Raw genomic sequence first — 40,613 nt, 5'->3', positions numbered from 1 at the left:
CTCAACGCTGGGCTATGTCAGCCCAATGACGTTTGAACAACGCTGGATCGCGGCACAGCAGCAAGACAGAAAGTCCGCATAGGTAGCAGCCTATGGAGTATGGAATTCAGGGGCATGGTCACATGGGGCCAGCAGCGCACCCTCATGCCCAAGCTACCCGATCACCTAGCACGCATGTCATTGTTCATTTTGAACAGCGGCGTGCGCGATGATGTGGCCTGTAGCCTGCGCTGGGATTGGGAGATAAAGGTTCCCGAGCTGGGCATATCGGTCTTTGAAGTACCCCGCAGCAATGTAAAGGGACGCAAGCTGGTGCGCGTGGTTATCTGCAACAGCGTGTCGCAATCGGTAGTTGAGTCGGTGCGCGGTCAGCACCCGGAGTATGTGTTCGTGTACAGGCGCGAACGTGTCAAAAACACCGACATGCCGCCAATGATGCCCTACCGGCGCATCCAGACCATGAACAATACCGCGTGGCAAAGGGCGCGGACTGCAGCAGGACTGGGTGATTTGCATGTGCACGATCTGCGTCACACGGTGGGTATGCGGCTGCGGGAGGCTGGCGTATCAGAGGGCACCCGGTCAGACATCCTGTGGCACACAACGACCTCGATGACCCAGCACTATAGCGTGGCCCAGATCGTGGAGCTACACGCCGCGCTGGAAAAAATCAAGGATGACACTGGCCGCTGGAACAAGAGTCTGGCAACTCTGAGGATGGAGCAGGAAGATGCCATAAGGGAGCTGACTTACCCAAAAGCTACCCAGGCAAAAAAAATAGCCTAGAGGCGTTGCCTCTAAGCTATTGATCCTCTTACTAAAAAGATGGTGCGGCTGGCAGGAATTGAACCCACGACCCCTTGGTTCGTAGCCAAGTACTCTATCCAACTGAGCTACAGCCGCGAAGCCTTTAATTATAGCTTATCTAAGTGGTGGGGCGTGAAGGACTTGAACCTTCGACCAAAGGATTATGAGGGCAACTCAAAGACTGCGTGGGTGTCTTTACCAAGCAATGCCTAGCAAAATCAAGCACTTACGCGCGCTCAAGAGCATTCACGCGCACCTACTTGCACCCGTTTGCAAACCATTTGTCATAAATTTGGCATAGCCATCGGTTTGCAAACGCACGCGAATCCTACCGTGCACAAGCAGCCGATGCAAGCGGCTCACATGGCCCTGCCCTGTTCTCATGGAAATTCGCAGACGCTCCGGCGTATAGCAATGACGACAGAAAACCGAAAGCGTTGTCGAGAGAATCATCTTCTTCGTCCGGTTTGTGGCCCAAAGCGGTCCTCTGAATCTCCGTAATCGCGGCCTGATAGCGGACATTAGCCCAACACGGCACCTTGATAACGCGGAGCTGGGTTTGGCACCCACGGGGCGCCGCTATTCACCGCCGACGCTTCGAACCGAGGTGCGGGCAGCAGTCTGCGATGGTCGTCTAGGCCCCATTTGGTTACGATAATGTGGGTGGGCTCGCCTACACAACACTGAAGAGAAGGAGCAACCTTGAATAGTCCGACCGAAGCTGAGTTCATTGACCACTGGCGTGAGATGCGACCCAACGTCATTGACGGTTTCATCAAGTTAAAGCTTGTCCATGCCGAAAAGACGTCATTGCTCGTTCCGGAACTGCTTGCGGCCGACCTTGGCGGAATGCGCTGGTTTCAACCTAAATTCTTCTATGCCCCACAGCTGTCGTTTTGGGATGGCTTTTCAGCAGCCGACATTGGCATCGAGGTCAGCGGCGGCCCTTTGGTGAAGGTCGGCTTCACCTCGGGCGGATTCGTGGCTTCTCTGAGTGATTCATCTCAGGTGTACCGTTGCGTGATTTCCGCCCCGGCCGACCTCGCGCGGAGTGCTGACGGAACGTGCTCACTTGAACCAAGCGGCGATTTCCGGCTAGACCTCTTTCATCACACTACCGACCAGGCCGCGCAGGCGATACAGTCCTCCGGCCACTTTCGCGGCTCTGACTGGAATATGCAAGGCACTCGCGCGCTGAAGAACGTTGCTTACGCATACTTCACCAGCCTTCAGCGTATTACCTCAGAGCAAGACCTAGCCAAGATTGCGATGGCGTCAACTGGCTTTATTGGTCTATTGAAGACGAACACGGCGTCGGCAAAAGAGGACATCCGTCTCAAGGTGTATCGCCAATCGACTTTGGACCGAACGGCCACCGTGCCTGTCTCGGTGCCGGCGAGCTTGGTGGCATCGCAGCACGTATATCTGCACTCGGCAATAGGGCAGGCGGTCTACTACGAGGCCTGCAATCCCGACATCTATCGGGTAGGGCTGCAACCTGGGAAGGTCGCACCGTTCATGGATGGCGTGTTGAATGTGCCAGATGCGGACAGGAAGCGCTTCGAGTACCTGGTGCTCGGCGACGCCGACACCGAAGCTGGGCTGATTGCTCCGTATGATGAGGAAGAGACGAAGTCGCTCCTTCACATCGAGGCTTGCACTCAGCAGACCCTCTTCGATTTCTGGCGCTCTCATGCGAACAGCGACCAGATGGCCGGTCGTGCACCAGAGTTGCTTGTGTTCAATGACGGCGGCCAGGCGTAAGCCTGACCCAGTTATGGTTTGTTGCGCCGCAAGTTACTGGCGGCCCACAGCACTCACAGGTCACCCAGCCGAGCCTGCTTGACCCACAGTGAATGAGCTTCTGAACGTCGTTGCGGGCATCCTGAAGACAGGGTCAGAAGTTGGGAAATCGCCAGCCAACCTTTGTCCAAACGACTGCAACGCTGCATTGCGCCCTTTCACTGATTGCAGAGAGCATTATTGGATGCCGTACACCGGTCATTGGTTAATGACTGGAACTGGTCGAAAACTGCCGCTCCTCTCGATGCGTTATAAGAATTTATAGCGAATTCTTATAATTATATTTTTCTGAATAACTTTTTATAACGATGACTGATTTTGGTCGTTAGCCGAAAATAGTCTGCACTTAGCAAACAACATTCCACCGACCATGCGCAAATTTGTCCATGGTCGGTGGAAAATGGGTGCGCCAACAGCTCAAGGTCTCGAATCTATTTGACTGTCCGCAGTTGGTCGGTCACTGACGCAGACCGCTGGAAATAGCTCAAGGTCATGGAAACTTTTCGATGCCGGAGTACCCCAGCACTGCCTAGAGTTTGGCGCAATCAAAATTGGACTGATACCTCAAAGATGGTGGCTTTAACCAGTTATCCGTTTCGGCCAGAACAACTTCTAATTGAAGTTGTGTGACTCCAACTAAGAGTTGTCTAACTTGGTAAGGGTAGGCCTTAGCCGCGCTAGACCTGATGCTGTCTGCAGAACACTGCACCGCGCTGGATGTCGTGAGTGCTCCGGAGCCGCGCATGCTGTAAAGCCTGTTTACTCCGGCCGTTCGTCAGCATGCGGTGTTTGGGGAAGTAGCGTGATGGCTTGGCGGCCCCGACCGTTATCACTTGAAGTCAGCAACTGTTCAGGTTGATGTTTTGTTGACTTAAGCCGGCGGCATTGTTTGCGCTGAGCGAAGCCCGTTAAACTTTGGCCCCGAACGGGTATGCCAACGGCTCGAGGTACGTAAACATCTGTTTGAATGTCCGCTGCTGGTCGGCAGCCAACGTAGGCTTCATCGCTCAAGCCAAAAAAATCAGCCAGTTTGGCATACTATGCCATGCACAAAACCTGGGGGATTACGATGCCGACGCGTAACGTGGTACTAACCGAGCACGAAGCGGCTCTGGTGGAAGATTTGGTCGCTGGCGGGCGTTACCAAAACGCAAGCGAGGTCTTGCGCGAAGGATTGCGTCTCCTTGAAAAGCGCGAATCTGATAATTCCTTGCGCCTTAAAGCACTACAAAATGCGGTCCAAGTGGGCCTTGCAGATAGCGCCGCAGGCAGGTACACAAGCTTCAACTCTTCAGAATCTCTCACGACCCACTTAAAATCGCTTGCGACAAAGGCAATTGCGAGCGCATGAAAGCGCATGCAGTGTTCGACTCCATTTAGGCTGAGGTCGCGCGGAAACCAAAGGATGGCATTAACGCCACGTCGTGCCGTCGGGCTCGCGGCCTCGATTTTGTGGCGTGCAAGCACTCTCGAATTCATCAGCGACGCACGCGAAGCTGTTTGCCCCTTACCAACCGGGCGGTTCGACTGGATAGTTCATAACCCCCGTGTCAATGACTGCTCCTGGTCGGCAAGTGCCGGTCCGACGGGTAGCCTCGACACAGGTGCGCTTGGCCATAGGCAGAAAGGACTTGGAGACGCCGTTGGACTTGCGACGGAGTGAGGTGCTTGTCTTTGGCCGGTGTGCAGGGAAGAATGCTTTTTTGGACATCTAGGTCGTCAGAGACATTTAAGTAGCCGCCCCGGATGCGTCGTAAACCAGCGAACCTACCCATGTGGCCAAAATTGGGAGAGGAACAGACATGAAAATTAATCGTGAAGACTTATACAAGAGGGTATGGGAAACGCCACTCACAAAACTGGCGAAAGAATTCAACATTTCTGATGTGGGCCTTGCGAAGGCATGCCGCCGGTCCAAAATTCCAACACCTCCAGTCGGCTACTGGGCAAAGGTTGCCCACGGAAAATCTGTTCCAAAGCCGCCGCTGCCCTCCGCATCTGATACGTCTCTGGTGCTCGAGCCCGAACGCCATCGGCAGGAAAACAGTTCTTTGGCGCTCACAGCAGAGGAGTTCCCGGGCCTCCAGGTAGAAGTTCTCCAAGACCTTGATGGATTGGCGCCATTTACAGCTGCGACCTACGCCCATCTCTCAAAGGGGAATGCTGATTCCGCCGGCTTCTTGGTCTGTGGGTCTTCAAGCCTTTTCAGCTGCGCAAACAGCGCTGGCTCAATTGAGCGCACAGCGTACATTCTCAATGCTATAGAACGCGCACTGCCCCTCGTAGGAGCAAGACTGGTACGCGACGCGGAAAACAAGCGGCTGAGCGTGGATGTCGACGGGGAAAAAATCACATTTTCCATAGCCGAAAAATACAGCCGGACCGAACATGTCATCAAACATGCCCAGTACGCATGGATGAATCAGCGCACTTATGAGTATCACTTCAAGGGAGAGCTCAAGCTTACTATCGATGGAAGTTACGCGGGCCAAAAGGGATGGTCGGACGGGGCACGAGCGCGCCTCGAAGAGAAGCTCGGAAACTTTGTAGTTGGTCTAGTGGGTGCCGCTAGAGCCACCCGAAAGCTCCGTGAGGAACGCGAAGCGCAAAGGCTTCGCTGGGAGGAAGCAGCAAAAATCCGACAACATAAGGATGCCCAGTTGCGAAAGCTGCGCGCCTTCAAGAATCATTTCGCGGCTGAAGCTGTTGCCTGGCATCAATACAACCAAGCCTACGAATACCTTGAGCACTTGAAGCAGTCGCTCGCTGGCAATGGGGAGCACCTCGCCGAATCCAGTTCAAGCTGGCTTGCCATTGCCGAACAGTCAGTTGCCGACCTCGACCCTTCTCAGAAAAGACTTCACCTTCTGCGTACAGGGTTCTCGCCTAGCGAATGGGAGGCACCCTTCGGCGGAACCCTGGTTCACGAGCCAAGCGCTGCATAACCGGAACGCGAAAATGACCTTTTCACGCCAACTTCCCGCCATGACCACCAAGCAGTCAAATTGGCTTTGTGCAGGAAGTTGGGCTCCCAGTGCAGTCTTAGCAGTCATGCCGCGCCTTCGTCTTCGGAGCCATGAGCAGGTCGTGGCAAAAAAACAGCGAGGCCTAACCTCCGTTGAATCGGAACTTTGACGCCATGCTATCTGTTCAGCCAGGTGTCGGCGGAGTGCCAGAAGCAGGTGAATAGCCGGTGGGTTGTCACCCCAGGAGCCTTTGCTGCAATGTCCGCTGTTGTCCGGAAGTTGTCTATCGTGACTAGCGCCTTACATTACAAAAAAAGCGCCTTTCCAAGGAAAGGCGCGAATAAATAAATCAACGGAAAAATTCAGAAAATGGAGCGGCTGTCATGTGACTGCTTGCGCAGGACTTCCAGTTCCAACTGTCCTTCAACATTGCCAGTGGCGGCCTGATGCAACGCATGCAGCCATCGGGAGCTTGATTTGCGGGAGGCACCGTCCTCATGAAGTTCATGAAACATGAACGCGGCAAAAAGCTTTACCGACGGTGAAGCGGCAGCCAGTTCCTTGGGGACAAACGGGCCGATGCAAGGGTCCTGCCGCATTCTCTCAAGCTCTCGCCCAATGCGGTCTTTAAGCGGGTCCTTGCAGGGCCAAACAAAATCGTTGAGCCCGGCAAATCCAGCCATTAAAAAAATCAGCATCGTTGGAAGTCCCAGGTACGTCGCAGCACTTTCGTGCACTGACCTGTGCGCCGTCGCGATGAGCGCGTCATTGCGCCTCCACTGCGCCAGTCGCTCATAAGTCACTCCGAGTTCCTTGGCCAAAGCAGCCAAGGTGTCTCCGCGTCGTGTGGCTTCGAACACCAACGCGCGCAAAAGCGGCTGCTCATCCCGCGTTATCGGAGGCGGATTTCGACGCTTCGCGGGGCTCGTTTCCTTTGTCGTCATTTAGGGGTCCTATCAGGGTCAACAGCAAATCGCCGTCAACACCTATAGGTAGCTGCCTGCTGCGCACTGCCCGGCATGAAGTCACTCCGGCTTCGTACCCGTTTCCACTTCATGCCTTTCACACGCATAGTCACCCCTGTAGGAACCAGTAAGCTGGACATGCACTGCACTTTGACTATCAATTGCCCAACAGCAATGAACAAGCAGACTCTTTTTTCATGACCACACCCAAGCACTTCAAACCTAAGGCGGGCCCGACTGAAATTGCCGACACGCAACCCAGGTTCGCGCTCATCGCGATGTGGGGAGGCGTTTGGACTTGCGCGCCCGTTTCCGAGCGCCCGGAAGTGGTTCTTATTGACTGGCATGTTTTCGAGGTTAATCTTCCTTGTTCAGCGGAGCGCACCAGGCACTTTGCTGGCCAGAACACTACCGACTGTGAGGGTCGAGTAAGCTCCGCAATCGTCACGTTCGACGGGGCAACTGCCCGCGGCATTACCCAAAGCGGTCGCGTATATCAGCTGCAAGGAAGCACTTGTTTAACGGGCGACGGTGAGTACACCTGGAATCGCTGGAAAAGCATCAATTCAGTGACCGACGTCGTAGACGTGACAGCTGAAATCAAAGCATTGATGGAGCAGAGATGAAGGGCAGAGACGAGCTCATACTCTATTTGGACTACGACGGTGTGCTCCATCACGAAAATTGCTTGTGGCATCCGAAAATCGGCGCGTATTTGTCGGCACCTGAGGGATACGTGCTTTTTCAGCACGCGGCACTTCTCGAGCAGGTGCTTGCCCCTTATCCGAACGTGAAAATTGTGCTATCGACTTCGTGGGTTCGCCATTATGGTTGTTCAAAAACAGCCAAGAATCTTCGGCCGGGGCTACGCCTGCGCGTAATAGGCGCGACGTATCACAGCAACATGCGCGAGTATGAATTCACTGAGCTGTCGCGGGGGCAGCAGGTGTGCTCGGACGTTATGAGGCGCAGGCCACGCGACTGGCTCGCAATCGACGACGTCGATGACGGATGGCCGGAGCATGCGCTGCCACACTTTGTCTGCACGCATGAGCGCGAGGGCATTAGCGAGCCCGCGGTGCTGGCCGAACTCAAAGAAAAACTAGGGAGGATGTGCACGTGAAGTACCGGGAATACAAATGCCCGACGTGCCGCTGGGTGCATGCCGCGATACCGGTTTCTGATGCACAGGCACAGGTTGCATCTGCGAATGAATACTGCCAGTCCCAAGGCAAGCCGCAGACTGCGTCGATAGACCAATACCTCCGTTGTTTCAAATGTGGTGCACCGACTCATGGCTTTGTACGAGCCGGTCCAGGCGACGCTCCCGCGGGTTGCACCCTTCAGGGCGCCGTGGTGCCCGGAGTCAACCCATGACCCGACTGCACCGCATTCGACGCTACTTCGCTCTACACACCTACGAAACACGACAGGGCTGGCGGCGCTTCAAAAGCGAGTCGGGGGAGCTTTGGCAGTACTGGTGCTTCCGGCTAGAGATGCGGGTGCACCGGGCACGGCCGCTGCGAGTGCTCGCGTGGCTGCTCTCAAAACGTATGCCGAAAGGCCTGGAATTTGACAAGTTCGGACAAAGAGAAGTGGGCATCTACCTCCCCGCTGAACACTCACTTTTTGACCCCAAGAACGACCACCTCTTCAGCAAAGGAGCAGCGCTCAAGGCGTTCAAGGCGTTCAAGCATGTCAATGTTGAAGAAGAAAAAGTGCGGGAACGGCGGAGGATTGCAGATGCGTTTCTGATAGATGCGCAACGTGACGGCATGTCTTGTCGGTCGCGCTCAGACTGCGCATTCGAAGCCGTCTACCTGTACGCGCTCGCAGCTCTTGGAGAGCAAGCCGAACACTATGAGCACCCGGACGCGCAGGCACTCAGAGATGCTGCAGCAACGCAGGGGTTGACTGCTTTACAGATAGCCCCCGCAATTGATTATTTAGCAAACAAGTACGCCCCCTCCTCTACTGAGATTGACATCAATGCATACAGCCTGTTGATTTCAATAGCGAAAACACTTGGAGAAGCCGACGGTGATATCGAGCCACTGACGCCAGAGCAATATGCAGTCTTTGCTCATGCCGAGCCGGCCACGCGCGGGAAGGTAATTGAAAGCCTGCTGCCAGCCGATGTTATGGACTACGGGAACGAAGGCGGCATGCCACTCGAAGAGTCTCTTGCGAACCCGGACACCGCTCGTCGCGGCAATCGAACAGCTTGCAGAAAAACTTGATTTTGGGAGCTGACTATGACGATGCCTTCCGAGCGAACAAGTGCTGTGCTGAATACCCAGAAGTTTTTGAAAGAGCTGATGGACCCAGCAAAGACTCCCCGGGTCCCAAAAGATGTGAGGAAGACCGCGAGGTGGCTTCTTCGGCACTACCCGAGCCCCATGGAACTCGAAATAGCGCACACGGCGAGGCCTGACTGGTGGGGTCCCGTGCCGGATGGAAAGGACCTGTGAAGATGGCGGGGCTACGCCTTGAAAGAGCACGTGATAGAGTTATAAAAAACTATTAGAAAAAATATAATTATAAAAATTCACAATAAATTCCTATAACAATGTCTGCAACGTTCTGAATTCTGAATTCTGAATTCTGAATTCTGAGACTGAAGAAAAACGCCCCTCTGAAGGGGCGTCGAATCAATTGGCGAACTCAGCTGTGTCCGTCTCCCTCAATACCAACTCGCTGCCCAATCAGTTCTTTCAGTCCGATTCTTTCGAGAACAAACCGCTGCAGATATGGGCTGAAAAGCAAAAAGGTGGTTACGGAAGAGCGCATGCGTCTTTCGTCGCCGACCGCCATTGCAACCGCGGCTTGCTCGCTGGTGGACAAAACGCCGAAACTGGCTGGCTCGACGCCTGCACGAAGCCACTCATCCGCGATTGCCCCGAGCCTGGCCCGTTGATACTCATGCCATTGCTGTGTGGGGAGATGTCGGTGACTCATACTTTACACTCCGTCGCCGGCAATTTTGGTGCCGACAAAAGAGGTCATTCCCCGTTCCTTGAGAATCCATTTTTGGAGCGAGTCCTCGAGCAAAAGAAACGCCCCTAAGGGAGAGGCGAGCCGCTTTTCCTCCTTGACCGCTATAAAAATGGCGGCTCGCTCTCCGGAAGAGAGCACTCCGAGTATTTCAGGCTCAACGCCTGTGGTTCGCCACTGCGTTAGCACCGATGCAAGCCGGGCTATCAACTGGTCTGCCGCGGTCTTTCGTTCTGCCATGGTTGGGTAAGGCATAAAGTTCCTTCAAATTGTTGAAATGCTGGGGGGAATGGTCTCTTGGCTTTGTAGGCCCTCGAAACCGACATTGCCGCGCCTGCTGGTCAGCTCGCGGACTTCATGTCTAGCTAACGAAATTCTTTAGAGAGCGACCGGCACAAGCGCGCGTTTAGGCGGGGGCGCTGGTTGACCCCTTTCCCGGCTTGTTGACTCGCTTCATGAGCCGTGCCGCCTTGAGGGCATCTTCAAAGGCACTGCAAGCGGACCGAATGCGGTTTGTATGAATCTTGAGCAAGTCCATCTCGTTGGCGCACTTGGCAGTAGCGACTCCGGTAAAGCCCAAAAACCCCTTCGAAAGCTCAATGCCTGCGGCGCGCATTTGAGCTGCTTTAGCCTGCACCTCAAGCGCAGCCCGTCCCAGTACCGAGGCGGCGGCTTCGAGGTCCGACTGCTGGTCCGGGAGTCCAGCATCCGCAATTTCCGCAAGAACTTGCCGGCGCGCAGCCATCAATACCTCCAACGGCAATTCCGGCTTTTTCCCGAACGTTCCGTTTCGCTCCAGCCAGTCCCGGATTTCCGCAAGCATCGGCACGTCCAATCCCACACCGGGCCGCGTTTTGATGCCAACTGGCAACTGCGCCGGGTCAGTCGCGACATTGACGCTCCCGAGATACTCGGTTTTCGTCTTCCGCGTTTCCTTGTCGTAAAACTGGCGCACAAGTGCGCAGGTTGTTTTTCCCTTTCCCGGCGCTTTTATGAGAAAACTTTTCATTGATTTAATGCTCACGGTTGGTTGTAAATTCGCCGCGCGGATATTCGTTTTTTATCCGCGCTTACAACCGTGTAGCCACCATGCGTTCACAACCAGGTGCCTGCGCGAATGCATCGACCAACTCCGCGCGGACACGTCCCCGATGACAGCGCGGAAACACTTCAGCTCTCCGCGCGACCAGCTTGAAGTTCTCCGCTCGCGAGATGCGCAACAGTGTTTGAACCGAAAACTTTGAATCGGCCCATTTTTGGCAAAAATTGGCTGGTGATTTCCTTCAGAGGCCGCAGTCGCCCTGCACTGTCCCCATATCGCGCTGCCAGCTGTGTGTAGATGCCAAGCCATGCTCTGCGCACCAGACCCCAGCGACTCTCAGCTTCGCGATGCAGCTGCAGCACCTGGGAACGCACCCCTGAAAACAGCGGCCGGCGGCGTTGGAAGGCCAGCATCCCTCGAACGCCGTCCAATGCGGCGCCGTCATCACGGCCAAAATTTAGGGCTTTCACTTCCTGTTCGACGCTGGCCAGCGCCTGGCGGTAGGCAACGTCCGTCATTTTCCAAGTCCACGTCGAGCAGTCTTTGATGACTCGCTTGTCCTTTCCGGTCTTGGCATCGACGACGGTCCGGGCGTCTTTTTTGTGGGCATAAAGCAGCACGTAGTCCTCGAACACGATGTGCCCAGTCGCGGCTAAGGCGTGCTTGGCGACATGAGCATCCGGCACTTTTCTATCCGCGAGACCTCCTCGGCCTTCAGAAGTCAGCACCCACCAAGCGACTTCACCCCGCGTCGGGTAGGCCACGAAATGCGCGGAGGCCAGGCCCTTCGAGCGGTCGTAAGTCCGTGCGCGCTCATCGCGCAGGATGGGGTAGCGGGTGGCCATTTTCGCGGCCAAGGCAGGCAATTTGGAGAGGGCAACGAACCCTCCTATCCAATACGGATTGCCGCGCAAAACCAGCGTTTGGAGATGCTGCAGGAGAACGGTTTTTCCGGTGGGGACGCGCAAGTTCAGTACGTCGTGTGTAGTTTTCATCAGGGGTAGTTCCATTTGTTGGTAGAAGGTCCTGCGTATAGCGACAAGACCTGCAAATGGGGCGTGTGCCGGCATCAATGGGGCGTCTGCCTCGGTGAATTGCCTGAGTGGGGCGTCTACAGACGCCCTTTTGAGGGAAGACTATGAAGCCATAAAAAATTTTTGAACCGAAACGAGACCGATTGCTATACACAGGCATAGGACCAGTGATGTGCGTACCAACGCATTGAACGGGGCCAGGTGCGCCAACACCCTGAACACTTCTCGAAGTTCACAGGGGCGCGCCAACGCCCCGCACTTCATCATCATCTTTTCTTCCGGCGTGAGCTCGGGTAGTCCCCGAGTGCCACAGCGCCTGATGCCTTCTCAAACGAGGGCCTGTCGGGTGTCGGAAGGGGGGCGGGGAGTAATCCCGACAGCGAAAGCTGTCGGAGTAATCCCCCGCCTCTACTTCATACGCCCGGGTTGTGACCCGGGGTGTCAGGCACAGTTCCGTTGAAGGCGTAGAACTCTGCTGAGACCGTGCGATTGGGGAAGGGCTGGCCAGGGGTAATAACCTGTCCAAGGGCTAAGAAGCCTGTGACCCCCGGATTTGTCATCCGGGACGAGCGCCTGATATGCAAGATGATTTTTATAAGTCTGTCGGCTCGCTACCCTGCCCCCTGAATAAGGGCAGAGGCGAGACGATTACCGACATGCAGTCCAGCTGGGCGAGGCGAGGCACCGATTCGGTGTCGAAGTCCGCGACCGCACACGAGCCAGGGTCTGAACCTGGTGAGGGGTACGGGTGATAGCAGGGGGTGAGGTGGTTCGCACCATCAAGCCGTCAGCATCACTGGGAGCAAAAGCATGTAAAAGCCCGCGAGGGCAATCGGAAGAGTGTGAGCAAACTAGGGCCTTCAGTGCCTGGATTTCATGGAAATGAGCAGACAACAGTGCGATGAGTACCCACCCGCTTAATGGTTTCGGGGTGAGGGAAATCTGGAGACGCGCCAGAAAGCACTGCTGTTCGTGAGTGATTTGCGTTCTACTCGTTAAGACTTGCGTATCGAACCAAAGCAAAATGGCCCGAGGGGCGTGGATGTAACTACCACGCCAACCGGGGGCTATAAGCCAACTGCTGGGGTAAAGGGCGGGGAGCAATCCCCGGACAACATCCCAAGACCATCTGGTCTGCCTATGCGGTTGAGTGGCCGGCGAGAGCCGAGTCGGTTGAAAAGATGATGATTTGGAAGTGAACGGGCCTCTCTTTGGCGAGAGGGGTCCGGGAGAAGATGCCTTGGCGGGCATCTTTCGAGCCATGCGGCGCTTTTATTCGGTGAGCCAGACTTGGCGGTCTGGTGAGCCCGAGCGTTTGCACGGTGCGCGGAAATTTGAGGCTTGGCCTTAAATGAACCGCGGCGGATGGACAAGGTAAGGGAGTTATCCCTGATTGCGTAATTCGTTTTGATTCGAACCCCGGAGCTTTTTGCTTCGGGGTCTATTTAGCGACGCAATTTAACTAATGCCAGCAACTGGGGAGGCCTCCCGCAAGGGGGGCCTCTTTCTCAGCCACCTACTGACCAAACCTTTATGGCTAGCTTTGCCATCTCAATTTGTCGGCTATCAATTGCAGCCTTGTCCCATCGTTTGCTTGCAGACAAAGTGTTTGTGAAGTGAAAGCTCGACTTCTTATAAGCCGATTTTTTCGTTTCAAAGGGCTCATTTCCAAGTGAGGAGTTGATTTTGGCCGACATGATTGCAAGGTTGCCGAGCCTACGCTGATAGGCACGCGCGTCATCTGCAGACCAATTTTTCGACCACTCTTCTCCCAATGAAAGTGGCAAAATGTGCTCTAAATTCACACGTCCAGTGTCTTTGTTGGGCACTAACTCTCCGTCAGCAGGCATGGCGCCAAATTCTTCCAATTTCCGTAGGTAGTAGCGCGCGAGGCTCTGCTTGGAAACGGTCGTTATGATAAAAGCTAGTTGAAATGCCGAGTCGGTTGGGAGCGTCGAGAATGCCCTAACAACGCCCGATGCCGTTGTAAGTTTTTCCTCTGACACAGCCTTTGCTGTTTCACTGTATATCCGCTCTAAGGAGCCCCCACCTGTGCCTCCAACAATCAAAAATCTCACGGCGACTGCTTCTAGCTTTTCAAATGCTAATTTCACTTGCTTTGGTTCAAAGTGCGCCAATATAGCCAAAAGCAAGGGCCTAATTTGCACCATCCCCAGCAGATTCAATGCCCCCGCGCAATCGCGAACTTTTGAATCGTACCCCCCCCAGAAGTCGTGGTCAGTATTTATAAGAGCTGAATAGGTTTTTGAGTTGTCTCTGAGGTCTGTCGAAAACTGTAATGCCAATTTTTTGGTGGTGACCTTCTTCTTTATGAGTCCAAAGAGCTCCTTCTCCCGAACCAATCCGTACTTGGACATCGCGAAATGCCGAAGAAAGGGTACGACCAATGGGTCGTCTGATGCGCTTTCCAAAACTGCGACCATTGATAGCCAACGATTTTTGGTCTCCTCAATTTTGTCGCCAGAGCGATGGAATAAATAATTTTTCAGAAGGTCTGAAATCGCAAGCTCCAGTCCCCTGTCATTTAGAGTCTCAAAAATGATGAAAGCGTTGCTGTCATCTGGGGCAGTAACCATGATTACCTTGAGGTTGGACTCTAGGTAGTCAAGCCAATCGTGCAGGTCAGCCTCTGCATCTTTAGACTTTTTGCACAGCTCTTCAAAGTAAGCAAAAATAATGCTCGCAGCGTCTAATAGTCTTTTGTGTGACTGTCGCGCGAAGCGTGTATTTTCGACCTTTGGAATGGATTCAATGAGCTCTTGAAAAAGCTCATTATCGACTTCGTTTAGAACCAGCTTGGGCTCCTTCTCTTTCGTCTTTCTGTCAGTGCTGGATAGGTAGTCATTTCGAACTGACATGACTACTTCCATGTCGTTGTCGCGGACGAAAATATCTTTAATGGCAGCAATAACCAGGCTCACCGTGGTCAATCGCTGCTGCCCATCAACGACCTCGTACCTGTGGTCTACAGGGCCTGTAACGACAAGCGAGCCAAGAAAGTATTCCTTTTCTTTATTCTTTATCGCTTCGCTGACATCATTTAGAAGCGCCTCAATATGCTCTCGCTCCCAAGCGTATGAACGTTGATACGCAGGTACCCCGAAGCGCCGTGATTTGAGAACGGCACCAACACCCTCTAGTTGGATACGAATTTCCTGAATTTGTGACATTCCATGCTCTCCAATATGTGTTTCTGCTTCAGGTCCCCGTCGCCATTTCAGCTAGTACACCAGCCAACGTGGACTGGGTCTGGCGCGAATTTAGAATTTGGTCCCGTATTTGGGTGCACAAGACGCGTAATTGTTTTACGCAATGCACGATACGGACTTGCTCATTCAGAGGCGGCACGGGTATTAAGGTCGACTTGATTTTTCCAACGTTCAGATTCGGCTGCGCACCACCCGCCGCTTGAAGGCGAATCTCGTCATAGCTCTTCTCAAAAAACAATTTGACGTAATCGCGATGGCCTTCACTTTTGTCGTGGAGGACGATTGCAGCACAAGCTTGATTCGTTGCTGCCGGAATCAATAACTCAGCGACTTGGCCACGAGTCTTTCCCTGGCCGTACATAGCAACGATTAAGGTGCCAACCGGATATACCTTCAGACTTGTCTCGGTGAGAGCTAAGTTGGACACAAATTGCCGGGTTGCCCGTATGTGAGAGTTGCCTGTTTCTCCACTGGTGACCCATGGAACTTCGGGAGGGGAAAAAAATTCTGAAACCTCACGCGAAGGTGTGGTTCCGGTGCCTACCTGAGCAATCAATTCAAGCTTGCACCATTCCCAATTCCCAGGAGTCTCATACGGTGCATTTGCAAACCCGTCACAGGATGAATCAACGCTGCGCTTTTGAATCTTCATGCTACGCAAAAAAAGCTTGGCAGATGGCTCTGCTTCGTCCTGAGGTACCAACATCCCACGCACCGCCAACTGCAATACCGTCTGCTCCAGCGCATCAACCGCCCCGGGCCTGTCCAGTAACAGGTCAAAGCTCTCCGCCACCCGCTGCCAGTTCTCTGCCAGGGCCTGGGCGGATTCACTGGTCACCAGGGCATCAAACAGTGAGGTGGTAAGTCGGGCATGTTGCTCATCAGCCAGGCGTCCGTTTTGCTCCAGTGCATCGCAGAGCTTCATCAGCTCTTCGACGCGGGCGACGATGCGGGATTGCTCGGCTAGTGGTGGTAGCGGAATGGGAACAGTACGAACCTTGTCTGCATTTAAGTTCAGGACCACACCACCGGCGGCAGACGCCTCGAAAACCGTACGTATGAACCGGGATGAGAGCAACACATAGAGAAAATCTTTGTTCAAAGAACTTGGTGGACTAATGCGCAACCACCCGTCATGGATACACCCCTCAATTTGAGTTATGTACGGACGTCCGAAGCTCATTGAGTTCGTTAACAGAAAGTCTCCAGGGAAAACCATTCTAGTTTTGGACAAACCATCGCGCCGGATTTTTTCACTTGTTGACGTGATGTACTTGCCCCCTTTCTCGGTGTCGCCAATCTTTATCCAATTGAGGCTATCAGGTTCATTAGTCAAAAAGGACTGAATCGGGCGAGGGGAGCCGCCGCGTTCAATTCCAGCAATCACGCCGAACCTCTCCCACGCCCAGTTCACTGGCAACTCAAACGGCTTTTCCTTCTCTGCAATCTCGGCCAGCGGCTTGTCGCGTTTGATTTTTCCATCGACAATAAGTCGGTCTTTCTCCACACGAATCTTCTTTAGAAGTTCACTCGCGGGTTCATCGTTAGGGTCTTGGGGTATCAATTTGCCTTGCACCGCCAAGGTCAAAATCAATTCTCTTAACCTTGCTACCCCACCCGGGGCAGTGGCCAGTAGGTCAAAGTTTTTCAGCAACCACGACTCACTCATGCAGCGTTCCCAACGGATTGCGCCAGGATGCCCTTAAGCTGGTCGCGCATGTCCTGAATTTCAGCCTGTAGACGCTGGTAATCTCCCAGCATTTGCACCGGGTCATGGTTGGTCAGCTCTGCCGCATGGGGATTTTTCTGGTCAAGGTTAAAGCCGGCGGCCTTGATGGCATCGATGCCGACCTTCCAGGCAAATTCGTTTTCAATCCGGCTGGCAAAGCCGTCAGCCTCGCTTCCCCACCAGGCCTTTTCGACCTCAAACTCTTCAATGCGGATGGGCTTGGTCTTGTTGTAGTTTTTGACGCCTGCGGGGTACTGGTGCTCGTAGTACCAGATGTCCTTGGTGGGTTGGCCCTTGGTGAAGAACAGCAGGTTGGTCTTGATGCCGGTGTAAGGGCTGAACACGCCATTGGGCAGACGCACGATGGTGTGCAGATTGCACTCCTGCAGCAACTGCTCTTTGATGCGACTTTTGACACCCTCGCCAAACAGCGTGCCATCGGGCAACACCAGGGCGGCACGGCCCTGATTTTTCAGCAGATGCTTGATGAGCACCAGAAACAGGTCCGCCGTCTCCTTGGTCCGCACATCGGCCGGGAAGTTGTTTTCCGTACCCGGCTCTTCGACGCCGCCAAAGGGCGGATTGGTGATGATGATGTCCACCCGGTCCGCAGCGCCATAGTCGCGCAAGGGGCGGGTCAGCGTGTTGTCATGGGCAATCTGGCTGGGGACTTCCACCCCGTGCAGCATCATGTTGGTGGTGCACAGCATGTGCGGGAGCTGCTTTTTCTCGACGCCCCGTACGCTGCGCTGCAAGATGCCCTGGTCAGCCTCGTTTTTGACTTGCTTGCGGATGTGCTCGAGGGTGCAGACCAGAAAGCCCCCGGTGCCGCAGGCGGGGTCTAGTACCACCTCCCCCAACTGGGGATTGACCATGTCGACCATGAACTGGGTGACGGCGCGCGGCGTGTAGAACTCGCCGGCGTTGCCCGCTGATTGCAGGTCTTTAAGAATCTTTTCGTACAGGTCGTTGAACTGGTGCCGCTCGGCCTGCCGGTTGAAATCAATGGCATTTAGTTTGGTGATGACCTGGCGCAGCAGCTGGCCGCTCTTCATGTAGTTGAAGGCATCCTCAAACACGCTGCGCACCACATAGCCCCGGGGATTGCGTTTGGCATCGCCCACGATTGTTTTAAGCTTGGGAAAGAGCTGCCCGTTGACAAAATCCAGCAGCGCGTCGCCCGTGATGCCTTCGGCATCGGTGGCCCAATTACGCCAGCGCAGGTCCTCAGGGATGGGGCTTTTGAAGGCGTCCCGGGTGATTTCCAGTTCTTCTTCCTGGGCATCGAACACTTTGAGGAACAGTAGCCAGGTGAGCTGGGAGATGCGCTGTGCGTCGCCATCCACGCCGCTGTCTTGGCGCATGATGTCTTGAATGGATTTGATGACGGCGGAAATATTGGACATGCGGGTGTTCTGACGGGGGAAAAATTTATGCGGAGCGAGCGGAGTAAAGCTCGGTCTCGAGCAGTTGCAGGGCTTGAATGTACTGGGACTTACCCCCAAAGCTGCGGACCAACTCAACCGGGGAGCCCAGGTCGTTCAACGGGGGGACGCTGAGCACGTCCATGCTCTCGATGGTCTGCACACCCTGGTCCGCATATTTGTCGATGAGTGCGTCCAGCACGCGGCGGGCAACGGGGCCGTACTGGGCAAAAACATTGCGTTTTTTGACGCGGTTGGCCCGTTCACGTCGGGTCAGGGGCGGCATGCCCCACGCCACATACAGCAGCAAATCAAAGGGGTCGAGGTCCTTGCCGACCTCCTGGGCCAATGCGTCCAGCAGCACGCCCTGGTCCTCCAACTCTTGCAACAAGGCGGCCTTGCGCCCGGCGTCGTTCCAGGCTTGCAGGAACTGGTCCAGTGAACTGTATTTCGCCGCAATATTGATGCGGGTGTAGTCGCGCAGGCTCTCGGTAATGAGCTTGCCCTGAGCATTGAGGTACTGAACCCGCTCGCGCGCTACGGCGACGTTGACGGTGCCGTCGACGATATAGCGTTTGATTTCAACGCCCCCACATTCACCCGGCCCAGCAGTTGTCGAACCTCCGGGCAACTCCCACTCAGGCTGGTCCGAACCTTCGGCCACGCTGGTTGGATTGCCCTGCACAGGAGGGGGCTCCGGTGGCGCGACTGGCTCATCGCCCTTGGGCTCGTAAACCTGCACGGGGTCGCCGTCAAAATTCTTGTCGGCAAAGATGTCGGTGGCGCGCTTGAAGTCAAGGATGGTGAACCATGTTTTGCCCAAATCCTCCCTCAGCCGGGTGCCACGGCCAATGATTTGCTTGAAGAGCGTCATCGACTTGATGTTCTGGTCCAGCACGATGAGCTTACAGGTTTGGGCGTCCACGCCCGTGCTCATGAGCTTGGACGTGGTCGCAATGACAGGGTAGGCCCTCTCCGGGTTGATGAAGTTGTCGAGCTCCATCTTGCCTTCCGGGTTGTCACCGGTGATTTGGACCACGTATTTGGGATGGTCCTTGCAGATGTCGGCATTGGCGTTGGACAGGGCCTGGCGCATGCGGCTGGCATGGTCGATGTCCTCGCAGAACACGATGGTCTTGTCGAACCGGTTGGTGGCCTTGAGGTACTCAGTGATTTTGGCCGCCACGACCTCATCGCGCCGCTCCAGAACCAGCTTGCGGTTCATGTCGGTGGCGTTGTAGATGCGGTCTTCAATGACGTTGCCCAGCTTGTCGGACATGCCCTCGGTGGGGCGCCAACCAAAAGTGTCCTTGTCCAGGTCTATCCGGACGACTTTGTAGGGGGCCAGGTAGCCGTCTTCAATGCCTTGGCGCAGGGAGTACTCGTACACCGGCTCGCCAAAGTATTCGGTGTTGGAGATTTCCTTGGTTTCCTTGGGCGTGGCGGTGAGGCCAATGTGCGTGGCGGACTTGAAATAGGTCAGGATTTCGCGCCAGGCAGAGTCTTCATCCGCGCTTCCACGGTGGCACTCGTCGACGACGATGAGGTCGAAGAAGTCCGGGGAAAACTGTTTGTAGATGTTCTGCTCCTCCTCCGTACCGGAAACGGCTTGGTATAGGGAGAGATAAATCTCATACGACTTGTCGACCAACTTGGTGGACTTGTTGACGGCGATGTCCAGTTCTTCAAAAAACTGCTTTCCGCTGGCCGCATCAACCCGCTCCACACCCTTGGCATTGGGGCTCAGCTTGGCCATGGCGCCCTTGAAGGGGCGGAAGTCATTGACCATAGTCTGGTCAATCAGGATGTTGCGGTCTGCCAGGAAAAGGATGCGCTTTTTGGCACCGCTTTTCCAGAGCCGCCAGATGATTTGGAACGCGGTGTACGTTTTGCCCGTGCCGGTGGCCATGACCAGCAGAATGCGCTGCTGGCCTTTGGCAATGGCCTGCACCGTGCCGTTGATGGCGTTCATCTGGTAGTAGCGGGGCGTCTTGCTAGGGGCGTACGGGTACTCAGTGACCTTGCGTATGTCAGCGTTCCAGCCCTTCCAGGCGCAGTAGCGCTCCCACAGGTCAGCCGGCGTGGGGAACTGGTCCAGCGTCAGGTTGGTCTCCAAGGTTCCATAGGCCAACGTGGCGTCGCGGAACACAAAACCATCGCCATTGCTGGAAATGGAGAACGGGACGTCGAGCATCGCGGCGTAATTGATGGCCTGCGCCATTCCCGCACCAACCGCATGATTGTTGTCCTTGGCCTCAACGACGACCAGCGGGATACTGGTCTTGAAAAACAGAACGTAATCGGCACGCAGAATGGATTTTTTGTCGCGGGAAGCATGATTGCCACGGACGACAACACGACCAGGGCGCAGCGTGTACTCCCTGTATATCTGTTCGATGGTGTCCCAACCCGCCTGTTGGATTGCAGGGGTGATGAACTTTTCGCAAATGTCGGCTTCTGACAGCTTCTTCTTATCCACTCCGCTTCCTGACTCGTTCGGCACCCATTTTGACGATGCCGCAGTTACGCTTATTACCAATAGTGGATTATTGACGAGGAAACTGTCAGGATTCACTATTTGTCCTGGCCTGCCCACCACCCATCCAATCGCGTCGGTCGCGAAGCGTCTTTTTTTTGAGCCGCCGCTCAAACAGAGAAGACGGGGGCAGCCGTGAATATCGGAGTGTTATTTTTTGGTTTCCCGCGGGGGTTTACCTGATATGGCCTAAGTTAACCCCCCAGTTACCTATTGCAGAGTGTCCTGGAAAAAGTTCTTGTAGTGCAGGGAAAGGGTCGGCTTTGAACACCCGATGAGCTCAGCCACCTTGCCCATAGTCGGAATTTGGCGCTGCCCTGTGAGCTGGCCGATTGCAGCAATGATTTGTTGTTCGCGGCGTTCCCGCTTCACCTTCGCCGATGCCGCCGCCCCCCGGGCCCCCCGCCATGCCTGAAGCTCCCTGAATGCGGCGGTAAGAACTCGCTTGCCATGATTGGCCCATGCCCACCGCGCCACACTCTTCGCGATGCCTTTGCACTCAGCAAAGGGCAGCAGGCCTCGACCTGCCAAGAATGGGAGATGGTCGTAGCTGGCAGCATTGACACGCTCGGCAGTCGCGATGACAGATTGCTCCCAGGTTTCATACCCCGCGGTGCGGAATGCATCAATGTTGTCGTAAGCCCAAAAACGAACGGTGTCGAACAAGAAAACATTGCGCCCTATTTCCCCGCGTGGAGCGCGGTTGTAGGCTTGAGCTTTTGTGGTGGTGAGCTCTACATAATCGGCGAGCTCGTGTAAGTCCCGCGCTTGTTCCGGGCCTTTGTAGAGAACCCACTGTGCATTAATGGGGTTTTTGCACAGTTGGCCTGTAAAGCCAAAGTCTGCGCCAAGTTTCAGCGCCATGGCGCTCTCAATGGCGGCAAGGTATTGCTGGGGCTTGATGCGCGCATGTTCGTGCCTACCCACCGGTGTTTCCAGTTCGTAGCCAATATGAGCGCCGTTTTTCCCCGCCGAGATGGCTGCCCAATTCGGGGCCGGCAGTCCAAGCTCATTTTCCCATGCATGGGTGTCGGCGAGGTAGCGCAGCGGCAAATCGTGGAAACGATGGCGGTCCTGGTGCCAATCCAGGTCAAAGACGAGACGTGAGTAGGCCACCGGGCTGTTGGGCTGTATGTACGGGTGGGTCAGCGCGTGGGGCGCGGTGCGAACTCGGCTGTAATCCTTGGTTTGGCTGCATCGCGGCTTGCGAGCGAGACGGTCTTCGTCTGCGAACAGCGAAATGGATTGGGCACGTAATAATTCCTGGGGGTCCAGGTGTTGAAGGAGTGATGGCTGCGACACTTTGGCGGGCTCCGCTGCCGGAAAAACCGCACGTCGCTATACAGCGCACTACGGTCTACACCGGGGCGCCTTCGAATCCAAAACCACCTGCCAAGCTGATACCGGATACGAGGGCGTTGTTTTTTTGGACCCACCGCCCGGTGGGTCCTTGCCGCTCGTGTAGGTATCAAGCACGCCAAAGGCTGGCGTCTTTGCCAAATAAGCTTGGTCACCTTCGATAACTCGGGGGCACATGCGAGGAACTACTGGGGTTGGCACATCCGCGCAGCCCAGCGCACTGGCGGGGGCGGCGCAACGCTCAAATGCCTTAGCGCGACACCGAAATCGGGCGAGCCGGAGTCAAGACTTGATGCAGCCCTTGCCGCGGCGGAACAGACCCTGCGAGCGGCCTGCCCAAGGGTCTAAAGGGCAATACGAACCTAAAGACCAGCTAAATAAATCCGAAACCTACACGTCATACCAATCAACTGACAAGGTATGAAAATGAATGAGAATTCCGCGACTCTGACTCGAGAAGAAGTTTGCAAAGCAATCCACTGCTCCTCCCGGAAGCTCGGGTACATGCTTAAAAGAAATCAGTTCCCCAAGGGTGTGGGTTCGGGGAAAAACGACTATTGGTCTGCAACAGCGCTCGATAACTGGCGCAAGACTCAATTTGCAGCGCAGGAGGCTTGGCGACCCATCCAGGCAAGGTAACGCAGACCACCCCCAGAGGCGCCGAAACGGCCAGGGGGCGGCCCATCGCGAGTCTGCATAGAAAAACGGCCTGCCAGCACTCTCGCATTGAGTGCCGGCAGGCCGTAATGGTTTTTAAATCTCGGCGAGTCTTTACGGTGGAGGGCCCTGCTCCACCTTGCCGGGTGAACCCACACGCTCAAGCGCTTCCATTCCCTCGATGTCAGGTGCGCTGAGGCAGTACTGGGCTTGTTGAAGGAGCTGTCTCAGCCACGCCAGGTCGTTGTAGTGATGCCTCTCGCGATGCCCATAGGCCCGCCCCTGAAGCCGCTCGAGCACCGCCCCGGCTTGCCTAAGTCGATTCGCAGCTTCATCACTCCAATCGTCTTGTCGCAATTGGTCTGCAATCTCCAAGGGGCTGACAGCCTCTACCCACTTGGCCCAGCGGCTCAGGTCACTGTTCGCGGTGCGCAGGCCGGTATCAGCGCCATCTTCCGTCAGCAACTGCCAACGGGATTCGCCAGCAGCATCCGTAAGTGCCCATCGCCATGACTGCGGCGGCACTGTGCCCATCCGGGCACGCAACATCAGATGCCTCATGCTCGCCTCCGCGCACGTGCTTCCGCAAAGGCCTGCGAGCTGTAAACGACACATGTCCCGACCGCTGCATTGCTTGCGCTTTCAGGGACAACGCGATGACGCTTGACCGGCATGGGGGCAGCTGATATTTCCTGATGGAGTCCCTGGGCGATGGTAGCGCCGGGCAAATTCCGCATCCGTTTGGACACGTCTCTGGATTTAGGGTTAACGTAAATACGAAGAATCTCCAGCGACTTGATTCCGGTGACCTGCTGAAGAGTAAAAATATCCCCGTTAAACAGGTCGGCAAACATCGTCGCAGCCGTATGCCGTAAATCGTGAATATGCAGGTCCACAATAGCCGCCACTTCGCAAACGCGCGACCACGCACACGACAACGCACTTTCGGTCATTGGGAAAATTCGTTCATGCGGCGCTCCTTGCGGCAACTCTCCCAGGAGTTGTAGGGCAAATGGGGTGAGAGGCACTTCGCGACTGCCTTTCTTGGCGTCGAACAGTTTGAGCACATCTCCATCTTCCTGATTTCGGTCGATGTCACACCAGCAGGCCGTCCAGAGCATTTCACCGCGACGCATGGCGGTTTCCATGGCAAAAAGCAAGAAAATTTGAAATGGCTTGTTCCGGCAGTTTGCCAAGGCAACCCCCAAACGCTTGGCTTCCTCTTTACTGAGCACCCGGTCGCGCTTATCTCCTGTGGGCCATTTCACGGCAAGCGCTGGGTTTGCGGCGAGCGGCCAGTTCCAGTTTTTCATCGCATGCTCGAAAAATCCGCTCAGGATGGCGATTTCCTGCCTGCGCGTGGCGCCGGCGTAGGCGGACTCAAGCATCGCCGTCATCACCTTAGTCAGGTTAAACCCTCGAATGTCCGACACGGGCATCCGGGCAAGGTCCTCGCGAACGGCCTGCGGCGCGGCGTCCCGCGCGGCGTTGTCGCTAGACCGCTGGGCAAACGCCGCTTGCTGCGGTGCCTGGAACACCGGCGTTGACGAAACCTCCTCCAGCTTATAGAGCGTCTGCTCTATCTTCTGTTTGCTGGCCTGGGGCGTCCCCGCGTCATCGGTTCCGAACGTGCGTCCGCCCCGCACCAGCGTTGCGCGCAGAACAGGCAACCCGGCGGCGCGCAGGTACTTGTTGACCCGGCAGAGCGCCTGCACACAGCCCTTTTGCGTGACCAGCACGTCATAGGCATAGTCCCGCAGGGCGACGCCGAGCATGGTTTTTTGGGGCCCCATTCCTTTCATCGTCCCTCGGGAGGCGTTTTTGTACAAACCTTCTTGAATGTTTGCCCACTCTTTGGCGTCTGTCCTGTGGTCAAAGCCACATTTGTAGGCTTCGTGGCCGGCCAGGCGAATCCGGGCGAAGTGTTTTCCTGTTTTTTTGTTTTTTCCGAACGTGGCCATTTCAGAAGCCCTCCGTGGAAAGGCGCTGCTGCGCCGTGAGATACAACTCAAAGGTGGGCGCTGGGGCCCGAAAATTAATGTCCTGCATGTCTGTCTTTCTTACGTAACGCCAGAAACTGGCTTAACGTAAAGGCACCGGACTTTTTTTAGAGACTCGCCGCGCTTTAGGTTGCTGGAACCTGGTCGCGAAAAGCAGCATTCAAATGCACTGACGCGCATTGAAATGCAGGACGCTGGCAGAGATTTGGCATAAACCGCCGCCGAACGTCCCCAAAAAAAAGGACCTGCTCACGCAAGTCCTTGATTAAGTTCAACAATATCCTGGTGGGGCGTCACAGACTTGAACTGTGGACCAAAGGATTATGAGTCCTCTGCTCTAACCAACTGAGCTAACGCCCCCTGTTGACTGTTGGATTGTAAGGGGCTACTTGCTTTGGCTGAGAGCCGAGCTGACCAGCTTGGAAGTAATGTCGACAATCTGAATCATTTTTTCGTAAGGCATGCGCATCGGGCCTATCACCCCCAGCGTGCCGACGACCTGCCCATCGACCTCGTATGGCGCTGTCACGACCGAGAGTTCCTGGTAGGGAATCACCTGGCTTTCGCCGCCTATGTAAATGCGCACGCCCTCGGCGCGGCTGGAGACATCGAGCAAACGCACCAACTGCGCCTTTTGCTCGAACAGATCGAAGAGCTTGCGCAGGTTGCCCATATCGCTTGAAAAATCACTGACGGCAAGCAGGTTGCGTTCACCCGACACCACGACTTCATCACGCGACTCGATCGCCTCGGTGCTGACCTTCACCGCAGCCTGCATCAGGGCGGCAATCTCACCCCTGAGCGCGTCCACCTCATTCTTCAGGCGTTCGCGCACTTCTTCAATCGCCATGCCGGCGTAATGCGAGTTGAGAAAATTGGATGCTTCGAACAGCTGCGACTGGGTGTAGTCGGCTTCGGTAAAGATGACACGGTTTTGCACATCACCGTCGGGCGAGACGATGATCACCAGAAAACGTTTTTCCGACAAGCGCAAAAACTCGATATGCCGAAACACCGAGGTCCGGCGCGGCGCCATGACCACGCCTACGAACTGTGACAGGCTGGAGAGCATATGGGCGGCGTTGCTGAACACCTTTTGCGGCTGATCGGGCGCCAGCCTGGGCGCCGTGATGTGACTAGCCGACAACTGGTCGTGCTGTGTCGTCAGCATGGTGTCCACGAAAAGGCGGTAACCCCGCGCTGTAGGAATGCGGCCGGCAGAGGTATGCGGGCTGACGATCAGCCCAAGGTCCTCCAGATCGCTCATGACATTGCGTATGGTGGCCGGCGACAATTCCAGGCCGGATGCCTTGGACAGCGTGCGCGAGCCCACCGGCTGACCATCAGCAATGTAGCGCTCAACCAGCGCTTTCAACAACAAACGGGCACGGGCATCAAGCATGGGGCCATTCTACGAAGCTTGTCACGGATGTTGTGATGTAATTTGCCAATGAAATCGCAATTTCGCCATGTCGCACTGATCGGCAAGTATCACGCCCAAGGCTCCCGTTCGGCGCTGGAAGAGATCGCGCACTTTCTGGGCAAGCAAGGCTGCGAGGTCGCCATCGAGAAAGACACGGCCAGCAATACCGGCCTGAGTCAATTTCCCACGCTCGATGCGGCCGGGATAGGCGCTCATTGCGATCTTGCCCTGGTCGTCGGCGGCGACGGAACCATGCTGGGGATTGGCCGGCTTCTGGCGCAATTTGGCGTGCCGCTGGTAGGAATTAACCAGGGGCGGCTCGGCTTCATCACCGACATCGCGTTTGAAGATTATCAGGACACCCTCAAACCCATGCTGCGTGGAGAATATGAGGAAGAGCGGCGCTGGATGATGCAAGCCAAAGTCATGCGCGACGGCCTCTGCGTCTTCAGCGCCACCGCCATGAACGATGTGGTGGTCAATCGCGGCGCGACAGCGGGAATGGTAGAGCTGCGCGTGGAAGTCGATGGTCATTTTGTCGCCAATCAGCGCGCTGACGGCCTGATCATCGCCTCGCCGACCGGCTCCACCGCCTACGCCCTTTCCGCCGGCGGACCGCTGCTGCACCCATCCATAGGCGGCTGGGTGCTCGTCCCCATCGCCCCCCATACTTTGTCCAACCGGCCCATCGTTCTTTCTGACGCGGGAGAGATCACTATTGAAATGGTTGCAGGCCGGGATGCCAGCGCCAACTTTGACATGCAGTCGCTTGCCAGCTTGCTGCACGGAGACCGCATCACCGTCAGACGCTCTGAGCATCAAATGCGCTTTCTGCATCCCAAAGGCTGGAGCTATTTTGATACCTTGCGCAAAAAACTTCACTGGAACGAAGGTGTGGCCTAAGTGGTCACCAGCTGATTTATGAGCCTGAAAAGCATCTCGCTTCGCGATTTCGTCATCGTCCAGGCAATGGACCTGGATTTGTCAGCTGGATTTACAGTACTCACCGGTGAAACGGGTGCCGGCAAATCCATCTTGATAGATGCTTTGCAACTTGCCCTGGGCGCACGTGCCGATGCCGGCGTAGTCCGCGAGGGCGCCCCGCGCTGCGAGATCAGTGCGGAATTCGACAGCCCCGACGGCTTGGTGCCATGGCTGGAGCAGGCCGGCTTCGACGGGGGCGACAGCTTGCTGCTGCGCCGCACGATTGATTTGCAAGGCAAAAGCCGGGCCTGGATCAATGGCAGCGCGGCAACCGCCACCCAGCTCCGGGACATTGCCAACCAGCTGGTCGACATCCATGGCCAGCATGCCTGGCAAAGCCTGACGCGACCTGATGCGGTTCGGGGCTTGCTGGACTCTTATGCAGAGATATCCACCGAGGAGTTGTCGCTGCGCTGGCAACAGTGGCGCCTGCGCCAGAAAGGATTGACGCAAGCGCGCGACGCGCAAGACAGCCTGCAGCGTGAACGGGAACGGCTGGCCTGGCAAATCGGCGAGTTGGGCAAGCTGGCGCCGGGCGCTGATGAATGGAACGAACTCAATGCCCAGCACGGGCGCCTGTCGAATGCGCAAGCCTTGCGCGATGCGGTTCAAAGCGCCGTCGATGCCCTGCAGGAGTCCGATGACAATGCCGCGACCCTGCTCGGCCGCGCCATCTCCTCGCTACAAAATCAGGAGCACATAGAACCCGAATTTAAAGGGCTTGTTGAGGTTTTAAGCGCTGCGCTGGCGCAGCTGGAAGACGCTGTCCATTCACTGCACGGCTATGCCAGGCACGCCGAGCTGGAGCCGCAGCGGCTGGCAGAGCTGGATGAACGTCTGGCTCTCTGGGTCAGCCTGGCACGGCGCTACAAAAGGCCGCCTGCGGAACTGCCGCAATTGCTGGCGTCCTGGCAGGCCGAGCTGCAAAAGCTCGATGAGGCGGCCGATTTGGTTCAGCTTGAGAAAAGCGAAAGCCTTGCCGCTGCGACCTATTTGGACGAGGCCCGCAAGGTCTCCAGATTGCGCAGCAAGGCCGCGCGGCGGCTCGCCAAAGCCATTACTCAGTCCATGCAAGGCCTGGGCATGCAGGGCGGCAGGTTTGAAGTGGCGCTCAACACGCTGGAGCAGCCGTCCCAGCATGGGCTTGAGCAGGTGGAATTTTTGGTGGCAGGTCATGCCGGCAGTACGCCAAGACCCGTTGGCAAGGTCGCGTCAGGGGGCGAGCTGTCGCGCATTGCGCTGGCCATTGCGGTCACCACCAGCCAGCTGGGACAAGCGCAGACGCTGATCTTTGACGAGGTGGATTCGGGGATCGGCGGCGCCGTCGCTGAAACCGTCGGCCGCCTGATGCAGCAGCTGGGCAGGGACCGGCAGGTGATGGCCGTCACCCATTTGCCGCAGGTCGCCGCCTGCGCCGACCAGCATCTGCTGGTGGCCAAGCGCACGGAACAAGGCGCTACCTTCAGCACCGTCGATCACGTCAGCGGCGAGCAGCGCATCGGCGAAATTGCACGCATGCTGGGTGGCGAACGGCTTTCTGGCACCACACTGGCGCATGCTAAAGAAATGCTGGGGCAACAATAATGGCCGCGCTCGAAGTTGTTTTAATTACCGGCATGTCGGGCTCCGGAAAATCCGTGGCACTGCATGCGCTGGAAGATGCCGGCTACTACTGCGTCGACAACTTGCCGCCCGAGCTCCTGACGCCTTTTGTAGCGCTGGAGCGCCAGCATGGCGCGCCTAAGGTAGCTATTGCCATGGATGTTCGAAGTGCTACCTCACTGCCTTTGGTGCCGCAGCAGCTGCGGCATTTGCAGGAGCAAGGCGTGGCCGTGCAGTCACTGTTTCTTGACGCCAGCACCGAAACGCTGGTGCGGCGCTTTTCAGAGACGCGGAGGCTCCATCCCCTGTCACGCATGGATGCGTCCGACAAGCACCGCGCACTGGTCGATGCCATCGAGCTGGAGCGAGAACTGCTTGGCGAGATGCGCGAGCAGGCCCACGTACTTGACACCAGCTTGCTGCGTTCTTCGCAGCTGCAGGGTTATGTGAAAGCCTTGATTTCCGCGCCGGCAACCCAGCTGACGCTGGTGTTTCAGTCGTTCGCGTTCAAGCGTGGGGTGCCGCTGGATGCCGACTATGTGTTTGATGTGCGCATGCTTCCCAACCCGCACTATGAATCAGGCCTGCGTCAGCTGACGGGGCTTGATCAGGCCGTTGTTGACTACCTGAAGGCGCATGAGGAAGTCGACGAGATGCGCAAGCAGATCGAACAATTCATCAGGTACTGGTTGCAGGCGCTGGTGCGGGACCACCGCAGCTATGTCACGGTAGCGATTGGCTGCACCGGTGGTCAGCACCGCTCGGTCTATCTGGTGGAGGCCCTAGCTGCGGCATTCGGCCAGCAGTGGCGCACCCTGAGGCGGCACCGCGAACTCGATGCGCACTGACGGCGCTTGAGCGTCGGGCCAATCGCCCGCCCATCGAACGCCTCAAGCAGAGCGATCCTGCGCCAGTAGTTTGCGAATGGGTGCAGGCAAGCCCAGGGCCGGCCAGGCAGCCGGACCAAACCAAGCGCCGCCACCAAGCCCTGGCTGCAACGCCTTGGGCATGGCCTGACCGGCCCGAAAGCCTGCAATCCACGGGGAAAGGTGCAAATCTTTGTGCGTCAATACATGGACAAAACGTGGCAGCGGCACAAGCCGTGCGTGCAGGGGTGACGGCAATTTGTCTTTCAGCGCGTCGTCGCTCTCAAACACCGGCAAACAATAAAGCCCACCCCAAATACCGGGTACCGGGCGCTTTTCAAGCCACACCGAGCCGTCTGGCTGCTGCGCCCACAGCAGGCTCAGCGCCTGTGCACTGCGTTTGAGTTTTCGCGTTTTGACCGGCAAGCTGACGGGGTCTCCGGCAGCCAGGCCGCGGCACAGCGTCTGCACCGGGCAGAGCAGGCATTTCGGCTGCCTAAGCGTGCAAATTGTGGAGCCCAGGTCCATCAGTCCCTGTGTGTAACGCGGCATGGTGTCCGGCAAATCCTGATCGGGCAGCAGCGCTGTCGCCTGGTCCCAGAGCGCGCGTTCGTTGGCGCTTTGCGCCAGGTCGGCGCCATAGCCAAGCACCCGCGCCAGCACGCGCTTCACATTGCCGTCGAGTATCGCGACACGTTCCCCAAAGCAAAATGACGCAATGGCTGCCGCCGTAGAGCGGCCAATGCCGGGCAAGCTCTGCAACTGCTCGGCCGATCCCGGAAACTGACCAGCGTGCAGCGCCATCACGACCTGCGCACAATGATGCAGGTTGCGCGCACGGCTGTAGTAACCCAGCCCACTCCACAAGGCCAGCACCTCATCCTGACTGGCAGCAGCCAGCGCGCTCACTGTGGGAAAGCGCTGCACAAAGCGCGCGAAATAGTCCAGCACGGTGCTGACCTGGGTCTGCTGGAGCATGATTTCGGACAACCAGACGAGGTAGGGATCTCGCGTGTTTTGCCAAGGCAGGCTGTTGCGCCCGTGGCTCTTTTGCCAGCACACTATCTCTCCGGAAAAAGCCGACAAAACGGTGGGCCGCAGCGCCGGCTTCTTGTCTTGGGTGCGCCGGACAGTCAGGACAGCCGCCAAGGTCACGCAGCCTGGGGTATAGCCGCAGGAACTGCGTCAGCCATCGGAACGTGCGTGCCTGACTGCAGCGACGGCCCCACCACCAAATGCGAAGTCAATTCCTTCAACTTGGCGTCCAGTTCATTCAACACATTCTCTTGATCGTCAATTTCCGCAATTCGCTCATCCAGGCCGGTGGCTGCTTGCTGGATGCGCTCTATTGCCTCAAGCCGACGCCGGAAGTTTCGACGCCTCTCACGCAATTGCGCATCGAGTTGTGAAGCCGCCGACTTGTTCCATAGTTCGATCTCGCCCATTGCAGACTCGTACACCATGCGCAGCCGGGTGGACAGCGCGCGCACCAGCCGCTCCGAAAACTCCGCCTGGGAGAGTTTCAACACATTGCTGACCCCCAGGTACTGCAGATGGCTGCGCTGTATCAGTTCCAGGTCATGCGCAAACCTGGTCAAAGCGGGCTCTTTGGGCGCCTGAAGCGAAAAACTGAATTCGGTATTGAGCTGCCTGAACGACGCGTTCAACATCGACTGGATATCGTCGCTGAGCAGCTGGGCTTTCTTCAGGCCTTCACGCAGCCGCGCAAAGGTTTCGCCATAAGCTCTCTTAATGCCCAGCTTGATCCCCGGCTGTTTCAGCGCATGCGTCAGTTCCGCCAACTCGGCCTTGAGCGTTGGCGTGCTGAGCAGATGAAACACTTCCCTGAGAAGTTTGAGGTGCACCGAGCGCACCGCATGGATTGTGGCGCCGCTGGCATCGAATTCGGCCTGCTCCTGCACAATGCGGTCGCGCATATGCTTGATGACCGATACGTTCTTGCCGCGCAAGCCGCGCAGCTCAAGCATCTGCTCGGCCAGATCGCGCCGGCGAATGTGCACGGCCCGGTCGGACTCGACTCTCAGCTCACCAATGCCGGCGGCTACCGCTGCTCGAAGGATTTTCTGGCGCTGCCCCATCACGCCCTGCCCCAGCACCAGCTCCAAGGCCGGCAACTGGCTGGCCTGCAAAAGCGCGTTGTCTCCCGTCACTTTGGCGACCAGTCCTTTTTGCGCAGAAACCGGGATCACCTGCGAGCGCGGCAAGCCCAGAATCGCTGCCGAGGTGGTGACCTGCCTATCAATTTGCGCCTGCACCTGCTCGGGGGTGCTCAAGGCATCCCACAGGGTGTCGATTTTGTTCAGCACGACAAGCCGCGTATCGGTGCCCTCGCCCTCAGTGATCAGGTGCTCGCGCCAGATTGCCAAGTCGGACTTTGTAACGCCGGTATCGGCGGCCAGGAGAAACACCACGGCGTGCGCCTGCGGAATCAGGCTTACTGTCAGCTCAGGTTCAGCGCCTATGGCGTTCAGCCCCGGTGTATCCAGAATGACCAGCCCCTGTTTAAGCAAGGGATGCGCAATGTTGATCAACGCATGACGCCATTTCGGCACCTCGATCATGCCGTCAGCCCTGACTGGCGGGTTGTCTTCGGGACAGTCGTCATGCCAGAAGCCGAGCGCGCGGGCCTGCTCCTGGGTGACATAGCGGACTTCCGACACTTTTTCCAGTGCCTGGGCCAGCTGCCCCGCATCATTGACGTCCAGATCGACGCGCGTCCACTGCTCGGGCACCGCGCGCCATTCCATCAAGGGCTGCGTCTGCAAGCGTGTTTCGATCGGCAAAAGGCGCAAGCAGGGTGGCACGTCTGCGTCATAACCCAGCTCGGTCGGGCACATGGTCGTGCGGCCGGCACTCGCCGGCATGATGCGGCGTCCATAGCCGGCAAAAAAGATCGCATTGATCAACTCGGATTTGCCACGGGAAAACTCCGCCACAAACGCCACCATGACCTTGTCGGAGCGCACCTGCAACTCCAGTCGGCGCAGCCGCTCTTCCACCGCCGCATTGAGCAGATCATGGTCTTTCATCCATTCGCCAAGCAGTTTCAGGCGCAGTGCAAATTCGCGCCGCCAGACGCCGTGCCGGTCAAATTGTTCGTTAAAAGACATCGGTCTTCCGTAAAAGTGGACTGAGCCAATATAGCATCGCCGCCCTCAAAGAGCCATCCGCGAGGGGCAACGTGTGGGTGCGGGGCCGACTTCAGGGTTTCTGGCAGCTGACGCAGTAAAAGCTCGAACGCTGGCCCTGCCGGATGCTTTTGACGGGCGTCGCACAGACCCGGCACGGCAAGCCGGCCCGGTCATAGACCATGGCTTCCAGCTGGAAATGGCCGGCCTCGCCGTTGGCATTGGAAAAGTCCCGCAAGGTGCTGCCCCCTTGTGCGACCGCTTGCGTCAATACCTGCCGGATAGCGCGGTGAAGCAGGGCTGCCCGGGCTTTGCTGATGCGGGACGCCCTGGTGGTGGGACGGATGCCAGCCAGAAACAGCGCCTCGGATGCATAAATATTACCCACGCCTACCACCGCCTCGCCGCCCAGCAGCACTTGCTTGATGGCAGTCTGCCTGAGCCTGAGCGCCTGGTGAAATACCGCTGCGTCGAACGCCTCACTGAGCGGCTCGACACCCAACCGGCCGAGCAGTTTGCGCGCCACCGGGTCGCTTTCGCCGCTGGCGTACACCACCGCGCCAAAGCGGCGCGGGTCGTTCAGGCGCAAAGTGCCCAGGCTGGTCAGCATCTCAAAGTGGTCATGCTTGCCCGCCGCCGGAAAATCTGCGCCAAAGCTCACGCTGCCCGACATACCAAGGTGAATCAGCAGCAAGCCCTCACTCAGGTCGACCAGCAGATACTTGCCGCGGCGCCGCACCGCCAACACGCGCTGGCCAACCAATTGCTGCGGCTCGCAGCCGAGCGGCCAGCGCAAGGGTTTGCCGACGGCTGCGGCCTCAATGCGGGCTCCGGCGATGCGCTCGGCAAAGCTCAGACGCGTCACTTCAACTTCAGGCAGTTCAGGCATGGGTTAGCAATAGTTCAAAGGTCGGGGCGGCAAAATATCAACATAGGACCGCAGCGCGGCCAACATCCCAAAGTCAAGGTGCATGACAGGAAGAACAGCACGGCTTGAAAGCTTCAATTATCATGGTCTGATGAAGAAAAAACTTGGTCTTGCTTTCGGTTGCCTGTGGCTTGCGGCTCCGCTGCTTCTGGCACAGACGCCGGCGCCCGCACCCGCCGCGCCACCCGCACCTCCCGGGCTTGCCGAGGACAAGGCAGCGCAGGCAGCGGCGCCTTCCTCGCTGCTCGACAGCGCGCTGTTTTACCAGTTGCTGGTGGGCGAGCTTACGCTGCAGGACGGCGAACCCGCCGAGGGCTTCGCGCTGATGCTGGACGCGGCCCGCAAAACGCGCGACGCGCAGCTTTACCAGCGGGCCAGCGATATCGCCCTGCAGTCGCGCTCTGGCAACTCGGCCTTGCAGGCCGCTCAGGCGTGGGCAAAAGATCAACCCACCTCGCGCGAGGCCAATCGCTACGTGCTGCAGATCCTGATTGCGCTGAACCGCATTGCGGAAACGGCAGCCCCGCTGCAAACCGAAATCAAGCTGGCGCCGGAGACCGAACGTATTGCGGTACTGACTTCGCTGCCTCGCATCTACGCCAGAGTTGAAGACAAAAAACTCGCCAGCAGCGTGGTCGAAGAAGCGCTGGGCGCCTACCTCACCAATCCGGCTAGCGCCAGCGCCGCCTGGACAACTGTGGGACGCATGCGCCTGGCCGCAGCCGACAACGCCGGCGCCCTGGAGGCGGCGAAGCGCGGTCTGGCGGCCCCCAAACTTGCTGACAGCCACAGCGAAGGCCCGCTGATGGTCGCACTGGAGCTGATGGACCCGAAACTGCCCGAGGCCGAATCCCTGGTTCGCAAATACCTTGAAAACAACCCCAAAGCCGTGCCGGAAATTCGCATGGGCTATGCCCGTGCCCTGCTCGACGCCCAGCGCTACGCGGAAGCCGGCGCCCAGTTGCAAATGGTGACGCGGGAGAAGCCCGATTACCCCGAAGCCTGGCTGGTTTTAGGCTCCTTGCAGCTGCAGGAAAGCCAGCTTGCAGCGGCCCAGACATCGCTGGAGCGCTATGTGGCACTGGCGCAGTCGCAGGCGCCGCAGGAAGAAAGCACCCGCGGTTTAGCCCAAGCCTATCTGTCTTTGTCACAACTGGCTGAAAAGCGCAAGGACTACGCGGCTGCGGAAAACTGGCTGAATAAAATTGAAAATGCCTCGGTCTTGGCCATGGCGCAAACCCGGCGCGCCTCCATTTTGGCCAGTCAGGGCAAGCTTGAACAAGGGCGCCAGCTGATACGCCAGCTGCCCGAAAAAGAGCCGGCTGACGCCCGGATGAAACTCAACGCCGAAGTGTCCCTGCTGCGCGAGTTCAAGCAATACCCGCTGGCGCGTGACCTGCTGGCACAGGCGCTGATCAAGACGCCTGACGAACCCGAACTGCTTTATGACCAGGCCATGGTCGTCGAAAAACTTGGTTCTCTCGAAGAAATGGAGCGGTTGTTGCGCCAGGTGATCAAGCTCAAACCCGACTACCACCACGCCTACAACGCGCTGGGCTACTCGCTGGCCGATCGCAGCGTTCGCCTTCCCGAAGCGAAAGCACTGATTCAGAAAGCTGTGGAATTCGCGCCTGCCGATCCTTTCATCAAAGACAGCCTGGGCTGGGTCGAATTCCGTATGGGCAACAAAGCCGAAGCCGTGCAGATTTTTGAAGCTGCTTACAAGGCCAAGCCGGACGCAGAAATTGCCGCGCATTTTGGCGAGGTGCTGTGGAGCATGGGGCAACGCGAGCGCGCAGTGTCCATCTGGAAGGAAGCCCGGCTGATCAATCCTGACAACGAAACACTGCTTGAGACGCTCAAGCGCCTGCGTGTCAAGCTATAAGCCAGGACGCCGCCCTTTGTACCGCCTGTTCTCCGCAGCCTGCCTGCGTTATGCCGTTTTTCCTGTTTGCCTTATCGCTATTATTTTAATAGCTGGATGCGCCCGTCCTATAAGGGCTACAGGTATAAACGATGCCGAAAATAAGCTTTGGACCGGTCGTCTCAGCCTGCAGGTGCAGAGCGAGCCCGTGCAGTCTTTCTCGGCAAGTTTTGAACTCAAAGGCAAGCCCGAACTTGGCGAATTGACGCTGATCAGCCCGCTCGGAAGCGTGCTTGGCGTGCTGCGCTGGTCGCCTACCGAGGCGGTGCTCGACTCGGGCAACCAGAAGATAGAGCGCTTTGCGTCCGTCGATGAACTGATGCAGCAAGCCACCGGTGCAGCCGTGCCGGTGAGCGCACTGTTCGCGTGGTTGCGTGGAGACATCGCCAACGTCAGCGGCTGGACCGCCGACCTGTCGCGCCACGGCGAAGGCCGCATTTCAGCCAAAAGAACCCAGCCGGCACCGCCGGCCGACCTTCGCGTCGTGCTGGATCAATAGAAAATAGGGTCTGGCAGCGCGCAGTCATGCCGTTTTCGAAGCTTTCAATCATGCGCCCCCTCAAAGCCCTGTACGACGTCCCCGCGCCGGCCAAACTCAACCTTTTTTTGCACATCACGGGGCGCCGGCCCGACGGCTACCATCTGCTGCAGTCGGTGTTCATGCTGATCGACTGGTGCGACACGCTGCACTTCGAGCTTCGCCGCGATGGGCAGATCAGCCGGGCTGACCTGGGCGATCCGGACCAGCCGATCAGCGGCGCCGCTGAAGCGCTGCCGGCCCAAGATCTGTGCGTGCGGGCGGCCAGGGCTTTGCAAGTGGCTTGCGGCACTTCGCTGGGCGTGCACATAGGACTCGAAAAACGCATCCCTGCGCAAGCCGGCATGGGCGGCGGATCATCCGATGCGGCGAGTTGCCTGCTGGCGCTGCAACGCCTGTGGGGGGTGACTTTGCCTGCACAAACGCTGCACAGCGTGGCACTTTCATTGGGCGCGGACGTGCCTTTCTTCCTGTCAGGCGGCCATGCATGGGTCGAAGGAATTGGCGAGAAAATCACTTCGATCCGCCTGCCGCCAGCGCGCTTTGTGGTGATCAAGCCGGCGGCCGGACTGTCCACACAAGAGATTTTCAACGCGACTGGTCTAAAACGCGATACTGACACTGCTACAATCGAAGGCTTTGCTGCATACGCAAAAACCCAGATTTTAGGATTTGGGCGCAACGACTTGCAGCCGGTAGCCCACGCAATGTGCCCGCAGATTGGTCAATCACTCGATTGGCTTTCGGCCCATCATTTGCAGGGGCGTATGACCGGCTCCGGAAGTGCTGTGTTTGCGCAATTGCTGCAGGATGTTGATTGGCCTGAAGGCTTTCAAGCCCCTGAGGGATGGAAAATCCGTACTTGCAGCAACCTGGATTCGCATCCATTGGCCGGTTGGTAACAAAACCGTCCCTTACAATGCGTTTCCAGGCGACGAGTCAGGTAATAAGTTTAGATAAAAAGTTATAGGTCGGTTGTTGGCAAGTTGGGTTGGCTGGTTTCAGCCGGCATGCAGACAACAACTGTCCTGTGTAGGGGTGTCGCCAAGTTGGTTAAGGCACTGGATTTTGATTCCAGCATTCGCAGGTTCGACTCCTTCCACCCCTGCCAAATTTTAAGAACCGCCGAGTGCGGCGTTGTGTGATCCCGGAGCGCGGTGTGCGTATCCCGGGACTTTCAGACCTGCGGCGTGGCGGGTCTGCATGTTTTGCAAACATGGCGACAGGCGCCGCTGCAAGCTCCCTCAGCAGCGTCTGTCAGCGGACATGTTTGCCTCGATAACCATTTGAACCACCTTCAAGTCCGATAGCAGCTGGGCCCCACATGCAAACGCAACACCCCGATTTCATGGTTTTCACCGGCAACGCCAATCCGGCGATGGCCCTTGAGATCGCCCAGTACCTAGGCATTTCCCTGGGTGCTGCCGAGGTGGGCAGGTTTTCTGACGGTGAAGTCACCGTGGAAATCCAGCAGAACGTGCGGGCTCGCGATGTGTTCGTGGTGCAGTCAACCTGCGCGCCGACCAACGACAACCTGATGGAATTGCTGATCATGGTGGACGCGCTCAAGCGTGCGTCTGCCGAGCGCATCTCTGCCGTCATTCCGTATTTTGGCTATGCCCGGCAAGACCGGCGCCCACGTTCAGCGCGGGTGCCAATATCGGCCAAGGTGGTAGCCAACATGCTGCAGGCCGTTGGTGTGTCGCGTGTCCTGACGATGGACCTGCATGCCGACCAGATCCAGGGGTTTTTTGACATTCCGGTGGACAATATTTATGCCTCACCGGTCTTGCTCGGTGATTTGCGGCAGAAAAATTACACCGACCTGATGGTGGTCTCGCCCGACGTGGGCGGCGTGGTACGCGCCCGTGCGCTTGCCAAGCAGCTCGGTTGCGACATGGCCATCATCGACAAGCGTCGCCCCAAGGCCAATGTGTCTGAAGTGATGCACGTGATTGGCGACATCGACGGCCGCAACTGCGTCATCATGGACGACATGATCGACACCGCCGGCACGCTGCTAAAGGCCGCCGAAGTGCTCAAGGAGCGCGGCGCCAAAAAAGTTTATGCCTACTGCACGCACCCTATTTTTTCAGGCCCGGCGATCGACCGCATTGCCCAGGGTGCAGCGCTTGACGAAGTGGTGATCACCAACACCATTCCGCTGAGCGTGAACGCGCAGGCCTGCAAAAAGATTCGCCAGCTCTCCGTGGCGCCATTGATCGCTGAAACAATTCAGCGCATCGCCAAGGGAGAGTCGGTCATGAGTTTGTTTTCGGATCAGGACAACCTGTTTTGATGTGAAGCAAAAAGTGGCTGCGCAGTTTGCAAAATTTGCCGACTGAGCAGCTTTTTTATGTCGGGGTGAGCTGGTCGCGGCACACCCCTTTTGGAGAAAATTATGAAATTCGTCGCTTTTGAGCGCGCCAAGCAGGGTACGGGTGCGAGCCGCCGTCTCCGCATCACGGGCCGCACGCCCGGTATCGTTTACGGTGGCACCGGTGAACCTTCGCTGATCGAACTCGATCACAACGCGTTGTGGCACGCCATCAAGAAAGAAGCTTTCCACTCATCCATCCTCGAGATGGACCTGGGCGGCAAGGCGCACAAAGTTTTGCTGCGCGATCTGCAAATGCATCCTTTCAAGCAGCAGATCCTGCACATCGACTTCCAGCGCGTTGAAGCCAAGACCCGCATGACCGTGAAAGTGCCTCTGCACTACAGCGGTGAAGAAGAGTCGCCAGCCGTCAAGACCGAGAACTGCCTGGCCAACCATGTGCTGACCGAGCTGACGGTTTCCTGCTTCCCGGCAGACATTCCTGAATTCATCGCCGTGGATTTGAGCGGCTTGAAAAAGGGCGTCTCGCTGCACCTGAAAGACATCACGCTGCCAAAAGGCGTGAAGTTTGTCGCCAAAGGCCAGGAAAACCCGGTGCTGGTGGCCGTCGCCGCCTTGCTGGTCGAAGCCGAAGTCACGCCTGAAGGCGCTGCCGCTGCCGCTGCTGCCGCAGCTGCGCCTGCTGCAGACGCGAAAGACGCCAAAGCCGGTGCCAAGCCAGCGGCTAAGACGGCTGCTGCCAAGCCGGCCGCCAAACCAGCTGCCAAGAAGTAATTCACTTCACGCAACAGCGTTAGTAGCGGCCTGAAGAGGCTGGCAAAGCGCAACGGCCCCTATCCTCTTGCAGGCTAGGGGCCGTTTTTCTGGATACTCGGCCCGGCCGTCGATAATCGCGCAGGCAGGGCCAATCGCAGCGGTTCGCTCCCGACCCTTTTCACTACACAACATGATCAAACTATTTGTTGGCCTGGGTAATCCCGGCACCGAATACGAAGCCACGCGCCACAATGCCGGCTTCTGGTGGACCGAAGCGCTGGCGCGCGAGCTCAAGGTGGCGCTGACGCTGGACAAAAGCTTTTACGGCCGGGTGGGACGCGGCACAGTTAACGGTAGCAACGTCTGGCTGCTCGAACCCATGACCTTCATGAATCTGTCGGGCAAGGCGGTGGCGGCACTGGCGCGCTTCTTCAAGATCGCACCTGAAGAAATTCTGGTCGCCCACGACGAAATCGACATCATGCCCGGACAGGCCAAGCTCAAGTTCGGCGGCAGCCACGCCGGCCACAATGGCTTGCGCGACATTCATGCCCAGCTCGGCACCGGCGACTACTGGCGGCTGCGCCTGGGCGTCGGGCATCCGGGCGTGAAGGCCGAGGTCATCAACTGGGTACTGAAAAAACCATCGCAGGAACACCGCGGGGCGATTGAAGACAGCATTGCCCGTGCGCTTAAAGCCGTGCCGGAGCTGCTGGCGGGCGAGATGGAGAAAGCCACGATGCTGATCCACACCAGCGTCGCGCCGCGACCGAAACCGCCGCGCAAGCCCCAGATCGACGAAAGCGACAAGACCGGCCAGACCGATAAAACTGAAAAAAAAGAGTAGCGCTATCATTTAAATAGCTTCTTGTGCCCGTAATCATTGGGCTACAGGCCTAAAAGACTACTTATTAGCGCGTCACCGCGCGGCACCTCGCTGCGTGTCGGCATGAGCAAGTAACCACGTTGCTGGGACTGAGGTCGATAGCACTCGATACGCGAAACACGAACTCAACTCCGTGAGACTGACAGCCTTTGCGGCATGTGATTGGAAGTATCGCGCGGCACCCGCATGGACAGTTCTGTCGCGATTGAGAAACTGCCCCCAGAGAGGCATACGTTGATAGGGATGGTCGACGGGCTTCAGACTAGTGGTTGACGACAATTACCCTGGCCGGCGTGTTGCCTCACGAAGAAATGTTACTCGATAGCTGTTTGACGTTTTCTTTTGATTTCTCCCTTTTCCATAGGCGAAGGATCGCCAAGGGAGTCAGTTCCCGTCGGCAGTCAAGACGTTTCATCATCAGATTTCGGCGGGCATGGCGGCTGATTTGCGCAGGCTGCCCAAGACCATTTCTTTGGCACGTTCAGTTCGCCATGTCTTGACTCGGCGTTGTAACGTCCGCAGCTGAGCTTTGCTGGCATACAGGTCTGGAATCATCGCGGCTAACCGATCCATCAAGTCGTTCGCCGAAACAGCGGGCTCAGCAATCAGCCAGCCTTCAATGGTCGACCAGGCGTCGGCAAACGGATCAACCCGTGTCTTCCACCAATGCTTG

33 protein-coding genes, 3 tRNA genes and 1 pseudogene are annotated in these 40,613 nt (G+C 57.1%); 18 read left to right on the top strand and 19 right to left on the bottom strand.

Annotated features, from left to right (window positions below; translation table 11 throughout):
- Positions 1–174: 174 nt before the first annotated feature.
- Complete coding sequence (locus HHJ18_RS12230) at positions 175–786, top strand: tyrosine-type recombinase/integrase (RefSeq protein WP_366558838.1); 612 nt, start codon at positions 175–177, stop codon at positions 784–786.
- Positions 787–826: 40 nt separating this feature from the next.
- On the opposite strand, the gene HHJ18_RS12225 is transcribed toward HHJ18_RS12230, so the two are convergent.
- Positions 827–903, bottom strand: a tRNA-Arg gene (locus tag HHJ18_RS12225).
- 606 nt (positions 904–1,509) lie between these two features.
- On the opposite strand from HHJ18_RS12225, the gene HHJ18_RS12220 reads away from it, so the two are divergent.
- The 3 genes from HHJ18_RS12220 (at position 1,510) to HHJ18_RS12210 (ending at position 5,555) form a co-directional block, all read left to right on the top strand.
- Complete coding sequence (locus tag HHJ18_RS12220; RefSeq protein WP_296915652.1) at positions 1,510–2,571, top strand: hypothetical protein; 1,062 nt, start codon at positions 1,510–1,512, stop codon at positions 2,569–2,571.
- 1,084 nt (positions 2,572–3,655) lie between these two features.
- On the top strand, positions 3,656–3,961 hold the full coding sequence (locus HHJ18_RS12215) for a type II toxin-antitoxin system ParD family antitoxin (protein ID WP_296915650.1): 306 nt from the start codon (positions 3,656–3,658) through the stop codon (positions 3,959–3,961).
- A 451-nt stretch (positions 3,962–4,412) separates the two neighbouring features.
- Positions 4,413–5,555: a hypothetical protein gene (locus HHJ18_RS12210; RefSeq protein WP_296915648.1), complete on the top strand. Its 1,143-nt coding sequence runs from the start codon at positions 4,413–4,415 to the stop codon at positions 5,553–5,555.
- A gap of 383 nt (positions 5,556–5,938) precedes the next feature.
- Here HHJ18_RS12210 and HHJ18_RS12205 read toward each other — a convergent pair whose 3' ends face one another.
- Positions 5,939–6,520: a LysM peptidoglycan-binding domain-containing protein gene (locus HHJ18_RS12205; protein WP_296915646.1), complete on the bottom strand. Its 582-nt coding sequence runs from the start codon at positions 6,518–6,520 to the stop codon at positions 5,939–5,941.
- A 218-nt stretch (positions 6,521–6,738) separates the two neighbouring features.
- Here HHJ18_RS12205 and HHJ18_RS12200 point away from each other — a divergent pair, with 218 nt between their 5' ends.
- The 4 genes from HHJ18_RS12200 to HHJ18_RS20980 all read left to right on the top strand — a co-directional run bounded on the left by HHJ18_RS12200 (position 6,739) and on the right by HHJ18_RS20980 (position 9,012).
- Positions 6,739–7,167, top strand: a complete 429-nt coding sequence (locus HHJ18_RS12200; protein WP_296915644.1) for a hypothetical protein — start codon at positions 6,739–6,741, stop codon at positions 7,165–7,167.
- Positions 7,164–7,664 carry an HAD domain-containing protein gene (locus tag HHJ18_RS12195; RefSeq protein WP_296915642.1) on the top strand — a complete coding sequence of 167 codons (501 nt, stop codon included), beginning with the start codon at positions 7,164–7,166 and terminating at the stop codon, positions 7,662–7,664. The genes HHJ18_RS12200 and HHJ18_RS12195 overlap by 4 nt, the downstream gene beginning before the upstream one ends.
- 250 nt (positions 7,665–7,914) lie before the next feature.
- Positions 7,915–8,781, top strand: coding sequence for a hypothetical protein (locus tag HHJ18_RS12190; RefSeq protein ID WP_296915640.1), 867 nt, complete (start codon positions 7,915–7,917; stop codon positions 8,779–8,781).
- Positions 8,782–8,796: 15 nt separating this feature from the next.
- Positions 8,797–9,012: a BPSL0761 family protein gene (locus HHJ18_RS20980; protein ID WP_366558837.1), complete on the top strand. Its 216-nt coding sequence runs from the start codon at positions 8,797–8,799 to the stop codon at positions 9,010–9,012.
- A gap of 193 nt (positions 9,013–9,205) precedes the next feature.
- Here HHJ18_RS20980 and HHJ18_RS12185 read toward each other — a convergent pair whose 3' ends face one another.
- The 13 genes from HHJ18_RS12185 to hrcA all read right to left on the bottom strand — a co-directional run bounded on the left by HHJ18_RS12185 (position 9,206) and on the right by hrcA (position 25,948).
- The gene (locus tag HHJ18_RS12185; protein WP_296915638.1) at positions 9,206–9,499 is read right to left on the bottom strand and encodes a hypothetical protein; all 294 of its coding nucleotides are present in this window, start codon (positions 9,497–9,499) and stop codon (positions 9,206–9,208) included.
- A gap of 3 nt (positions 9,500–9,502) precedes the next feature.
- Entirely contained in the window at positions 9,503–9,790 is a 288-nt protein-coding gene (locus HHJ18_RS12180; RefSeq protein WP_296915636.1) for a hypothetical protein, read from the bottom strand.
- 151 nt (positions 9,791–9,941) lie between these two features.
- On the bottom strand, positions 9,942–10,559 hold the full coding sequence (locus tag HHJ18_RS12175) for a hypothetical protein (RefSeq protein ID WP_296915634.1): 618 nt from the start codon (positions 10,557–10,559) through the stop codon (positions 9,942–9,944).
- Between the two features lie 146 nt (positions 10,560–10,705).
- Positions 10,706–11,572, bottom strand: a complete 867-nt coding sequence (locus HHJ18_RS12170) for a hypothetical protein (protein WP_296915633.1) — start codon at positions 11,570–11,572, stop codon at positions 10,706–10,708.
- Between the two features lie 1,547 nt (positions 11,573–13,119).
- Positions 13,120–14,802 carry a DUF262 domain-containing HNH endonuclease family protein gene (locus HHJ18_RS12165; RefSeq protein ID WP_296915631.1) on the bottom strand — a complete coding sequence of 561 codons (1,683 nt, stop codon included), beginning with the start codon at positions 14,800–14,802 and terminating at the stop codon, positions 13,120–13,122.
- A 28-nt stretch (positions 14,803–14,830) separates the two neighbouring features.
- Positions 14,831–16,510 carry a restriction endonuclease subunit S gene (locus tag HHJ18_RS12160; protein ID WP_296915629.1) on the bottom strand — a complete coding sequence of 560 codons (1,680 nt, stop codon included), beginning with the start codon at positions 16,508–16,510 and terminating at the stop codon, positions 14,831–14,833.
- A complete protein-coding gene (locus tag HHJ18_RS12155; RefSeq protein WP_296915627.1) occupies positions 16,507–17,976 on the bottom strand; it encodes a class I SAM-dependent DNA methyltransferase in 1,470 nt (489 codons plus the stop codon). Before HHJ18_RS12155 ends, HHJ18_RS12160 begins: the two co-directional genes overlap by 4 nt.
- 25 nt (positions 17,977–18,001) lie before the next feature.
- Positions 18,002–20,473: an EcoAI/FtnUII family type I restriction enzme subunit R gene (gene hsdR, locus HHJ18_RS12150; RefSeq protein WP_296915626.1), complete on the bottom strand. Its 2,472-nt coding sequence runs from the start codon at positions 20,471–20,473 to the stop codon at positions 18,002–18,004.
- A 267-nt stretch (positions 20,474–20,740) separates the two neighbouring features.
- Positions 20,741–21,832, bottom strand: coding sequence for a replication initiation protein (locus HHJ18_RS12145; protein ID WP_296915625.1), 1,092 nt, complete (start codon positions 21,830–21,832; stop codon positions 20,741–20,743).
- An 828-nt stretch (positions 21,833–22,660) separates the two neighbouring features.
- Entirely contained in the window at positions 22,661–23,107 is a 447-nt protein-coding gene (locus tag HHJ18_RS12140) for a hypothetical protein (RefSeq protein ID WP_296915623.1), read from the bottom strand.
- A complete protein-coding gene (locus HHJ18_RS12135) occupies positions 23,104–24,507 on the bottom strand; it encodes a site-specific integrase (protein ID WP_296915621.1) in 1,404 nt (467 codons plus the stop codon). Before HHJ18_RS12135 ends, HHJ18_RS12140 begins: the two co-directional genes overlap by 4 nt.
- Positions 24,508–24,829: 322 nt before the next feature.
- Positions 24,830–24,906 (bottom strand) — tRNA-Ile (locus HHJ18_RS12130).
- Between the two features lie 25 nt (positions 24,907–24,931).
- Entirely contained in the window at positions 24,932–25,948 is a 1,017-nt protein-coding gene (hrcA, locus tag HHJ18_RS12125; protein ID WP_296915619.1) for a heat-inducible transcriptional repressor HrcA, read from the bottom strand.
- A 48-nt stretch (positions 25,949–25,996) separates the two neighbouring features.
- Here hrcA and HHJ18_RS12120 point away from each other — a divergent pair, with 48 nt between their 5' ends.
- From HHJ18_RS12120 to rapZ, 3 genes are read left to right on the top strand one after another with little or no spacing between them, the layout of a single operon-like run.
- The gene (locus tag HHJ18_RS12120) at positions 25,997–26,872 is read left to right on the top strand and encodes an NAD kinase (protein ID WP_296915617.1); all 876 of its coding nucleotides are present in this window, start codon (positions 25,997–25,999) and stop codon (positions 26,870–26,872) included.
- A gap of 18 nt (positions 26,873–26,890) precedes the next feature.
- Positions 26,891–28,537: a DNA repair protein RecN gene (gene recN / locus HHJ18_RS12115; protein WP_296915616.1), complete on the top strand. Its 1,647-nt coding sequence runs from the start codon at positions 26,891–26,893 to the stop codon at positions 28,535–28,537.
- On the top strand, positions 28,537–29,403 hold the full coding sequence (gene rapZ, locus HHJ18_RS12110; protein WP_296915615.1) for an RNase adapter RapZ: 867 nt from the start codon (positions 28,537–28,539) through the stop codon (positions 29,401–29,403). The genes recN and rapZ overlap by 1 nt, the downstream gene beginning before the upstream one ends.
- A 42-nt stretch (positions 29,404–29,445) precedes the next feature.
- Here the strand turns inward: rapZ and mutY are convergent, their stop codons facing one another.
- The 3 genes from mutY to mutM form a co-directional block, all read right to left on the bottom strand.
- The gene (gene mutY / locus HHJ18_RS12105) at positions 29,446–30,522 is read right to left on the bottom strand and encodes an A/G-specific adenine glycosylase (protein ID WP_296915656.1); all 1,077 of its coding nucleotides are present in this window, start codon (positions 30,520–30,522) and stop codon (positions 29,446–29,448) included.
- 50 nt (positions 30,523–30,572) lie between these two features.
- Entirely contained in the window at positions 30,573–32,552 is a 1,980-nt protein-coding gene (locus HHJ18_RS12100) for a dynamin family protein (RefSeq protein WP_296915613.1), read from the bottom strand.
- A gap of 91 nt (positions 32,553–32,643) precedes the next feature.
- Positions 32,644–33,459: a bifunctional DNA-formamidopyrimidine glycosylase/DNA-(apurinic or apyrimidinic site) lyase gene (gene mutM, locus HHJ18_RS12095; protein WP_296915611.1), complete on the bottom strand. Its 816-nt coding sequence runs from the start codon at positions 33,457–33,459 to the stop codon at positions 32,644–32,646.
- 130 nt (positions 33,460–33,589) lie between these two features.
- Between mutM and HHJ18_RS12090 the strand changes: the two genes are divergently transcribed.
- From HHJ18_RS12090 to pth, 7 genes are all read left to right on the top strand, one after another.
- Positions 33,590–35,383, top strand: a complete 1,794-nt coding sequence (locus tag HHJ18_RS12090; RefSeq protein ID WP_296915609.1) for a tetratricopeptide repeat protein — start codon at positions 33,590–33,592, stop codon at positions 35,381–35,383.
- Complete coding sequence (locus tag HHJ18_RS12085; RefSeq protein WP_296915608.1) at positions 35,370–35,921, top strand: lipoprotein insertase outer membrane protein LolB; 552 nt, start codon at positions 35,370–35,372, stop codon at positions 35,919–35,921. Before HHJ18_RS12090 ends, HHJ18_RS12085 begins: the two co-directional genes overlap by 14 nt.
- Positions 35,922–35,971: 50 nt before the next feature.
- Positions 35,972–36,862 (top strand): 4-(cytidine 5'-diphospho)-2-C-methyl-D-erythritol kinase, encoded by an 891-nt coding sequence (gene ispE, locus HHJ18_RS12080; protein WP_296915606.1) that lies wholly within the window; start codon positions 35,972–35,974, stop codon positions 36,860–36,862.
- 132 nt (positions 36,863–36,994) lie between these two features.
- Positions 36,995–37,071 (top strand) — tRNA-Gln (locus HHJ18_RS12075).
- Between the two features lie 213 nt (positions 37,072–37,284).
- Positions 37,285–38,259: a ribose-phosphate pyrophosphokinase gene (locus tag HHJ18_RS12070; RefSeq protein ID WP_296915604.1), complete on the top strand. Its 975-nt coding sequence runs from the start codon at positions 37,285–37,287 to the stop codon at positions 38,257–38,259.
- Between the two features lie 102 nt (positions 38,260–38,361).
- Positions 38,362–39,072, top strand: coding sequence for a 50S ribosomal protein L25/general stress protein Ctc (locus HHJ18_RS12065; RefSeq protein WP_296915602.1), 711 nt, complete (start codon positions 38,362–38,364; stop codon positions 39,070–39,072).
- Positions 39,073–39,244: 172 nt separating this feature from the next.
- The gene (gene pth, locus HHJ18_RS12060; RefSeq protein WP_296915601.1) at positions 39,245–39,901 is read left to right on the top strand and encodes an aminoacyl-tRNA hydrolase; all 657 of its coding nucleotides are present in this window, start codon (positions 39,245–39,247) and stop codon (positions 39,899–39,901) included.
- 456 nt (positions 39,902–40,357) lie between these two features.
- Here the strand turns inward: pth and HHJ18_RS12055 are convergent.
- Positions 40,358–40,613: pseudogene (locus HHJ18_RS12055) on the bottom strand (transposase); the annotation flags it as partial.

The sequence above is a fragment of the Polaromonas sp. genome, assembly GCF_012927455.1.
GTDB lineage: Bacteria > Pseudomonadota > Gammaproteobacteria > Burkholderiales > Burkholderiaceae_C > Polaromonas.
The sequence above is the reverse complement of the archived record's forward strand: the minus strand, read 5'-3'. Positions and strand labels throughout refer to the sequence as shown.

Bases quoted from the DNA above. Each gene is read 5' to 3' on its own strand.
- HHJ18_RS12230 (WP_366558838.1), top strand. From the start codon at position 175: ATGTCATTGTTCATTTTGAACAGCGGCGTGCGCGATGATGTGGCCTGT.
- HHJ18_RS12215 (WP_296915650.1), top strand. From the start codon at position 3,656: ATGCACAAAACCTGGGGGATTACGATGCCGACGCGTAACGTGGTACTA.
- HHJ18_RS12210 (WP_296915648.1), top strand. From the start codon at position 4,413: ATGAAAATTAATCGTGAAGACTTATACAAGAGGGTATGGGAAACGCCA.
- HHJ18_RS12205 (WP_296915646.1), bottom strand. From the start codon at position 6,520: ATGACGACAAAGGAAACGAGCCCCGCGAAGCGTCGAAATCCGCCTCCG.
- HHJ18_RS12200 (WP_296915644.1), top strand. From the start codon at position 6,739: ATGACCACACCCAAGCACTTCAAACCTAAGGCGGGCCCGACTGAAATT.
- HHJ18_RS12195 (WP_296915642.1), top strand. From the start codon at position 7,164: ATGAAGGGCAGAGACGAGCTCATACTCTATTTGGACTACGACGGTGTG.
- HHJ18_RS12190 (WP_296915640.1), top strand. From the start codon at position 7,915: ATGACCCGACTGCACCGCATTCGACGCTACTTCGCTCTACACACCTAC.
- HHJ18_RS20980 (WP_366558837.1), top strand. From the start codon at position 8,797: ATGACGATGCCTTCCGAGCGAACAAGTGCTGTGCTGAATACCCAGAAG.
- HHJ18_RS12185 (WP_296915638.1), bottom strand. From the start codon at position 9,499: ATGAGTCACCGACATCTCCCCACACAGCAATGGCATGAGTATCAACGG.
- HHJ18_RS12180 (WP_296915636.1), bottom strand. From the start codon at position 9,790: ATGCCTTACCCAACCATGGCAGAACGAAAGACCGCGGCAGACCAGTTG.
- HHJ18_RS12170 (WP_296915633.1), bottom strand. From the start codon at position 11,572: ATGAAAACTACACACGACGTACTGAACTTGCGCGTCCCCACCGGAAAA.
- HHJ18_RS12165 (WP_296915631.1), bottom strand. From the start codon at position 14,802: ATGTCACAAATTCAGGAAATTCGTATCCAACTAGAGGGTGTTGGTGCC.
- HHJ18_RS12160 (WP_296915629.1), bottom strand. From the start codon at position 16,510: ATGAGTGAGTCGTGGTTGCTGAAAAACTTTGACCTACTGGCCACTGCC.
- HHJ18_RS12155 (WP_296915627.1), bottom strand. From the start codon at position 17,976: ATGTCCAATATTTCCGCCGTCATCAAATCCATTCAAGACATCATGCGC.
- HHJ18_RS12140 (WP_296915623.1), bottom strand. From the start codon at position 23,107: ATGAGGCATCTGATGTTGCGTGCCCGGATGGGCACAGTGCCGCCGCAG.
- HHJ18_RS12135 (WP_296915621.1), bottom strand. From the start codon at position 24,507: ATGGCCACGTTCGGAAAAAACAAAAAAACAGGAAAACACTTCGCCCGG.
- hrcA (WP_296915619.1), bottom strand. From the start codon at position 25,948: ATGCTTGATGCCCGTGCCCGTTTGTTGTTGAAAGCGCTGGTTGAGCGC.
- HHJ18_RS12120 (WP_296915617.1), top strand. From the start codon at position 25,997: ATGAAATCGCAATTTCGCCATGTCGCACTGATCGGCAAGTATCACGCC.
- recN (WP_296915616.1), top strand. From the start codon at position 26,891: ATGAGCCTGAAAAGCATCTCGCTTCGCGATTTCGTCATCGTCCAGGCA.
- rapZ (WP_296915615.1), top strand. From the start codon at position 28,537: ATGGCCGCGCTCGAAGTTGTTTTAATTACCGGCATGTCGGGCTCCGGA.
- HHJ18_RS12100 (WP_296915613.1), bottom strand. From the start codon at position 32,552: ATGTCTTTTAACGAACAATTTGACCGGCACGGCGTCTGGCGGCGCGAA.
- mutM (WP_296915611.1), bottom strand. From the start codon at position 33,459: ATGCCTGAACTGCCTGAAGTTGAAGTGACGCGTCTGAGCTTTGCCGAG.
- HHJ18_RS12090 (WP_296915609.1), top strand. From the start codon at position 33,590: ATGAAGAAAAAACTTGGTCTTGCTTTCGGTTGCCTGTGGCTTGCGGCT.
- ispE (WP_296915606.1), top strand. From the start codon at position 35,972: ATGCGCCCCCTCAAAGCCCTGTACGACGTCCCCGCGCCGGCCAAACTC.
- HHJ18_RS12070 (WP_296915604.1), top strand. From the start codon at position 37,285: ATGCAAACGCAACACCCCGATTTCATGGTTTTCACCGGCAACGCCAAT.
- HHJ18_RS12065 (WP_296915602.1), top strand. From the start codon at position 38,362: ATGAAATTCGTCGCTTTTGAGCGCGCCAAGCAGGGTACGGGTGCGAGC.
- pth (WP_296915601.1), top strand. From the start codon at position 39,245: ATGATCAAACTATTTGTTGGCCTGGGTAATCCCGGCACCGAATACGAA.